Origin of the sequence: Massilia sp. YIM B02443, assembly GCF_030411955.1 — a bacterium.
Taxonomy (GTDB): Bacteria; Pseudomonadota; Gammaproteobacteria; order Burkholderiales; family Burkholderiaceae_D; genus Telluria.
In genome coordinates, this window is record NZ_JASNRA010000006.1 from 170217 (window position 1) to 225733 (window position 55517).

The 55517-nt window shown below is 63.9% G+C and carries 59 protein-coding genes and 1 tRNA gene (2 of these 60 cut by a window edge); 42 read left to right on the forward strand and 18 right to left on the reverse strand.

Features of this window, described 5'->3' with window-relative positions; translation table 11 throughout:
* Positions 1–199 carry the beginning of a bifunctional UDP-N-acetylglucosamine diphosphorylase/glucosamine-1-phosphate N-acetyltransferase GlmU gene (glmU, locus tag QPK27_RS08815; protein WP_290417845.1) on the reverse strand. 1184 nt of this gene lie to the left of the window's left edge, so the window shows 199 of its 1383 coding nt (coding positions 1–199); it begins with the start codon at positions 197–199; its stop codon lies off the left edge, out of view.
* A 41-nt stretch (positions 200–240) separates the two neighbouring features.
* Here glmU and QPK27_RS08820 point away from each other — a divergent pair, with 41 nt between their 5' ends.
* The 4 genes from QPK27_RS08820 (at position 241) to QPK27_RS08835 (ending at position 2727) form a co-directional block, all read left to right on the forward strand.
* Positions 241–1119: a DUF6279 family lipoprotein gene (locus QPK27_RS08820; protein ID WP_290417846.1), complete on the forward strand. Its 879-nt coding sequence runs from the start codon at positions 241–243 to the stop codon at positions 1117–1119.
* 121 nt (positions 1120–1240) lie between these two features.
* The gene (gene rsmD, locus QPK27_RS08825) at positions 1241–1837 is read left to right on the forward strand and encodes a 16S rRNA (guanine(966)-N(2))-methyltransferase RsmD (protein ID WP_290417847.1); all 597 of its coding nucleotides are present in this window, start codon (positions 1241–1243) and stop codon (positions 1835–1837) included.
* A gap of 119 nt (positions 1838–1956) precedes the next feature.
* Complete coding sequence (gene coaD / locus QPK27_RS08830; protein ID WP_290417848.1) at positions 1957–2451, forward strand: pantetheine-phosphate adenylyltransferase; 495 nt, start codon at positions 1957–1959, stop codon at positions 2449–2451.
* Positions 2452–2466: 15 nt separating this feature from the next.
* A complete protein-coding gene (locus QPK27_RS08835) occupies positions 2467–2727 on the forward strand; it encodes a YfhL family 4Fe-4S dicluster ferredoxin (protein ID WP_290417849.1) in 261 nt (86 codons plus the stop codon).
* Positions 2728–3355: 628 nt separating this feature from the next.
* On the opposite strand, the gene QPK27_RS08840 is transcribed toward QPK27_RS08835, so the two are convergent.
* A complete protein-coding gene (locus QPK27_RS08840; RefSeq protein WP_290417850.1) occupies positions 3356–3637 on the reverse strand; it encodes a hypothetical protein in 282 nt (93 codons plus the stop codon).
* Between the two features lie 139 nt (positions 3638–3776).
* Here QPK27_RS08840 and QPK27_RS08845 point away from each other — a divergent pair, with 139 nt between their 5' ends.
* The gene (locus QPK27_RS08845) at positions 3777–4730 is read left to right on the forward strand and encodes a LysR family transcriptional regulator (RefSeq protein ID WP_290417851.1); all 954 of its coding nucleotides are present in this window, start codon (positions 3777–3779) and stop codon (positions 4728–4730) included.
* A gap of 57 nt (positions 4731–4787) precedes the next feature.
* Here the strand turns inward: QPK27_RS08845 and QPK27_RS08850 are convergent, their stop codons facing one another.
* On the reverse strand, positions 4788–5243 hold the full coding sequence (locus QPK27_RS08850) for an Lrp/AsnC ligand binding domain-containing protein (RefSeq protein ID WP_005664065.1): 456 nt from the start codon (positions 5241–5243) through the stop codon (positions 4788–4790).
* A gap of 223 nt (positions 5244–5466) precedes the next feature.
* On the opposite strand from QPK27_RS08850, the gene putA reads away from it, so the two are divergent.
* Both putA and ald read left to right on the forward strand, forming a co-directional pair.
* On the forward strand, positions 5467–9114 hold the full coding sequence (gene putA / locus QPK27_RS08855; protein ID WP_290417852.1) for a trifunctional transcriptional regulator/proline dehydrogenase/L-glutamate gamma-semialdehyde dehydrogenase: 3648 nt from the start codon (positions 5467–5469) through the stop codon (positions 9112–9114).
* Between the two features lie 138 nt (positions 9115–9252).
* Positions 9253–10368, forward strand: coding sequence for an alanine dehydrogenase (gene ald, locus QPK27_RS08860; RefSeq protein WP_290417853.1), 1116 nt, complete (start codon positions 9253–9255; stop codon positions 10366–10368).
* On the opposite strand, the gene QPK27_RS08865 is transcribed toward ald, so the two are convergent.
* On the reverse strand, positions 10338–11132 hold the full coding sequence (locus QPK27_RS08865; RefSeq protein WP_290417923.1) for a 5'-methylthioadenosine/adenosylhomocysteine nucleosidase: 795 nt from the start codon (positions 11130–11132) through the stop codon (positions 10338–10340). The two genes, ald and QPK27_RS08865, sit on opposite strands and share 31 nt — an antisense overlap.
* Before the next feature lie 1084 nt (positions 11133–12216).
* On the reverse strand, positions 12217–12441 hold the full coding sequence (locus QPK27_RS08870; RefSeq protein ID WP_290417854.1) for a hypothetical protein: 225 nt from the start codon (positions 12439–12441) through the stop codon (positions 12217–12219).
* Between the two features lie 207 nt (positions 12442–12648).
* Here QPK27_RS08870 and QPK27_RS08875 point away from each other — a divergent pair, with 207 nt between their 5' ends.
* From QPK27_RS08875 to QPK27_RS08965, 19 genes are all read left to right on the forward strand, one after another.
* Positions 12649–13476: an alpha/beta fold hydrolase gene (locus tag QPK27_RS08875; protein ID WP_290417855.1), complete on the forward strand. Its 828-nt coding sequence runs from the start codon at positions 12649–12651 to the stop codon at positions 13474–13476.
* A gap of 98 nt (positions 13477–13574) precedes the next feature.
* Positions 13575–14342: a TSUP family transporter gene (locus tag QPK27_RS08880; protein ID WP_290417856.1), complete on the forward strand. Its 768-nt coding sequence runs from the start codon at positions 13575–13577 to the stop codon at positions 14340–14342.
* A 201-nt stretch (positions 14343–14543) separates the two neighbouring features.
* A complete protein-coding gene (mnmG, locus tag QPK27_RS08885; RefSeq protein ID WP_290417857.1) occupies positions 14544–16475 on the forward strand; it encodes a tRNA uridine-5-carboxymethylaminomethyl(34) synthesis enzyme MnmG in 1932 nt (643 codons plus the stop codon).
* The gene (gene rsmG / locus QPK27_RS08890) at positions 16472–17149 is read left to right on the forward strand and encodes a 16S rRNA (guanine(527)-N(7))-methyltransferase RsmG (RefSeq protein ID WP_290417858.1); all 678 of its coding nucleotides are present in this window, start codon (positions 16472–16474) and stop codon (positions 17147–17149) included. Before mnmG ends, rsmG begins: the two co-directional genes overlap by 4 nt.
* A gap of 115 nt (positions 17150–17264) precedes the next feature.
* Positions 17265–18035, forward strand: a complete 771-nt coding sequence (locus QPK27_RS08895; RefSeq protein WP_290417859.1) for a ParA family protein — start codon at positions 17265–17267, stop codon at positions 18033–18035.
* Between the two features lie 20 nt (positions 18036–18055).
* The gene (locus tag QPK27_RS08900) at positions 18056–18934 is read left to right on the forward strand and encodes a ParB/RepB/Spo0J family partition protein (RefSeq protein WP_290417860.1); all 879 of its coding nucleotides are present in this window, start codon (positions 18056–18058) and stop codon (positions 18932–18934) included.
* Between the two features lie 293 nt (positions 18935–19227).
* The gene (locus tag QPK27_RS08905) at positions 19228–19566 is read left to right on the forward strand and encodes an ATP synthase subunit I (protein WP_290417861.1); all 339 of its coding nucleotides are present in this window, start codon (positions 19228–19230) and stop codon (positions 19564–19566) included.
* A 3-nt stretch (positions 19567–19569) separates the two neighbouring features.
* Complete coding sequence (atpB, locus tag QPK27_RS08910) at positions 19570–20406, forward strand: F0F1 ATP synthase subunit A (protein ID WP_290417862.1); 837 nt, start codon at positions 19570–19572, stop codon at positions 20404–20406.
* A gap of 87 nt (positions 20407–20493) precedes the next feature.
* Positions 20494–20733 carry a F0F1 ATP synthase subunit C gene (atpE, locus tag QPK27_RS08915; protein ID WP_056340707.1) on the forward strand — a complete coding sequence of 80 codons (240 nt, stop codon included), beginning with the start codon at positions 20494–20496 and terminating at the stop codon, positions 20731–20733.
* A 71-nt stretch (positions 20734–20804) separates the two neighbouring features.
* Complete coding sequence (locus tag QPK27_RS08920; protein ID WP_290417864.1) at positions 20805–21275, forward strand: F0F1 ATP synthase subunit B; 471 nt, start codon at positions 20805–20807, stop codon at positions 21273–21275.
* Positions 21276–21277: 2 nt separating this feature from the next.
* Positions 21278–21811 (forward strand): F0F1 ATP synthase subunit delta, encoded by a 534-nt coding sequence (locus QPK27_RS08925; RefSeq protein ID WP_290417865.1) that lies wholly within the window; start codon positions 21278–21280, stop codon positions 21809–21811.
* A gap of 80 nt (positions 21812–21891) precedes the next feature.
* The gene (gene atpA / locus QPK27_RS08930) at positions 21892–23433 is read left to right on the forward strand and encodes a F0F1 ATP synthase subunit alpha (protein WP_290417866.1); all 1542 of its coding nucleotides are present in this window, start codon (positions 21892–21894) and stop codon (positions 23431–23433) included.
* Between the two features lie 56 nt (positions 23434–23489).
* Complete coding sequence (gene atpG / locus QPK27_RS08935) at positions 23490–24365, forward strand: F0F1 ATP synthase subunit gamma (RefSeq protein ID WP_290417867.1); 876 nt, start codon at positions 23490–23492, stop codon at positions 24363–24365.
* Positions 24366–24409: 44 nt separating this feature from the next.
* Positions 24410–25813, forward strand: a complete 1404-nt coding sequence (gene atpD, locus QPK27_RS08940; protein ID WP_290417868.1) for a F0F1 ATP synthase subunit beta — start codon at positions 24410–24412, stop codon at positions 25811–25813.
* Positions 25814–25837: 24 nt separating this feature from the next.
* Positions 25838–26260 (forward strand): F0F1 ATP synthase subunit epsilon, encoded by a 423-nt coding sequence (locus tag QPK27_RS08945; protein ID WP_290417869.1) that lies wholly within the window; start codon positions 25838–25840, stop codon positions 26258–26260.
* Between the two features lie 173 nt (positions 26261–26433).
* On the forward strand, positions 26434–27813 hold the full coding sequence (locus tag QPK27_RS08950; RefSeq protein ID WP_290417870.1) for a serine hydrolase: 1380 nt from the start codon (positions 26434–26436) through the stop codon (positions 27811–27813).
* 248 nt (positions 27814–28061) lie between these two features.
* Positions 28062–28484: a CoA-binding protein gene (locus QPK27_RS08955; protein WP_290417871.1), complete on the forward strand. Its 423-nt coding sequence runs from the start codon at positions 28062–28064 to the stop codon at positions 28482–28484.
* A 70-nt stretch (positions 28485–28554) separates the two neighbouring features.
* Positions 28555–29136, forward strand: a complete 582-nt coding sequence (locus QPK27_RS08960; RefSeq protein WP_290417872.1) for a glutathione peroxidase — start codon at positions 28555–28557, stop codon at positions 29134–29136.
* A gap of 247 nt (positions 29137–29383) precedes the next feature.
* Positions 29384–29995: an OmpW family protein gene (locus QPK27_RS08965; protein ID WP_290417873.1), complete on the forward strand. Its 612-nt coding sequence runs from the start codon at positions 29384–29386 to the stop codon at positions 29993–29995.
* 36 nt (positions 29996–30031) lie between these two features.
* Here the strand turns inward: QPK27_RS08965 and pabB are convergent, their stop codons facing one another.
* From pabB to argB, 5 genes are all read right to left on the reverse strand, one after another.
* Positions 30032–31852 carry an aminodeoxychorismate synthase component I gene (gene pabB / locus QPK27_RS08970; protein WP_290417874.1) on the reverse strand — a complete coding sequence of 607 codons (1821 nt, stop codon included), beginning with the start codon at positions 31850–31852 and terminating at the stop codon, positions 30032–30034.
* A gap of 5 nt (positions 31853–31857) precedes the next feature.
* Positions 31858–32436 carry a nucleoid occlusion factor SlmA gene (gene slmA / locus QPK27_RS08975; protein WP_290417875.1) on the reverse strand — a complete coding sequence of 193 codons (579 nt, stop codon included), beginning with the start codon at positions 32434–32436 and terminating at the stop codon, positions 31858–31860.
* Between the two features lie 8 nt (positions 32437–32444).
* Positions 32445–33203, reverse strand: coding sequence for a pyrimidine 5'-nucleotidase (locus QPK27_RS08980; RefSeq protein ID WP_290417876.1), 759 nt, complete (start codon positions 33201–33203; stop codon positions 32445–32447).
* Positions 33204–33368: 165 nt separating this feature from the next.
* Positions 33369–33443 (reverse strand) — tRNA-Thr (locus QPK27_RS08985).
* 70 nt (positions 33444–33513) lie between these two features.
* Complete coding sequence (argB, locus tag QPK27_RS08990; protein ID WP_290417877.1) at positions 33514–34443, reverse strand: acetylglutamate kinase; 930 nt, start codon at positions 34441–34443, stop codon at positions 33514–33516.
* A 179-nt stretch (positions 34444–34622) separates the two neighbouring features.
* Here argB and QPK27_RS08995 point away from each other — a divergent pair, with 179 nt between their 5' ends.
* A complete protein-coding gene (locus QPK27_RS08995) occupies positions 34623–34811 on the forward strand; it encodes a cysteine-rich CWC family protein (RefSeq protein ID WP_290417878.1) in 189 nt (62 codons plus the stop codon).
* Positions 34812–34813: 2 nt separating this feature from the next.
* Here QPK27_RS08995 and QPK27_RS09000 read toward each other — a convergent pair whose 3' ends face one another.
* Complete coding sequence (locus QPK27_RS09000) at positions 34814–35863, reverse strand: PHB depolymerase family esterase (RefSeq protein ID WP_290417879.1); 1050 nt, start codon at positions 35861–35863, stop codon at positions 34814–34816.
* A gap of 159 nt (positions 35864–36022) precedes the next feature.
* On the opposite strand from QPK27_RS09000, the gene QPK27_RS09005 reads away from it, so the two are divergent.
* Together QPK27_RS09005 and QPK27_RS09010 are read left to right on the forward strand one after the other, a co-directional pair.
* Positions 36023–36217, forward strand: coding sequence for a DUF1289 domain-containing protein (locus QPK27_RS09005; RefSeq protein ID WP_290417880.1), 195 nt, complete (start codon positions 36023–36025; stop codon positions 36215–36217).
* Between the two features lie 104 nt (positions 36218–36321).
* A complete protein-coding gene (locus QPK27_RS09010) occupies positions 36322–37275 on the forward strand; it encodes a nitronate monooxygenase family protein (protein WP_290417881.1) in 954 nt (317 codons plus the stop codon).
* A gap of 49 nt (positions 37276–37324) precedes the next feature.
* On the opposite strand, the gene QPK27_RS09015 is transcribed toward QPK27_RS09010, so the two are convergent.
* A complete protein-coding gene (locus tag QPK27_RS09015) occupies positions 37325–37909 on the reverse strand; it encodes a hypoxanthine-guanine phosphoribosyltransferase (RefSeq protein ID WP_290417882.1) in 585 nt (194 codons plus the stop codon).
* Positions 37910–38087: 178 nt separating this feature from the next.
* On the opposite strand from QPK27_RS09015, the gene QPK27_RS09020 reads away from it, so the two are divergent.
* The 9 genes from QPK27_RS09020 (at position 38088) to QPK27_RS09060 (ending at position 44810) form a co-directional block, all read left to right on the forward strand.
* On the forward strand, positions 38088–39905 hold the full coding sequence (locus QPK27_RS09020; RefSeq protein WP_290417883.1) for an aminopeptidase P family protein: 1818 nt from the start codon (positions 38088–38090) through the stop codon (positions 39903–39905).
* A gap of 1 nt (position 39906) precedes the next feature.
* Complete coding sequence (locus QPK27_RS09025) at positions 39907–40167, forward strand: hypothetical protein (protein WP_290417884.1); 261 nt, start codon at positions 39907–39909, stop codon at positions 40165–40167.
* A gap of 30 nt (positions 40168–40197) precedes the next feature.
* Positions 40198–40941 (forward strand): MgtC/SapB family protein, encoded by a 744-nt coding sequence (locus QPK27_RS09030; protein WP_290417885.1) that lies wholly within the window; start codon positions 40198–40200, stop codon positions 40939–40941.
* 50 nt (positions 40942–40991) lie between these two features.
* Positions 40992–41570, forward strand: a complete 579-nt coding sequence (locus tag QPK27_RS09035) for a DUF924 family protein (protein WP_290417886.1) — start codon at positions 40992–40994, stop codon at positions 41568–41570.
* On the forward strand, positions 41570–42400 hold the full coding sequence (locus QPK27_RS09040) for a Rossmann-like and DUF2520 domain-containing protein (RefSeq protein WP_290417887.1): 831 nt from the start codon (positions 41570–41572) through the stop codon (positions 42398–42400). Before QPK27_RS09035 ends, QPK27_RS09040 begins: the two co-directional genes overlap by 1 nt.
* Before the next feature lie 57 nt (positions 42401–42457).
* Positions 42458–42835, forward strand: a complete 378-nt coding sequence (locus QPK27_RS09045) for an MAPEG family protein (protein WP_290417888.1) — start codon at positions 42458–42460, stop codon at positions 42833–42835.
* 121 nt (positions 42836–42956) lie between these two features.
* Complete coding sequence (locus QPK27_RS09050) at positions 42957–43319, forward strand: hypothetical protein (RefSeq protein WP_290417889.1); 363 nt, start codon at positions 42957–42959, stop codon at positions 43317–43319.
* 140 nt (positions 43320–43459) lie between these two features.
* Positions 43460–44056, forward strand: a complete 597-nt coding sequence (locus QPK27_RS09055; RefSeq protein ID WP_290417890.1) for an alpha-ketoglutarate-dependent dioxygenase AlkB — start codon at positions 43460–43462, stop codon at positions 44054–44056.
* Between the two features lie 178 nt (positions 44057–44234).
* A complete protein-coding gene (locus QPK27_RS09060) occupies positions 44235–44810 on the forward strand; it encodes a porin family protein (RefSeq protein WP_290417891.1) in 576 nt (191 codons plus the stop codon).
* A gap of 139 nt (positions 44811–44949) precedes the next feature.
* Here the strand turns inward: QPK27_RS09060 and QPK27_RS09065 are convergent, their stop codons facing one another.
* From QPK27_RS09065 to rarD, 3 genes are all read right to left on the reverse strand, one after another.
* Positions 44950–45483: a transposase gene (locus QPK27_RS09065; protein ID WP_290417892.1), complete on the reverse strand. Its 534-nt coding sequence runs from the start codon at positions 45481–45483 to the stop codon at positions 44950–44952.
* A 192-nt stretch (positions 45484–45675) separates the two neighbouring features.
* The gene (gene ettA / locus QPK27_RS09070; RefSeq protein WP_290417893.1) at positions 45676–47343 is read right to left on the reverse strand and encodes an energy-dependent translational throttle protein EttA; all 1668 of its coding nucleotides are present in this window, start codon (positions 47341–47343) and stop codon (positions 45676–45678) included.
* A 119-nt stretch (positions 47344–47462) separates the two neighbouring features.
* Entirely contained in the window at positions 47463–48344 is an 882-nt protein-coding gene (gene rarD, locus QPK27_RS09075; protein ID WP_290417894.1) for an EamA family transporter RarD, read from the reverse strand.
* Positions 48345–48517: 173 nt separating this feature from the next.
* On the opposite strand from rarD, the gene QPK27_RS09080 reads away from it, so the two are divergent.
* The 4 genes from QPK27_RS09080 to QPK27_RS09095 all read left to right on the forward strand — a co-directional run bounded on the left by QPK27_RS09080 (position 48518) and on the right by QPK27_RS09095 (position 53581).
* A complete protein-coding gene (locus tag QPK27_RS09080) occupies positions 48518–50395 on the forward strand; it encodes a potassium transporter Kup (RefSeq protein ID WP_290417895.1) in 1878 nt (625 codons plus the stop codon).
* Positions 50396–50548: 153 nt separating this feature from the next.
* On the forward strand, positions 50549–50989 hold the full coding sequence (locus tag QPK27_RS09085) for an FKBP-type peptidyl-prolyl cis-trans isomerase (RefSeq protein ID WP_290417896.1): 441 nt from the start codon (positions 50549–50551) through the stop codon (positions 50987–50989).
* A 114-nt stretch (positions 50990–51103) separates the two neighbouring features.
* A complete protein-coding gene (locus QPK27_RS09090; RefSeq protein ID WP_290417897.1) occupies positions 51104–51334 on the forward strand; it encodes a hypothetical protein in 231 nt (76 codons plus the stop codon).
* Between the two features lie 87 nt (positions 51335–51421).
* A complete protein-coding gene (locus tag QPK27_RS09095; RefSeq protein ID WP_290417898.1) occupies positions 51422–53581 on the forward strand; it encodes a PEP-CTERM sorting domain-containing protein in 2160 nt (719 codons plus the stop codon).
* Between the two features lie 71 nt (positions 53582–53652).
* On the opposite strand, the gene QPK27_RS09100 is transcribed toward QPK27_RS09095, so the two are convergent.
* From QPK27_RS09100 to gshA, 3 genes are all read right to left on the reverse strand, one after another.
* The gene (locus tag QPK27_RS09100; protein ID WP_290417899.1) at positions 53653–54120 is read right to left on the reverse strand and encodes a GNAT family N-acetyltransferase; all 468 of its coding nucleotides are present in this window, start codon (positions 54118–54120) and stop codon (positions 53653–53655) included.
* A gap of 108 nt (positions 54121–54228) precedes the next feature.
* Positions 54229–55275: a histone deacetylase family protein gene (locus QPK27_RS09105; RefSeq protein WP_290417900.1), complete on the reverse strand. Its 1047-nt coding sequence runs from the start codon at positions 55273–55275 to the stop codon at positions 54229–54231.
* Between the two features lie 121 nt (positions 55276–55396).
* Positions 55397–55517, reverse strand: partial view of a glutamate--cysteine ligase gene (gene gshA, locus QPK27_RS09110; protein WP_290417901.1) — the end only. It continues 1475 nt past the right edge of the window; 121 of the gene's 1596 nt are visible here — the last part of the coding sequence; the start codon falls outside the window, past its right edge; its stop codon occupies positions 55397–55399.

A 55517-nucleotide genomic window follows, 5' to 3' on the forward strand; every position in this document is an offset into this window, starting at 1 on the left:
CGTGCGCCAGCGCCGAGACCATCTCAGGCACCGCTGCGCCTCCATGTCCGTAAATCACGCATAATTTTTTCGGACCAAGACTGCGCGCGGTATCGATGACGTGACGCAATAGCGGCTTACCAGCCAGTGGATGCAGTACTTTCGGCAGGGCGGATTGCATGCGCTTTCCCATGCCGGCGGCGAGGATCACAACGTTCATAAGCCGTTCTCAAAAAAGTTGAATATATGAAAAATTTTAGCATGCAAGATACTCTGATCCGGCGCACCCTTGCGCTGCTGGCCATCGCCGTGATGGCGCTGGCAGCCGGGTGCAGCACCATCAAATTTTCGTACAACCAGGGCGACACGCTACTTTACTGGTGGCTCGATTCGTATGTCGACTTCGAAGGTCAACAAGCCGACGTCACCAAGCGCGACATCAACACATTGTTCCAGTGGCATCGCCAGACCCAGTTACAGGACTATGCGGCCCTGCTCGGCACCTGGCAGCGCCAGCTGGCCGGCAATCCGACCCAGGCCGACCTGGTCAATGCCTATCGCGAGGTGCGGGTGCGCACTGAACGCCTGGCGGCGCGCGCCGTGCCCGAGATGACCACGCTGGCGCTGTCGATCACGCCGGAGCAGATCGGCAACATCGAGCGCAAGTTCAACAGCAAGAACGAGGAATACCGCCGCAAGTTCATCAGCGGCAGCAACGACAAGCGCAACCGTGCCCGCTTCAAGAAGTCGATGGAACAGTTCGAGCTGTGGTTCGGCAATTTCAGCAGCGAGCAGGAAGCCACGCTGCGGCGTGCTTCGGATGCGCGCCCGCTGGACAACAATCTGTGGCTGGATGAGCGCGTCTACCGCCAGCGCCGCATCGTGGCGATGCTGCGCGACGTCCAGCAAAAGAAGATGAACCGCGAGCAGGCGACGGCGCGGGTCCAGGCGCTGCAGAAAGAATTGTTCACGCGCATGGAGTCGCCCGAGCGCAAGGCTTTCTATGACGCCAGCCTCGACCAGAACACCAGGTTCATCCTGACCGGGATCCGCATCGCCACCCCGCAGCAGAAGGCCCACGCCCAGCAGCGCATGCAGGGCTGGATCAATGACTTTCACGCCCTGGCAGCCGGAAAATAAACCAGTCTGTCCGCCCGCATCCGAGGCGGAAGATGGCTGAAAAGGGCGGCCGGCACCCCATGCTATAGTGCCGCCCATGCAGAAAAAGTCCCACAAACCCCAGCCCCATGGCGCCCCGCGCATGGCGCAACACCAGGTGCGCATCATCGGCGGCGCCTGGAAACGTACCCCACTGCCGGTCCTCGACGCCCTCGGCCTGCGCCCGACGCCGGACCGCGTGCGCGAAACCGTATTCAACTGGATCAACCACCAGCTCCCCAGCGACTGGGACCAGGCTACTTTCCTCGACCTGTTCGCCGGCTCCGGCGCGCTCGGCTTCGAGGCGGCCAGCCGCGGCGCCGCATCGGTGACGATGATCGACAACCATGGCCCAGCGGTACGCCAACTGGAAGCCAACCGCGACAAGCTGAAAGCCGACAACATCACGGTCCTGCGCGCCGACGCCCTGGCGCTGGCGCGCGACATGGCGGCGCGCGGCCAGCACTTCGACGTGATCTTACTCGATCCGCCGTATCAGCAGGAACTGCTGGCACAGGCGCTGCCGCTGTGCCCGGCGCTGTTGAAAGAGGGTGGCCTGGTGTATGCCGAAGCCGAGGCGGCGCTGCCCGTGGAAGGCGAGGAGATGCCGGAATGGCTGGCCGGCTGGGACATCGTGCGGTCGGACAAAGCCGGGATGGTCTACTTCCATTTATTGAAGTTGCAAGCCGGCGTCGATTGACCCTCGCCCGGGCGCGAGATTATGCACAGAAGTTGGGCAAACCCCGCCCTGGCCTGGGGCGGATGCCGGTTTTTCAGGCATAATGCGCGTCATTCAGGGTGTTTTCTCAGGGAGCCGCAATGGTTGTAGCCGTTTATCCAGGTACGTTCGATCCGCTCACGCGCGGCCACGAGGACTTGGTCCGCCGTGCATCCGGCCTGTTCGACCGCCTGGTGGTCGGCGTCGCCGACAGCAGGAACAAGCGTCCGTTCTTCACGCTCGACGAGCGCCTTGAAATCGCCAACGAAGTGCTTGGCCATTACCCTAACGTGCAGGTGGAAAGCTTCTCCGGCCTGCTGAAGGATTTCGTGCGCAAGCATGACGCGCGCGTGATCGTCCGCGGCCTGCGCGCCGTGTCCGACTTCGAATACGAGTTCCAGATGGCGGGCATGAACCGCTACCTGCTGCCCGATGTCGAAACCATGTTCCTGACCCCGTCCGACCAGTACCAGTTCATTTCGGGCACCATCGTGCGCGAGATCGCGCTGCTGGGCGGCGACGTGTCCAAATTCGTGTTCCCTTCGGTCGACCGCTGGCTGCAAAAGAAGATTGCGTCCATGCCGCCGAAGACCTGACTTCTTCCCAAGCAAATGGCCCTACTGATTACCGACGACTGCATCAACTGTGACGTCTGCGAGCCCGAGTGCCCCAACGAAGCGATTTCGATGGGCGAAGAGTTTTACCAGATTAATCCCGACAAGTGCACCGAATGCGTCGGTCACTTCGACGAACCGCAGTGCGCCTTGCTGTGCCCGGTCGCCTGCATCCCGCTCGATCCCGCCCGCCGTGAAACGCGCGAACAACTCCTCGTCAAGTACGAACGGCTGACGGCGGCCAAGGCCGCAGCCTGATCTCCTCCCGACATTCCCTTCCGACCGGCGCCTGAGAGCGCCGGTTTTCATTTCCGCTCCAGTTTTACTTCCGTATGCCGTTTTTTTCGGCAGGTACACCCACGTCCGTGTGTCGAATCGTGCTTTCCTGTTTTCCCATTCCGGTTACCGTTACTTGCAGCGTTTGCCATCCTTGCTTCCGTGTGTTCTCGATGTTACCGAGAGTTTAATCTATTTTTTTCTAGAATGTGAAGTTCGTGTAACCGCATTCATTCATATCTCATCTTCCCGATATTACTCATCAATATGCTGCCAAGTCACGACGCATTATCGAATATCTTTGCTTTTGATTAGTTCATGCATCATGAATGTAATAGTTTCCAACTTCTTACTTTATTTACTCATCCATACATCATCTTCTATTTTCTGCGGGAAGCCGTCCAAGCTTCTTTTTGACTTATTGTGAACTATGTTAAATACCAAGGTCGAGAAAAGCCGGGTGACGGCAAGTCACCGGGGCGTCATGCGCCCGGGTAGTTATTCAGGAGGGAAAGGGCTGAAAAGGGAGAGATCGGCGTGCGGACCGCAGGCGAAAAAAAACGCGGCCTCCGTTTCCGGAAGGCCGCGTCTGGAGGAAGACGGGAAAATATCAGTAGCGGATGCCCATGGCGCGCACTTCGGCGGCGTCGACCGGGTCCAGGCTGGCGTTCTTGCGGTTCATGGCCAGCGCTTCATCCAGCGCGCGCTGTGCAGCCAGCTCGGCCTTGGAGCGGCGCGGGCGCACGGTCAGGAACAGCGCGCGGCCGATGCCGACCAGCAACGGGCGGAAGAACATCAGGGTGCCACCCAGCAGCGCCAGATAGACGGCGGCGCTGAACATCTGGCCGAAAGGGATGGTGGTGGCGCTCTGGAAAAGGGTGGCGGCAGACATGATGTTTTTACTCTGTTATTTTTTGCGACTATAGTGCAACGCAACATATAAATCTAATTCCGTTCGCTGATGGTGCTTATACTGTTTGTGAATGATTTGATGTACACTTGTATTCACACCAGTTCCCACCTTTAATTCCATGAGCTTTCTGACGCTTGACTTGAATCTGCTGCGTGTATTCGACGCGGTGATGACCGAGCAAAACCTGACGCGCGCCGCCGGCCACCTGGCGATGACCCAGCCGGCGGTATCGAATGCGATCAAGCGATTACGAGAAAGCCTGGGCGACGAACTCCTGATCCGCACCGCCTACGGCGTCAAGCCGACCCCGCGCGCCGAAGCCCTGTGGCCGGCCGTGCGCCAGGCGCTGGCGGCGCTGGAAGCGGCGGTGATGCCGGAAACCTTCGACGTCTCCAAGGCCCAGGCCACCTTCCGCATGGCGATGGCCGACGCTACCGCCGCGCTGTGGCTGCCCTCGCTGATGCGCTCGATCGAACGCGAAGCGCCGGGCGTGAACATCCGCATGGTGCCGCTGACCACGCGCGAACCGCGCCCGATGCTGCTGCGCGGCGATATCGACCTGGCGGTGGGCTTCTTCCCCGGCGTGGCGGCGCAATTGTCGTACGAGACCGGTTCGCCGATCCGCCACGAGCGCCTGTATTCGGGCGTGTACGTGTGCGTGATGCGCAAGGATCACCCGCTGGCCAAGGAAAAGCTCGACCTCGACACTTATTGCAAGGCGAATCACTTGCTGGTGAGTTTTTCGGGCCGCGCGCACGGGCTGGTGGACGAGGCGCTGGCGCAGATCGGACGCGAACGACGCATCCTGCTGACGGTGAACCAGTTCTTCACCGCGGGCAGGGTGGTGGCGAATTCGGATTTGATTACCGTGCTGCCGAAGCACTTGATGGTGTCGACCGGGATGACCGACGTGCTGGTGTGGCGCGAATTGCCGTTCCAATTGCCGGCGGTGCACCTGGATATGCTGTGGCACGAACGCGATGGGCGCAGTCCGGCGCATCGCTGGCTGCGCAAGAATCTGGAGACGATGGCGGAAAGCGCCACCAAGTCGGGCGTGCGCAAAGTGGTGTAAGCCCACAGCGCCAGCAAAAACAAAGGCCAGACATCGTCTGGCCTTTTTGTTGTCAGCTCACCGGATCGGCAACTTGGTCGTATTCTTGACCTCTTCCATCACCGCGTAGGTGTGCGTCTCGCGCACCCCTTTCTGCAGCAGCGTCTTGCCCAGGAATTCGCGGTACGCCGCCATGTCCTTCACGCGCGCCTTGACCAGGTAATCGAAGCCGCCCGCCACCATGTGGCATTCCAGCACTTCCGGAATCATCTGCACGCTCTGTTTGAATGCATCGAATACTTCCGGAGTGGTACGATCGAGCACCACCTCGATAAATACAAGCAGCGACACGTCCAGCAGCTGCGGATTGAGCTGGGCCGTGTAGCCCATGATATAGCCCGATTCGTGCAGCTTGCGCACGCGCTCGAGGCAGGCCGCCGGTGACAGGTTCACGCGCGCCGCCAGCTCCACGTTGCTGATGCGACCATCGTTCTGGAGCTCTGCCAGAATCTTCTTGCTGATCTTATCTAACATCAGAGTCTCCTTATAAATTTTATTTGGCCAGATTGTCGCATCAAAAACTATCTTTTGCTAGTCTGGTTTAAAAACAGAATAAATCCAGAAGAAATCCTTCTACAATCGAATCATTTCCACCGAGTCTTTACTAGCATTTACTTGCGCCGGCCGCCCACCAAGCAGTCGGCGCTTTTGCCGTAAGCGGTGCCCTTCGTTGTCCTTTTTTCTTTAGAGTCTCGCCATGCAGATCGCTGCTTCCCCGGCCTCCACCTTCGTCCCGTTCGACGCCCTCCACGCTGAAGTCAAACGCGAGCAAACACCCCTGCGCGCCGCCATTACCGCCGCCTACCGCCGCGATGAAACCGAGGCCGTGCAATGGCTGCTGGCCCAGGGCGCCACGCCCGGCGCGGATGCGCAGGCGCTGGCACGCCGTCTGGTCTCGGCAGTGCGCGAAAAGCGCACCCGCGCCTCGGGCGTGGACGCGCTGATGCACGAATTCTCGCTGTCGTCGGAAGAAGGCGTGGCGTTGATGTGTCTGGCCGAAGCGCTGCTGCGCATCCCGGACAGCGAGACCGCCGACCGCCTGATCGCCGACAAGATCAGCAAGGGCGACTGGCGCAAGCACCTGGGCGAATCGCCGTCGCTGTTCGTGAACGCCGCCACCTGGGGTCTCCTGGTGACGGGCAAGCTGGTCTCGCCGACGAGCGAACGCGGACTCGGTGCGGCGCTGACGCGCATGATCGCCAAGGGCGGCGAACCGCTGATCCGCAAGGGCGTCGACCTGGCGATGCGCATGCTGGGCAACCAGTTCGTCACCGGCCAGACCATCGACGAGGCGCTGAAGAACAGCCGCGACAACGAAACCCGCGGCTACCGCTACTCGTACGACATGCTGGGCGAAGCGGCGCTGACCGAGCAGGATGCGAAGAACTACTACGCCTCGTACGAGCAGGCCATCCACGCGATCGGCAAGGCTTCGAACGGCCGCGGCATCAAGGACGGCCCCGGCATCTCGATCAAGCTGTCGGCGCTGCACCCGCGCTACAGCCGCGCGCAATATGCGCGCGTGATGGGCGAGCTGCTGCCGCGCGTGCGCAGCCTGGTCCTGCTGGCCAAGAGCTACAACATCGGCATCAACATCGACGCCGAAGAAGCCGACCGCCTCGAGATCTCGCTCGACATGCTGGAAGCACTGGCGTTCGATCCGGAATTGGCCGGCTTCGAAGGCATCGGCCTGGTGGTGCAGGCGTACCAGAAGCGCTGCCCGTTCGTGATCGACTACCTGGTCGACCTGGCCAAGAGGAGCGGCCGCAAATTCATGGTGCGCCTGGTGAAGGGCGCCTATTGGGACGCCGAGATCAAGCGCGCCCAGGTCGAGGGCATGCCGGGCTATCCGGTCTACACGCGCAAGGTGTACACCGACGTGTCGTACCTGACCTGCGCGCGCAAGCTGCTCAGCGCCAGCGACATCCTGTACCCGCAGTTCGCCACCCACAACGCGCACAGCCTGTCGGTGATCTATACCTGGGCCCAGGCCCAGAACATCCACAACTACGAGTTCCAGTGCCTGCACGGCATGGGCGAGACCCTGTACGACCAGGTGGTCGGCGCCAAGAACCTGGACAAGGCCTGCCGCATCTATGCGCCGGTCGGTTCGCACGAAACCCTGCTGGCCTACCTGGTGCGCCGCCTGCTGGAAAACGGCGCCAACTCCTCGTTCGTGAACCAGATCGTGGATGAGAGCGTGGCGATCGACACCCTGATCACCGACCCGTTCGAGGTGGCGCGCGCCAGCGGCGGCAAGCCGCATCCGGCGATCGCCCTGCCGCTGGGCATGTTCGGCGACGAGCGCAAGAACTCGGCCGGCATGGACCTGGTCAACGAAGACATCCTGTGCGCGCTGGCCGACGGCCTGGCGCAGCAGCGCCAGCACCTGGCGGCGCCGCTCATCGCCGGCAACGTCGAAGCGGGCGCCCCGGCCAATGTGATCAACCCGGCGGTGTCAAGCGATATCGTGGGGCAGGTGAGCGAAGCGTCGCGTGCGGACGTGGAAACCGCGCTGGCCAGCGCCAGCGCCTTCGCCGCCGAATGGGCCGCCACCAGCGCCAGCGAGCGCGCCGCGATCCTGGAACGCACCGGCGACCTCTTTGAACAGAACGGCGTCGAGCTGATGGCCCTGGCCGTGCGCGAAGCCGGCAAATCGCTGCCGAACGCGATCGCCGAACTGCGCGAAGCAGTCGACTTCCTGCGCTACTACGCGGTGCAGGTACGTGCATCGGGCAGTGCCGAAGCACTCGGTCCGGTCAGCTGCATCAGCCCCTGGAACTTCCCGCTGGCGATCTTCACCGGCCAGGTAGCGGCGGCGCTGGCCGCCGGCAACGTGGTGCTGGCCAAGCCGGCGGAACAAACCCCGCTGATCGCCTGCCGCGCGGTGGAACTGTTTATCGAAGCCGGCACCCCGCGCGCCGCGCTGCAGCTGCTGCCGGGCCGCGGCGAAGTGGTGGGCGCCGCGCTGACGGCCGACAGCCGCATCAAGGGCGTGATCTTCACCGGCTCCACCGAAGTGGCGCAGCTGATCAACCGCACCCTGGCCAAGCGCGCGGAACAAGAGGGCATCGACATTCCGCTGGTGGCCGAAACCGGCGGCCAGAACGCGCTGATCGTCGACTCGTCGGCACTGCCGGAGCAGGTGGTGCAGGACGTGCTCAGTTCCGCCTTCGACAGCGCCGGCCAGCGCTGCTCGGCGCTGCGCGTGCTGTTCCTGCAGGAAGACATCGCGGATAAAACCATCAAGATGCTCAAGGGCGCGATGCAGGAACTGCGCGTCGGCAGCCCGGACCGCCTGGCGACCGACATCGGCCCGGTGATCGATGCGGAAGCCCAGCGCAACCTGCTGGCCCACATCGAGCGCACCCGCGCCACCGCGCGCAGCCACTTCGCGCTCGAGCTGCCGTCGACGGTGACCGACTACGGCACCTTCGTGCCGCCGACCGTGCTCGAAATCGCCTCGCTGGCGGAACTCAAGCAAGAGGTGTTCGGCCCGGTGCTGCACATCGTGCGCTATCGTCGCGCCGACCTGCCGCAGGTGATCGATGCGATCAACGCCACCGGCTACGGCCTGACCCTGGGCGTGCACTCGCGCATCGACGAGACCATCGACTTCATCGTCAACCGCGCACACGTCGGCAACATCTACGTCAACCGCAACATCGTCGGCGCGGTGGTGGGCGTGCAGCCGTTCGGCGGCGAAGGAAAATCGGGCACCGGTCCGAAGGCCGGCGGCCCGCTCTACCTGAAGCGCCTGCAACGCGGCGCCGCGCCCCTGATGCAGCACGTGCGCCAGCCGGAAGCGGCGCTGGAAGCCTTGCTCGGCTGGCTGCGCACCCACGGCCAGCAGCCGGTGGCGGCGCTGGCCGAAGGCTATGCCCGTACCTCGCTGAACGGCGTGTCGATGGACCTGCCCGGCCCGACCGGCGAAAGCAACCGCCTGTCGTTCACGCCGCGCGGCACCGTGCTGTGCGCGCCGGGCACCCCGGCCGGCCTGCTGAACCAGGTGGCGGCGACGCTGGCCACCGGCAACCGCGCGCTGGTGCTGGCGCCGGCGCCGGAGATGATTCCGGCCGACCTGCCGGCAGCGGTAAAGGAGCGCGTGCGCTTCATCGGCAAATCGGAAGTCGATGCCGGCACGTTCGAGATCGCGCTGATCGAATCGGGCCTGGCCGGCTCGCTGCGCACCCAGCTGGCGGCGCGCAGCGGCGCCATCATCGGCATCGTCGACACCGAACCGACCGCGCCGGTGGACCTGTGGCGCCTGGTGGCCGAACGCGCCGTCTGCGTCAACACCACCGCCGCTGGCGGCAACGCAAGCCTGATGACGCTGGGCCTGTAAGAATCGTGGTGGTGGCCTGACGCGCCACCACCGCATTGCGTAGGGTGGACGGCTCCGCCGTCCACGCGTCCGACACCATCACCGCACCAACGAAAGCCAGCAGGAGAACCAGCAAGAGACAACCCAACGGAGGCAGACATGCTTGTAGGCGTTCCAAAGGAAATCAAGAACCACGAATACCGGGTCGGCCTCACGCCGGCATCGGTCCACGAACTGGTCGCACGCGGCCACCACGTCATTGTCCAGCACAACGCCGGCGCCGAGATCGGCCTGGACGACAGCCAGTACACGACAGCCGGCGCATCCATCGCCGACAGCGCCCAGGAAGTCTTCGCGCGAGCCGACATGATCGTCAAGGTCAAGGAACCGCAAGCCGCGGAATGCGCCATGCTGCGCCCTGGCCAGATTCTCTACACCTACCTGCACCTCGCCCCCGACCCCGAGCAAACGGCCGCCCTGGTGGCCTCTGGCGCCGTCTGCATCGCCTACGAGACCATCACCGGCCCTGGCGGCGGCTTGCCGCTCCTGGCGCCCATGAGCGAGGTCGCAGGCCGCATGTCGATCCAGGCCGGCGCCAGCCACCTGGAAAAGTCGAAAGGCGGCATGGGCCTGCTGCTGGGCGGCGTGCCGGGCGTGGCGGCCGGCCACGTGGTCATCATCGGCGCAGGCGTGGTCGGCACCAATGCGCTGCAGATGGCGGTCGGCAGCGGTGCGCGCGTCACGGTGCTGGACAAGAACGTCGACCGCCTGCGCCAGCTGGACCTGGTCTACGGCAACCGCATCGCCACCCTGTATTCGAATGCCCATGCGCTGGAGGAAGCGGTGCTGTCGGCGGACCTGGTGGTCGGCGGCGTGCTGGTGCCGGGCGCCGCGGCGCCGAAGCTGGTCACGCACGCCATGGTCGGCCGCATGAAGAAGGGGTCGGTGGTCGTCGACGTCGCGATCGACCAGGGCGGCTGCTTCGAGACCTCGCATCCCACCACCCATGCCGATCCGACCTTCGTGGTCGATGGCGTGATCCACTACTGCGTGGCCAATATGCCGGGTGCGGTGGCCCGCACCTCGACCTTCGCTCTCAACAACGCCACCATCGGCCACGCCGTGACGCTGGCGAACAAAGGCTGGCGCCGGGCGCTGGCGGACGATCTCCACCTGCGCCATGGGCTCAACGTCTGCGAGGGCAAGGTCACTTTCGAGGCGGTGGCGCAGGCGCTGGGTTACGACTATGTGTCGGCCGACTCGGTCCTGGGCTGAGGCGGCGATTGTTGCAGGTCCCGGCACAGGCGCCGGGTGATGTAAAACGCGTACTGCGCGGCCACCGACTTCACGAAGCGCATGAAGTCGTGGGCCGCGTTTTCATTGGCGTTGTCCGAGATCGCGCGGATCACGGCGAACGGCACGTCCAGCTCATGACACACCTGCGCCACCGCGGCGCCTTCCATTTCCACCGCCACCAGCCCGGGCAGGGCGCCGTTCAGCGCTTGCAGGCGCTGGCGGTCGTTGACGAACTGGTCGCCGCTGGCGATCAGTCCGCGGTGCACGCGCGGCTGCTCGAGCCCGAAGTCGTGCCGGTCCTCGTTTCTGATCGCCTCCGGGAAGTCCAGTTCCAGGAAATCGTGGGCAGCACCCAGCAGGCGCATCGACAGCTCCAGGTTTGGCTGGAAGTGCGAGCGGCCGATCAGCGGCACCTCGAAACGGGGGAACAGGGGGCTGGCGTCCATGTCGTGCTGCACCAGCGATTCGGCGATCACGATGTCGCCAACCCGGACGGTGTTGTCTCCCGCACCGGCCACGCCGGTAAACAGGATGTGGGTAACTCCGAACTTCTCCACAAGCGTGGTCGCGGTCATGGCAGCGGCAACCTTGCCAATTCGCGATAAAACGCACACAGCGTCGATTTCCCACAGCTGTCCGAGAAAGTACTCGCGCATGCCGTGGATGAGCCTGGAGGGCCTTTCCATGGCTTCCACGAGCCCTGCCTGTTCTTCGTGCAATGCACTGATGATTCCTAGACGCATGTTTTGGTGATGTTCTTTGATGTGCATGCCAATCCTTCTGTTGGCAGGGAGTGTGCATAAGGCGCAGCTTGTACACAACTGTTTTTGCAAATATGAGTTGTTCGGATGTCTGACAACTACCAAGGGTAAACATGGGATACGGGGTGACTATCGGTCCTGGGTCGGCTCGGCAGAGCGATGTCGCTCGCGCTTTTTTGCTGACCTGGCTTTGCTTGTTTACTTAAAAAGTATGTATACAAAGTTGGTAGTGATAGTAAACGCGCATTCTTCTGTGGATAAACGACGTTTACTCCACAGTATCAACGATTTACGCGCTGGTTTACCTGGCTGAAAAGCCTTGCGTCTGCGCGTGATGGATCTTGGATAAAAATCCGCCTTGCCGGCAAACAGCATGTTCTGCACATCTGCTCCTGTGGATATTCAGCGGCTTTTCCACATTGGTTTTGCATTCAGCGCGTCATCGGTCATCCGGATTGCGGTCCATGCTGTCCAGGAAGATGTGTTGGGAACCTGTTTGCTTTAGCGATTGCTGATCCGGCTTGCCGTTTTTCTGGCTGCCGCTTTTTTGTGTGCTTGGCTGGAAGCATGGATCAGGGCCTCGGCAGCGGCGAATTGTTTTGTTGTTGTAGCTAATAGCTTGTATACAAATTGATAGTGATAGTAAACGCGTATCCGATTGTGGATAAGCGGCGTTTTTTCCACAACATCAGTGGTTTACGGTCGCGTTAACCAGCTGGAAAACCTCTGTTTTTGCGTTGTAGGAAAGTTGGATAGAAATTGCGGTGCAGTGCAAACAGGGTTCTTCTGCACATTCAGTCCTGTGGATATTCATCGGGTTCTCCACAGACCGACGCGGGCATTCGTGCCGTGTGCTGGAGACCAGGATCGGGTTGCGGAACTGACGGCAGTGCCGGCTTGGAGAACAGGTTTCCGATAGCCACGGTGCGAAGTAGCAACGAACGGGAAATTTTTTTTCGTAGGCTTCTCATGTTTATAACCAGCATCTGTTTACTCTGTTGGTGGTAATAGTTAACACCCGCACGTTCTTGTGGAAAACCCGACTTAGCGCCACAGAATCAACTATTTACAGTCGGGATAAACCAGTGAATTTCTGCCGCTTGCCGACATTGGTAAATCTGGACAACATTTTTGCCTGTGCAAAAAGGCTGAGTTCTGCACAAACGATACCTGTGGATATCAAATAGCTTATCCACAGATGGGGTCTGGACAGGCGTTTACGATCTGGTAAGCTCTGCCCCATCGAATCACGGCTCAGCGGAAATTCCGTTCCGCCCATACGTGTTTTCATGGGTCTTGCTCGACGAAGTGCGGCGGCGGGGAGGGTCCGAAATACCTGCGTCACCGGAATATGTCCGGCGCCTGGCTGGTGCTGCGACTTAGCGAATGCGGGCAGAAATCCCGACATGGTATGGTTGGAATGATGAACTCGTTTAGCGGCAGGCGTTCCGCGTCCTGATCGGTAAGCGAAATCCAACGCTGCCGTGAAGGATCCGCAATGCTTGTCGAATCGCGTTTCGCCCGAGTCAATGGACTGAACATGCATTTCACCAGCAGTGGGGCAGGGCGGCCCGTGCTGCTGTTGCATGGTTTCCCCGACACCCACGCGATCTGGCGTCACCAGATTCCCGCCCTGGCGGCAGCCGGACTGCAGGTCATCGCGCCTGATTTGCGCGGTTACGGCCAGACCGACGTTCCATCCGCGACGGCGGCGTATTCAATCAATTTCCTGGCTGACGATGTCTTGCGTTTGATGGATGCGCTCGGGATCGAGAAAGCGTCGCTGGTTGGTCATGACTGGGGCGGACTGATCGGCTGGCATCTGGCCATGCATGCGCCGGACCGGTTCGAGCGCTATGTCGCCCTGTCCACCGGACACCCCGCGGCGATCGCCGGCGCCGGCATCGCCCAGTATCTGCGCTTCTGGTACGTGCTGGTTTTCCGGACCCCGGTCCTGGCGGAACAGCTGCTGCGCGCCAATGACTGGTTTCTGTTGCGGCAAATGATCGGGGACCGCGAACAGCAGGAAATCTGGCGCGTCCCGCTCGAGCCGCCAGGACGGCTCACCGCCGCACTCGATTACTACCGTGCAAATTTCAAGACGACCGCGCCGCGCCGCTGGAAGCCGGTCGGGATTCCGGTGATGGGCGTATGGAGCGACGGCGATCCTGCACTCGGCGAAAAGCAGATGGCCGATTCGGCCAGGCACTGCCGCGCGGGTTTTCGTTTCGAACAGTTGAATGGCGCCGACCATTGGATGCAGCTGTCGGCAACCGCGCGCCTGAATGCTTTGCTGGTCGATTTCCTTACCGACGGGAACGGGTAAGGGCGCCCGGATTTTCAGCGGCATCGGCTTGACGGTGCTGCGTCGGTACGGCCGGCTTGCCGTAAAATCTTGCTTCTGCTCTTCCTGAAAGTTTCACCATGATTGACGTTGTGTGGCTTGGCGGCGCCGCGTTCGCTGCCGGCCTGGTCGATGCCGTTGTCGGCGGTGGCGGCCTGATCCAGATCCCCGCCATGTTCTCGCTGCTGCCAAAAGAGGCGCCGGCCACCATTCTCGGCACCAATAAATTCGCTGCTATTTTTGGCACCGGTTCGGCGGCCGTGAATTACGCGCGCCGTGTCCGGGTCGCATGGAGTACCGCGGCGCCCGCAGCGATGGCGGCGTTTGCCTTGTCCTTCGTCGGCGCCTGGACCGTGACGCGGGTGCCGCCGGATTTCGTGCGCGCGCTGCTGCCATTCATCCTGGTCGCAGTGGCGGTGTACACCTTCATGAAAAAAGACCTGGGTTCGGTCCATGCGCCACTGCACAGCGGGATGGCCGAACGTTATTGGGCGATCGCGATCGGCGCCGCGATCGGTTTCTACGATGGCTTTTTCGGCCCCGGTACCGGCAGCTTCCTGATCTTCCTGTTCGTACGCTTTTTCGGCTTCGATTTCCTGAGCGCGTCGGCGGCGGCCAAGATCGTCAATGTCGCCTGCAACTTTTCTGCGCTGCTGTGGTTCGGTTACAGCGGACACTTGCTGTGGCAGCTCGGCCTGCTGATGGCCGGATGCCAGATCGTCGGCTCACTGGTCGGCACCAAGCTCGCGCTCAAGCACGGTAGCGGCTTTGTTCGAAAATTGTTCCTGTTCGTCGTGACTGCGCTGATCGTAAAGACGGCATACGATGCCTTCACAAAATTAGGCTGATCATTTAGCCTGTTCCACGTGAAACATTAATGCCGGGTTCGCCCGGCTTTTTTGTTGCTGTTCCACGTGAAACATGAACACGGCATACCGATGAGCACTGTTCCACGTGAAACAAAATCTGTCGTTTTCCGCCCCATGCCGAGTCCTGCAAGAAAAAAGAATCTATAATCCCCGCTTAGCCTCCTCGCACCATTCCCCATCATGCTATTTCCAACTGAATTCGACGTCATCGTCGTCGGCGGCGGCCATGCCGGTACTGAAGCCGCGCTCGCGTCCGCACGCACCGGTCAGAAGACCCTGCTGCTGACCCACAACATCGAAACCCTGGGCGCCATGTCCTGCAATCCGTCGATCGGCGGCATCGGCAAGGGCCACCTGGTCAAGGAAGTCGACGCCCTCGGCGGCGCCATGGCCATTGCTACGGACGAGTCCGGCATCCAGTTCCGCATCCTGAACTCGTCCAAGGGACCGGCCGTGCGCGCCACCCGCGCCCAGGCCGACCGCGTGCTGTACAAGGCGGCGATCCGCTCGCGCATCGAAAACCAGCCGAACCTGTGGCTGTTCCAGCAGGCGGTGGACGACCTGATGGTGGAGGGCGACCGCGTGGTCGGCGCCGTGACCCAGGTCGGCCTCAAGTTCCGCGCCCGCGCCGTGGTGCTCACCGCCGGTACTTTCCTCGACGGGAAGATTCACGTCGGCCTGCAGAACTACTCCGGCGGCCGCGCCGGCGATCCACCCGCGACCTCGCTGTCCGCGCGCCTGAAGGAACTCAAGCTGCCGCAGGGCCGCCTGAAGACCGGCACGCCGCCGCGCATCGACGGCCGCAGCATCGACTTCTCGGTACTCACCGAACAGCCGGGCGACCTCGATCCCGTTCCGGTGTTTTCATACATGGGCACCACCGCCATGCACCCGCGCCAGGTGCCGTGCTGGGTCACGCACACCAACGAGAAAACGCACGACATCATCCGTTCGGGCCTGGACCGCAGCCCGATGTATACCGGCGTGATCGAAGGTGTCGGCCCGCGCTACTGCCCGTCGATCGAAGACAAGATCCATCGCTTCGCCTCGAAAGAATCGCACCAGATCTTCCTCGAGCCGGAAGGCTTGACTACCAACGAGTTCTACCCGAACGGGATCTCGACCAGCCTGCCGTTCGACGTCCAGTTGGACCTGGTGCGCTCGATGCGCGGCCTCGAGAACGCCTTCATCCTGCGGCCCGGCTACGCCATCGAATATGACTACTTCGACCCGCGCGGCCTGAAGGCGTCGCTCGAGACCAAGGCGATCAAGGGGCTGTTCTTCGCCGGCCAGATCAACGGCACCACCGGCTACGAAGAAGCCGCAGCCCAGGGCCTGCTCGCCGGCCTGAACGCCGCGCTGCAAACCAAAGGCGAAGAAGCCTGGACTCCGGGGCGCTCGGAAGCCTACCTGGGCGTGCTGGTCGACGACCTGACCACGCAGGGTGTGGCCGAACCGTACCGCATGTTCACCAGCCGCGCCGAGTACCGCCTGTCGCTGCGCGAAGACAATGCCGACATGCGCCTGACCGAGACCGGGCGCAAGTTGGGATTGATCGGCGACGCCCAGTGGGCCGCGTTCGAGACCAAGCGCGAATCGGTGGCGCGCGAGCTCGAACGCCTGCGCTCGACCTGGGTCAACCCGCGCATCCTGGCCGCCACTGAATCCGAGCGCGTGGTGGGGCAGGCGATCGAACGCGAATACAACCTGGCCGACCTGCTGCGCCGCCCGGGCGTGACTTACGACACCCTGGTCAGCATGCAGGGCATGGAAGGCCAGCCGCTGGGCGGGCCCGGCGTCGACGATCCGGCAGTGAAGGAGCAGGTCGAGATCCAGCTGAAGTATTCGGGCTACATCGACCGCCAGGCGCGCGAAGTCGAACGCCACGACCACTACGAAAACCTGAAGCTGCCCGAAAACCTCAACTATCTGGAGATCGTCGCACTGTCGATCGAAGTGCGCCAGAAACTGGACAAGCAGCGTCCGGAAACCCTGGGCCAGGCTTCGCGCATCTCGGGCGTCACTCCGGCGGCGATCTCGCTGTTGCTGGTGCACCTGAAAAAGCGTGGCGCCAAGGGATTTACCAGCGCACCGGTGGAGGCAGCTGAATGAAGTACGCCTTCAACCGCGAACAACTGGCACAGGTGCTGAGAGACGGCATCGACGAGATGAAACTCGGCATCGACGCCCAGCAGCAGGACAAGCTGATGGCCTACCTGCAGCTGATGCATAAGTGGAACAGCGTGTACAACCTGACCTCGTTGCGCGACCCGATGCAGATGGTGACCCACCACCTGCTTGATTCGCTGGCGGCGGTGCCGGCCTTTGCTACGGCGCAGAACGTGCTGGACGTGGGCGCCGGCGGCGGCCTGCCGGGGATCGTGCTGGCGATCTGCCGCCCGGACATGAAAGTGTCGATGATCGACACCGTGCACAAGAAAACCGCCTTCCTCACCCAGGTGAAGGCGGAACTGGGCCTGGCCAACGTGACCGTGTACACGATGAAGGTGCAGGACCTGACGGTGCGCGACAAATTCGACGTCATCACCTCGCGTGCTTTCGCCGACCTGTCGGATTTCGTCAACTGGTCCGGACACCTGCTGGCCGAGGGCGGCAAGTTCATCGCCCTGAAAGGCACGGCGCCGAGCGAAGAGCGCGAGCGGGTGCCGCAGGAATGGCGGGTGAGCAGCCTGGAGCCGCTGCAGGTGCCAAGGCTGGGAGCCGAACGCCACCTGGTTCACATCGAGCGCAACGTCAGCGAACGCAATCCCGATGCGAACGGTTAAACAGTATTAATGGTATTAACCGTATAAACAGTTTATATCGTTTATATAGTATGAATCGTTCATATGGTTCGTACGGTATGAACGGTATAACACCTTAGTCCACGGATAAGAATAGATGGCGAAGATTTTTTGCGTTGCGAACCAGAAGGGTGGAGTCGGCAAGACCACCACCACCGTCAACCTGTCGGCGGGCCTGTCGAAACTGAACCAGCGCGTGCTGCTGGTCGACCTCGACCCGCAGGGCAATGCCACCATGGGCGCCGGCATCAACAAGGCGTCGCTGGAAAGCTCGATCTACCAGGTGCTGCTGGGCGAGGCGAGCGTGCCTGAGGCGCGGGTGCGCTCGGAAGCAGGGCGCTTCGACGTGCTGCCCGCGAATCGCGAGCTGGCCGGCGCCGAGGTCGAGATGGTGTCGCTCGAGAACCGCGAGCGGCGCCTGAAGGAGGCGCTGGCCGCGGTCGACGCCGAGTACGACTTCATTCTGGTCGACTGCCCGCCGGCGCTGTCGCTCTTGACCCTGAACGGCCTGTGCGCGGCGCACGGCGTGATCATCCCGATGCAGTGCGAGTACTACGCGCTGGAAGGATTGTCCGACCTGGTCAACACCATCAAGAAGGTGCACGCCAACCTGAACACCGACCTCAAGATCATCGGCCTGCTGCGCGTGATGTTCGATCCGCGCATGACGCTGTCGCAGCAGGTGTCGGGCCAGCTCGAGCAGCACTTCGGCGACAAGGTGTTCCGCACCATCATCCCGCGCAACGTGCGCCTGGCCGAAGCGCCGTCCTACGGCATCCCCGGCGTGACCTTCGATCCGTCGTCGAAAGGGGCGCAGGCGTACATCGCCTTCGGCGCCGAGATGGTCGAACGCATCAAGACAATGTAATCGCCAGGAGAACAAAGAACATGGCAACCAAAAAACTGAAAGGACTCGGCCGCGGCCTCGACGCTCTGCTCGGCGGCGACAGCGCACCGGAAGCAGCCAGCGCGCAACTGCCGTCGACCCTGAAGGTCGACCAGATCCAGGCCGGCAAGTACCAGCCGCGCACGCGCATGGACGAAACCAGCCTGTCCGAGCTGGCCGCCTCGATCAAGACCCAGGGCATCATGCAGCCGGTGCTGGTGCGTCCGCTGGGAAGCAACGGCCCGGTGCCGTACGAGATCATCGCCGGCGAACGGCGCTTCCGCGCCGCGCAGATGGCCGGGCTGGAAGAGATTCCAGTCTTGGTGCGCGAAGTCGACGACCAGGCCGCGGCCGCGATGGCACTGATCGAGAACATCCAGCGTGAAGACCTGAACCCGCTGGAAGAAGCACAGGGTATCCAAAGGTTGATCTCGGATTTCAATTTCACCCACGAACAGGCGGCGCACGCGGTCGGCCGCTCGCGCAGCGCCGTGTCGAACCTGCTGCGCCTGATTAACCTGGCGCAGCCGGTACAGACCATGCTGATGGCGGGCGACATCGACATGGGCCACGCCCGCGCCTTGCTGGCGGTGGACAGCGCGAACCAGATCACGCTGGCCACCCACGTCGTCGCCAAGCGCCTGTCGGTGCGCGAGACCGAAAAGCTGGTGGCGCGCGCGATCGAAGAGCAGAATGCCCCGGCCGCGCCGGCGCGCGCCAGGGACAAGGCGGGCGACATCGTGCGCCTCGAAGAAGAACTGTCCGACCACCTGGCCACCCCGGTCATGTTCAAGATGGGCGCCAAGGGCAAAGGCCAATTGATCATCGACTTCGCCGACCTCGACATCCTCGACGGCGTGCTGGCGCGCCTGCGCGCCTAGCGAATCAGGCAGGCTACCCGATTGCCGGCGGTAGCCTGCCATGTCAGACCCGGTCAGCGCGTACTTACTCCGGCACTGATTGTCAACTCCGCCGCAACGCGGCAACACAGCTTAAGTAACTGAAAATATTACTGATTCAGACCATAACGTGTCACATTTCCGTCATCTTTACGGCACAGTTATAAGTTGGGAATCGTTTGACTCACGTCCGTATAACCACTTATAATTCCGGCGATTCATGTAATTACCACATCGTAGTACGCCCAAAATACGCTGGCCAGACCTAAAAAAACATGCTGCGTATCGTTTCCCTGCAGTTACTCGCAACAGTCGTCGCTGGCGCCATCGCCGCACTTCTGGGGGGCTGGGCTGCGATGTTTTCGGCAATACTGGGCGGTTTGTGTTGTGTAGTGCCCAACAGCATCATGGCAGTTCGCCTGTTTGCCAACGCCCACAAGGCGGGCGGGGCGAGTCCTGCCGCATTCTTCATCTGGGAATTTGTAAAGATTATTCTGACGGTGGCGCTTTTGTTCGTCACCGCCAAGCTGTACCACGATCTGAACTGGCTGGCGCTACTCGCCGGGTTCATCGTGGCGCTGAAGAGTTACATCATCTTATTATTTAGGCACTGACACATGGCGACCCCAATCGAACACGGCGCAGCGCACGCCCCGACCCCGTCCGAGTACATCACTCACCACCTCGGCCACCTGTCGAACAAGCACCAGGACTTCGTGGTGGACTTCAGCGTCTTCAACTACGATACCATCTTCTGGTCGATCGCGATGGGCGTGGTCGGTTCCCTGTTCATGTGGATGGCCGCCCGTAAGGCCACCTCGGGCGTGCCGGGCCGCTTCCAGGCTGCCGTCGAGCTGCTGGTCGAGATGGTCGAAGACCAGTCGAAGTCGATCGTGCACGGCGACCGCAGCTTCATCGCCCCGGCCGCACTGACCGTGTTCGTCTGGGTCGCCCTGATGAACTCGCTGGACTTCCTGCCGGTCGACATGTTCTCGTCGTTCTTCAACGCCGTTGGCCTGGGCGAAGCGATTCCTTACCACCGCGTGGTCCCGACCGCCGACCTGAACGGCACCCTGGGCATTTCCCTCGGCGTGCTGGCCCTGATGCTGTACTACAGCGTCAAGATCAAGGGCCTGGGCGGCTGGATCCACGAACTGTTCGCAGCTCCGTTCGGCATCTGGATGGCGCCGTTCAACCTGCTGTTGAACATCATCGAATACGCAGCAAAAACCGTGTCGCTCGGTATGCGACTGTTCGGCAACATGTACGCCGGTGAGCTGCTGTTCCTCTTGATTGCTCTGCTCGGCTCCATGGCCACCGTCTTCGGTGTGGTTGGTCACATCATCGCGGGTTCGATCTGGGCGATCTTCCACATCCTGATCGTGTTCCTGCAGGCATTCATTTTCATGATGCTGACGCTGGTGTATATCGGTCAGGCCCATGAAGGCCACTGATCGGCGCCGCAAGCATCGAACAAGATAGTGGTTGTAAAGAAGTTGTAGTTTTTAATCTAGTTTTTAATTTAACTTTTGGAGTTTCACATGACTGACCTTTCTTTCGTTGCACTGGCTTGCGGTTTGATCATCGGCCTGGGCGCCATCGGTGCTTGCATCGGTATCGCCATCATGGGCGGTAAATACCTGGAAGCTTCGGCACGTCAGCCAGAACTGATGAACACCCTGCAGACCAAGATGTTCCTGCTGGCTGGTCTGATCGACGCGGCATTCCTGATCGGCGTCGGTATCGCCATGCTGTTCGTGTTCGCACGTCCATTCAGCTAATCAAGCAACGTTTGATCTGAAGCGCCGAACCTTCCTGGTTCGGCATCCGTTTTTGTGAGAAGGAATTTACCGTGAACATCAACGCAACGTTGTTTGTGCAGTTCGGTGTGTTCTTCATCCTGGCGCTGTTCACGATGAAATTCGTGTGGCCGCCGCTGATGAAGGCGCTCGACGAGCGCGCCGCGAAGATTGCAAGTGGTCTGGCAGCTGCCGACCGTGGCAAGGCCGACCTGGCCGCCGCCGAAAAGCGTGTGCAGACCGAACTGGCCGGCGCCCGTGACGAAGTCCAGAAGCGCATCAACGACGCCGAAAAGCGCGCTGCTGCGATCATCGAAGAAGCCAAGCGCACCGCCGCCGAAGAAGGCGCGCGCATCGTTGCCGCTGCCAAGGCCGACGCCGAACAGCAAGTGACGCGCGCGCGCGAAGAACTGCGTGGCCAGGTCGCGACCCTCGCGGTTGCCGGCGCCGAGCAGATCCTGAAGCGTGAAGTGAACGCAGCGGCCCACGCCGACCTGCTGTCGAAACTGTCGACCGAGCTCTGATCATGGCAGAACTCGCAACCGTCGCCCGCCCTTACGCCGAAGCGCTGTTCCGTGTCGCCCAAACCGGCGACATGAACGCGTGGTCGGCCATTGCGTCGGAACTGGGCCAGATCGGCGCCATTCCCGATGTGCAGGCCTTCGCCAGCAATCCGAACGTCAAGCACGCACAACTGGCGGACACGATTGCGTCGCTGGTCAAGGCTCCGCTGAACGCTGAAGCGAAGAACTTCATCGCGATGCTGGCCGAGAACGGCCGCATCAACCTGCTGCCCGAGATCGGCGCCCAGTTCGCCGTCCTCAAGAACGCGAGCGAAGGCGCTGCCGACGCCGCGATCTACAGCGCGTTCGAGATCTCGAGCGAACAGGTCGCAAGCCTGGTCGCCACGCTGGAAAAGAAATTTGGCCGCAAGCTGAACCCAACGGTAACAGTGGATCCTTCGCTGATCGGTGGTGTGCGCGTGGTCGTTGGTGACGAAGTGCTCGATACCTCGGTGCGCGCCAAGCTGCAACAGATGCATGTTGCGCTGGCGTCGTAACCTGAGCCGCATCGCACTCGCAAGCCGGCGTTCCCGCCCTTGCCCTACGCATCAAGAAACTATAATTGGAGTTAGCAAGCATGCAACTTAACCCATCTGAAATCAGCGAGCTGATCAAGAGCCGGATCCAGGGCCTGGAAGGTTCGGCCGACGTCCGCAACCAAGGCACCGTGATCTCGGTCGCCGACGGTATCTGCCGCATCCACGGTCTGTCGGACGTGATGCAGGGCGAGATGCTGGAATTCCCTGGCAACACCTTCGGTCTGGCGATGAACCTCGAGCGCGACTCGGTCGGCGCCGTGATCCTGGGTGCTTACGAGCACATCTCGGAAGGCGACACCGTCAAGACCACCGGCCGCATCCTGGAAGTGCCGATCGGTCCGGAACTGCGTGGCCGCGTCGTCAACGCGCTGGGCCAGCCTATCGACGGCAAGGGCCCGATTGCCACCACCCTGACCGCGCCGATCGAAAAGATCGCGCCGGGCGTCATCGCCCGTGAGTCGGTGTCGCAGCCTATGCAGACCGGCATCAAGTCGATCGACGCGATGGTGCCGATCGGCCGTGGCCAGCGTGAGCTGATCATTGGCGACCGCCAGACCGGTAAATCGGCTGTTGCTGTCGACGCGATCATCAACCAGAAGGGTCAAGGCGTCACCTGCGTGTACGTCGCGATCGGCCAGAAGGCTTCGACCATCAAGAACATCGTGCGTTCGCTGGAACAGCACGGCGCGATGGAATACACGATCGTCGTCGCCGCATCGGCGTCGGAATCGGCAGCAATGCAATACATCTCGGCCTACTCGGGCTGCGCGATGGGCGAATACTTCCGCGACCGCGGCGAAGACGCGCTGATCGTGTACGACGACCTGTCGAAGCAAGCCGTTGCTTACCGCCAGATTTCGCTGCTGCTGCGCCGCCCACCAGGCCGCGAAGCCTACCCAGGCGACGTGTTCTACCTGCACAGCCGTCTGCTGGAACGCGCAGCGCGCGTCAACGCCGACTACGTCGAGAAGTTCACCAACGGCGCCGTCACCGGCAAGACCGGTTCGCTGACCGCACTGCCGATCATCGAAACCCAGGCTGGCGACGTCTCGGCATTCGTGCCGACCAACGTGATTTCGATTACCGACGGCCAGATCTTCCTGGAGACCTCGCTGTTCAACGCCGGTATCCGTCCTGCGATCAACGCCGGTATCTCGGTGTCGCGCGTCGGTGGCGCCGCCCAGACCAAGGTCATCAAGGGCCTGTCGGGCGGTATCCGTACCGACCTGGCGCAGTACCGTGAACTGGCTGCGTTCGCGCAGTTCGCATCGGACCTGGACGAGTCGACCCGCAAGCAGCTGGACCGTGGCGCGCGCGTCACCGAATTGCTGAAGCAGCCGCAGTTCTCGCCGCTGTCGACCTCGGCAATGGCCGCGTCGCTGTTCGCCGTCAACAAGGGCTACCTGGACGATATCGAAGTCAAGAAAGTGCTGCCGTTCGAACATGGCCTGCACGCTTTCCTGAAGTCGGGTCACGCTGCGCTGATGCAGAAGATCGACGACACCAAGCAACTGGACAAGGACAGCGAAGCAGCTCTCGCGGCCGCCGTTGCTGACTTCAAGAAATCCGGCGCATATTAATCGTCAAGCCGGCGTCGTGTGAGCACGACGCCGGTGCGCGCAAGGAGTAAGGACTCATGGCAGCAGGCAAAGAGATTCGTGGCAAGATCAAGAGCGTAGAGAATACGAAGAAGATCACCAAGGCGATGGAAATGGTCGCCGCATCGAAAATGCGCAAGGCGCAGGATCGCATGCGCGCCGCCCGTCCCTATAGTGACAAGGTTCGTAACATCACCGCCAATCTGGCCACTGCAAACCCGGAGTACACGCACGCGTTCATGGCGCAAGCCAAGCACGTGCAGGCAAAGGCTGTGGGCTTCATCGTCGTCACGACCGACAAAGGTCTGTGCGGCGGCATGAACACCAACATCCTGCGTCAGGTAACGCAGAAAGCGCGTGAGCAGGAACTGGCGGGCAACCGCGTCGAGGCAGTTGCGATTGGCAACAAGGGCCTGGGCTTCCTGAACCGCGTCGGCATGAAGCTGGTGTCGCAAGTGACCCAGCTGGGCGATGCGCCGCACCTGGAAAAACTGATCGGCCCGGTGAAAGTGATGCTGGACGCGTACCAGGAAGGCAAGCTGGACGCCGTCTACCTGTGCTACACCAAGTTCATCAACACGATGAAACAGGAACCGATGGTCGAGCAACTGCTCCCGCTGCCAGCCGCCACGCTGAAAGCCGATGCAGGCGCCACCAGCTGGGACTACATCTACGAACCGGAAGCGCAAGTCGTCATCGACGAGCTGCTGGTGCGTTACGTGGAAGCGCTGGTGTACCAGGCAGTTGCCGAAAACCTGGCGTCCGAGCAATCGGCACGCATGGTCGCAATGAAGGCCGCGAGCGATAACGCCGGCAGCGTCATCAGCGACCTTAAGCTGGTCTACAACAAGACCCGCCAGGCTGCGATTACCAAAGAACTCTCCGAGATCGTTTCCGGCGCAGCAGCCGTTTAAACGATCAAGTAAAAGAATCTAACTATATATCTGAAGGAACGAACATGGCTGAAGGCAAAATCGTTCAGTGTATCGGCGCCGTGGTTGACGTGGAATTCCCACGTAACGCCATGCCGAAAGTGTACGACGCACTGAAAATGGAAGGCTCGGACCTGACCCTGGAAGTCCAGCAACAGCTGGGCGACGGCGTGGTCCGCACCATTGCTCTGGGCAGCTCGGACGGCATGCGTCGCGGCATGGTCATCCAGAACACCGGCCGTCCAATCATGGTCCCGGTCGGCACCCCGACCCTGGGCCGCATCATGGACGTGCTGGGCAACCCGATCGACGAATGCGGTCCGGTCAGCCATGAACGCATGGCCTCGATCCACCGTGACGCGCCTGCGTACGACGAACTGTCGCCATCGACCGACCTGCTGGAAACCGGCATCAAGGTCATCGACCTGGTGTGCCCGTTCGCCAAGGGCGGTAAAGTCGGCCTGTTCGGCGGTGCCGGCGTCGGCAAGACCGTCAACATGATGGAACTGATCAACAACATCGCCAAGGCACACTCGGGTCTGTCCGTGTTCGCCGGCGTGGGCGAGCGTACCCGTGAAGGTAACGACTTCTACCACGAAATGGCCGATGCCAAGGTCGTCGACCTGGAAAACCCGGCCAACTCGAAAGTGGCGATGGTCTACGGTCAGATGAACGAACCACCAGGCAACCGTCTGCGCGTCGCGCTGACCGGTCTGACCATGGCGGAAGCGTTCCGTGACGAAGGCAAGGACGTTCTGTTCTTCGTCGACAACATCTACCGCTACACCCTGGCCGGTACCGAAGTCTCGGCACTGCTGGGCCGTATGCCGTCGGCGGTGGGCTACCAGCCGACCCTGGCCGAAGAGATGGGCCGCCTGCAAGAGCGCATCACCTCGACCAAGACCGGTTCGATCACCTCGATCCAGGCCGTGTACGTCCCTGCGGATGACTTGACCGACCCGTCGCCAGCCACCACCTTCGCCCACCTGGACTCGACCGTCGTTCTGTCGCGTGACATCGCTTCGCTGGGTATCTACCCTGCGGTCGACCCGCTCGATTCGACCTCGCGCCAGCTGGATCCGCTGGTCGTCGGCGAAGAGCACTACGCCACCGCGCGCGCCGTGCAGAACACCCTGCAGCGCTACAAGGAACTGCGCGACATCATCGCGATTCTGGGCATGGACGAACTGGCGCCGGAAGACAAGCTGGTCGTCGCACGCGCTCGCAAGATGCAGCGTTTCCTGTCGCAGCCGTTCCACGTCGCCGAAGTCTTCACCGGCGCACCGGGCAAGTACGTTTCGCTGAAAGACACGATCAAGGGCTTCAAGATGATCGCATCGGGCGAACTGGACCACCTGCCGGAACAAGCGTTCTACATGGTCGGCACGATCGAAGAAGCCATCGAGAAAGCCAAGAAACTGGCTGCCTAAGTCGGCGTCTTCTAAAGGACACACATGGCAACTACATTTCAAGTGGACGTGGTCTCGGCCGAAGAGCAGATCTTCTCCGGCCAGGCCGAATTCGTCGCGCTGCCGGGTGAAACGGGTGAGCTGGGTATCTACCCACGCCACACCCCGCTGATCACGCGCATCCGCCCGGGTGCGGTGCGCATCCAGACCGTCAACGGCGGCGAAGAGTTCGTCTTCGTGGCCGGCGGTATCCTGGAAGTGCAGCCGAACGGCGTCACCGTGCTGGCCGACACCGCGATCCGCGGTGGCGACCTGGACGAAGCGAAAGCGACGGCCGCCAAGAAGCAAGCCGAAGAACTGATGCTGAACAAGGATTCGAAGATCGACTACGCGAAAGCCCAGGCCGAAATGGCCGCGGCGATCGCGCAGCTGGCGGCGATCCAGAAGCTGCGTTCGAAAGGCCGTTGAGCTGTACAAGCTCGGCAAACAAAGGGGCAGCCTGCGGGCTGCCTTTTTTTTCATCTGCAGCGCCTGTGGGCACGCTTCCGGGGCGCCGAAAACACCGTCTGTCGGCCTGCCGTGCCGCTCGTCGAAATCTGCTCGCGCTGTCCATACGGCAGAGTTACAGTAACAAGATCACAATGCATACAGAAAGTTGGCCGATCATGTTCAAGCGCTGCGCCGTCGCCGTTGCCGTTCTCTTCCTGTCGCATCCCGCCGCCGCGCAGCCGCTGGCGGCGCAGATCGATGCGCTGTTCAAGCCGCAGTACAAGCCGCACCAGCCGGGCGCCACGGTCATCGTGGTCAAGAACGGCAAGACCATCCTGCGCAAGGCCTACGGCGCCGCCGACCTGGCCGCGAACAGGCCGCTCACGCCCGGCACCGTGCTGCGCCTGGGCTCGATCACCAAGCAGTTCACGGCGGCGGCGATCCTGCTGCTGGCCGACGAAGGCAAGCTGGCCCTGAACGACCCGATCACGCGCTTCTTTCCCGACTATCCGCTGGGCGGCAAGACCGTCACGATCGAGCACCTGCTGACGCACACGTCCGGCATCGTCAGTTTCACCGGCAAGCCATCCTATGGCGCCAACATGGCCACCGACTTCAGCGTGGCCCAGATGATCGACGGCTTCAAGAACGATCCGCTCGAGTTCGAGCCGGGCACGCAGTACCGCTACAACAACAGCGGCTACTTCCTGCTCGGCGCGATCATCGAGAAGGTGTCGGGGCTCACTTACGCCCAGTTCCTGGAGCGGCGCATCTTCACGCCGCTGGGGATGAAGGACACCGCATTCGAAGGCCACGAGCGCTCGCGGGCCCCGCGCGCGGCCGGCTACAGCAAGGAAGAGCAAGGCTTTGTCCCTGCCAAAAAACTGAGCATGACGCAGCCGTACGCTGCCGGTTCGCTGGTGTCGACCGTCGACGACCTGGCGCGCTGGGACGCCGCGATCGGCGCCGGCCGCCTGCTCACGCCCGCGAGCTGGAAGATGGCCTTCAAGCCCTACATGCTCACGCCGCAGAAGTCGACCGATTACGGCTACGGCTGGCACGTCGGCACCTTGCAGGGCGTTCCCGTGATCGACCATGGCGGCGGCATCAATGGCTTCAGCACCTATGCGCTGCGCCTGCCGCAGCAGAAGGTGTTCGTGGCGGTGCTGGCCAATGCCGACAGCGGCGGTCCCGATCCGGAGGTGCTGGCCAAGAAGGCGGCGGCGCTGGCGATCGGCAAGCCGTTCGCCGAGCACAAGGCGATCACGCTGGACGCCAGGGCGCTGCAAGCGTTCGTGGGCGACTATGAGACCGATTCGAACGACAAGCGCAGCTTCACCGTGCGCGACGGGGTGCTGGTGATGCAGCGCGGGCAGGGCAGGGCGCATCCGCTGAAGGCGTTCGCGCCGAATGGGTTCTTCATTCCGGGATCGCTGGCGCAGTTCGAATTCGAGCGCGATGCGGGCGGCAAGGTGACGCACATGACCATGACGCAGGATGATTCGGTGCGGCGCAGCGCGCGCTTGCCGTGAGCCATGCGGATGCAGCGAGCGCTGACTTACGGCTGAGTGAACCTGGTTTGCCGCCTGCGCGGGGACGAGGGTTTCGAGGCTGGCAATTAACGCAATTGTGCAGAACCGCCTGTTTAAAAACCGTCTTCCCCGGGCTAGGCGCCCCCCTTGGCGGGGACCCAAGTCCGTCGCAGATTGATAGCGCTGAACCGGATCAACGGCGCAAACCTGATAAGCTGGGCGTAACGACAACATCCCAAGATGCCCTCATGCGCAGCATTGCCCAAATCCTCCGCGACAGCAAAACCATCGCCATCGTCGGCATGTCCGACAAGCCCGAGCGCGCCAGCAACGAAGTAGGCGCCTACTTGCAGCAAGCCGGCTACCGCATCGTCCCGGTCAACCCCGCCTGCGCCGGCCAGACCATCCACGGCGAGCAGGTCTACGCCACCCTGCAGGAGGCCGCCGACGCCCTGGCCGCCGACGGCCAGCGCATCGACATCGTCGACTGCTTCCGCAAGTCCGAAGACATCCCGCCGATCGCACGCGACGCGATCGCGGTACGTGCCGGTTGCCTGTGGATGCAGCTCGAGATCGAGAACCAGCAGGCGGCCGACCTGGCGCGCGCCGCCGGGCTGGACGTGGTGATGAACCACTGCATCAAGATCGAGCACCGCAGCCTGAACGCCTGAGACCAGGCGGCCGGCGCCGGCGTCCTTACGCTACAATCATGGCCACTCAACCGCCTGTGGATAATTCGCCATGATCAAGACCGCCGCCGCGCTGCTCGCCACGTTTGCTGCCCTCAGCGTCACCCAGCCCGCCCGCGCCCAGGCGGCGCCGGTCGCCGCGCTGACCAAGAGCCCGGCCGCCTGCCCGGCGCTGCTCAAGCACAGCTTCAAGCGCCTGCAGGACGAAGCGCCGCAGGACCTGTGCCAGTACGCCGGCAAGGTGGTGCTGGTGGTGAACACGGCCAGCTACTGCGGCTACACCAAGCAGTACGAAGGCCTGGAAAAGATCTACTCGAAGTACGCCGGCCGCGGTTTCGTGGTGCTGGGCTTCCCGTCGAACGACTTCAACCAGGAGTCGAGCAACGCCAAGGAAATCGCCGACCTGTGCTTCAACACCTACGGCGTCAAGTTCCCGATGTTCGCCACCACCTCGGTCAAGGGACCGCAAGCCAATCCGCTGCACGCCAGCCTGATCAAGCTGACCGGCCAGGAACCGAAGTGGAACTTCAACAAATACCTGATCGGCCGCGACGGCAATGTGATCGAATACTTCCCGAGCAAGGTCGCGCCGGAAGACAAGCAGCTGACCAGCAAGATCGAAGCAGCGCTCTAATCGTAGGGTTGGCGGCTTCGCCGCCGACGCGGTGGTCGTTAGCCGCCAGATCATCCGGCGCGAAGTCGGAGCCGGTAACAATCACCGCGTGAGCGGCATAGCCGCCAACCCTACATAAGCACAACAACTATCTCTTAATAACCCACACTAATAGCGTGGGTATTTTGATCTACATCAACGTTTTTTCATCGTCTCATCAATAAGCTTACCTCTGTCGCATATGACATAGACGAAAGGTAAGAAAAAAATGAAAACGATGATGAAATCCGTGGTGGTGGCCCTGATCGCTGTGGCAGCTTCGCAGGCAATTGCCCAGGAATCCCCGTGGCTGGTGCGCGCCCGCGCCGTCTACATCGACCCGGACAACAAATCGACCCCGGTCGGCGGTGTGGGCGCTTCCGACCGCATCGACGTCGAAACCAAGACCATTCCTGAACTGGACATCAGCTACTTCTTCACGCCGCACATCTCGGCCGAGCTGATCCTGACTTATCCACAGAAGCACAAGGTGCGCCTCGACGGCGCCGAGATCGGCAGCTTCAAGCACCTGCCGCCGACCCTGACCGCCCAGTACCACTTCGCGCCGGGCGCCACCATCAATCCGTACGTCGGCGTGGGCGTGAACTACACCCGCATCTCGAAGGTGCGCCTGCTGGACGGCGCCGGCGACCTGGAAAACGACAGCTGGGGCCTGGCGCTGCAAGCCGGCGTCGACTTCCGCATCAACGAGCGCTGGTCGATCAATGCCGACGTCAAGAAAGTGAACATCCGTAGCGACGTGTATGTGGGCGGCGCCAACGCCAGCCACCTGAAGGTCGATCCGGTGCTGTTCGGCCTGGGCGTCGGCTACCGCTTCTAAGCGGATGTTATATGCGCTGCAGCGCCTGGGACAATCTCAGGCGAGGACGGCGCGCAGCGGGCCGCGCAAGGCGTTACAGACGACGATGTCGTCGGCCCGCTCCAGCATCTCGCGCGTGATCACGCGCTCGCTGGCATTCCACGCCGGCGCATCGAGCAGCACGCCGCGCATCACGCCGGGCAGCAAGCCCGAAGCCAAGGGCGGCGTGAACCAGCATGCACCGAAGCGCACGAACACATTGCTGCGCCCACCTTCCGTCAATTCACCGCGCTCGTTGAAGAACAGGGCGTCGAACGCGCCTTGCGCCTCGGCCGCTTTCCAGGCCGTGTCGTAGCGCGTGCGCACGCTCGTCTTGTGGCGCAGGAAGACATCGCCGCTGTACGTGGTTTCATCGGCCAGCACCAGCACCAGCGCCACCGGTTCCTGCAGGGGCGCCAGCGGGCCCGAGCTCAGCGACAGTTCGCCCGCCGGGGACACGGCCAGGCGCAGGCGATGCACCTGGCCGTGGGGCAGGGCCAGGCAGGCATCGGTAAGCATCGTCCGCGCCGCATCGCGCGCGAATGGCACACCGAAATACGCGCACGAGGCCCCGAGCCGATCGAGATGGCGTTCCAGATGGCGCACGCCGTCGTCCCACGATCCGCGCAGCGTTTCGAATAGCTCGAATTCGTTCTGCAGCCCGGTGAGGAAGCGCGCCTTCAACTGGCACTCGGCGTATTCGGCTTGCGCATCGCTGTCGAACACGATGCCGGCGCCGACGCCCAGTTCCCCGCGCCGCACGCCGTTCGCTTCCGGCGCCAGCGCCAGCGTGCGGATCGGCACCGACAGGCAGAAGTCGCCGAACGCCTTGTTATCCACAGGCGGATCGAACCAGCCGATCGCGCCGGTATAGATACCGCGCGCAGCCGGCTCGAGTTCGTGGATGATTTCCATCGTGCGCCGCTTGGGCGCGCCGGTGATCGAGCCGCACGGGTAGAGCGCGGCGAAGATCTCATCCAATGTCGCATCCTCGCGCAAGCGCGCCTGCACGGTGGACGTCATCTGCAGCACGGCGCCGTAGCGCTGCACGTCGAACAGCGCCGGCACCTGCACGCTGCCGGTCTGCGCCACGCGACCGAGGTCGTTGCGCAGCAGGTCGACGATCATCAGGTTCTCGGCGCGGTTCTTGCCGTCGCCCGCCAGCGCCCATGCGCGTTCTTCGTCGATCGCGGCGTCGCCGCTGCTTGGGGCCGTGCCCTTCATCGGCCGCGCCAGCAGCACGCCCGCATCGTGGCGCACGAACAGCTCGGGAGAAAAGGACAGCAGCGCGCCGCCGTCCGGCAGCGACACCAGCGCGCCATACGGCACCGGCTGGCGTGCGCGCAGGCGCGCATACAGGCCAAACAGCGGACCGAAGGCGTCGAAGCGCAGGCGGTAGGTGTAGTTCACCTGATAGGTGTCGCCGGCCGCGATGTAGTCGCGGATGCGGCCGATGGCGTCGACGAATGCCGCTTCGTCGACGTTGGCCGCGATGCCGGCCACGCCGGCCGGCGCGTCGCCGGGCACGCGCGAGGCCAGCCAGGATTCGACCTGGGGCGCAGTCAAGCGCTCGCACCCCGTGAACAGCAGCACCTGGGCCAGCGGTCCGTCCTGCCGGTGCGCCGGCAAACCGTCCAGATGTGCGCCCAGTTCGTAGCTCAGGAGCGGCACCGCATACAGGCCGCGTCCCAGCGCCTCCTGCATTTGCTCCAGCAGCGACGGCCAGCCGGCGGCGTCCTCGCAGCGCAGCGTGCCCGCGTGTCCGGTGTACAGGCGCGAGCGCGCCTCCCCGGCGGCGCGGGCATCGTCGAGCAATGCGAAGACGTCGCCGGACTGCATGATCGTCAGGCAGCCAGCAGCAATGACAGCTGCAGCGACGTGGCCTCAAGCGGGTTGATCTTGAAACCGCTCTTGGCGTAGCGGTGCCAGCGGCCGGTGACGTAGTTCACCAGCAGGCTGGCGCGTGCGGCGACGTCGGCTTCCTGGCCGTGGCCCTGCGTCACCGCCAGGCGCAGCGCGCCCTTGAAGGCCAGTTCGATCTTGTCGTAGAACGCGTTCATGCGGTGCTGCAGGCGCTCGTCCTCGTTGACCAGCACGTCGCCGATCAGCACCCGCGTCATGCCCGGGTTGCTGGCCGCGAAGCCGAGCAGCATGTTGAGCATGGCGTAGGCCTGCTCCATGCCGCCTTCTTCCTTCTCGGTGATCTGGTTGATGACGCCGAACACCGACGACTCGATGAACTCGATCAGTCCTTCGTACATCTGCGCCTTGCTGGCGAAATGACGGTACAGCGCCGCTTCGGACACCGACAGCCGCGCGGCGAGGGCGGCGGTGGTGATTTTCTCTCCCTTGGGCTGCTCGAGCATCGAGGCCAAGGCCTGGAGGATCTGCAGCTTGCGCTGGCCTGGCTTGGTGCTTGCCATGGAAATCCCTAGTAGTTGTTGTGTGTTGTGCGCAGCCTGGATAGCCGTGCTGGAAGTTGCCGCACGGATTTTACTTTGACATTGACGTAACCGGGGCATTTCAGGGTCCGCGGTAGAGGTGCTTTTCCAATCGGGTCGCTCATCTTGAGGTATTGCGTGACCCAGACCGTGCGCAAGCCGAGCTGGCGCGCGGTGCGCAGATTGGCCAGCGTGTCCTCGACCAGGATGCAGCGCTGGGCCGCCACGCCGTGCTTGCGCAGCAGGCGGCGCAGCATCAGTTTCGACGGTTTCGGGCGCAGTTGCCCGTGCACGTGCATGTGCTCGATCGCCACGTGGTGCGAGAAATGGTTGTGCAGCTTCAGGCGGCGCACGATCTCGGTCGAATAGCTGTTCGGCGCATTGGTCAGCAAGATCTTGCGGCCTGGCAGGCGGCGCAGCAGGCGGCCCAGGCCGCGTTCGGCGCGCAGCAGCGCTTCCAGTGGGCCGATGTCGTGGGTCTGCTTCAGGAAATCGGCTGCGCACACCTGGTGGTGGCGGATCATGCCGAGCAGGGTGGCGCCGTAGCGCTGCCAGTAACCGCGCCGGGCGGCGTCGACCATCTCCTGCGTCACCGGGTCGCCGCCGGCGGCGAGCACGCGCGCGATATACGTGTTCATGTTGGCGCTGATGGCCGGGAAGATCGCGTGCGAGGCGTCGTGCAATGTGTTGTCGAGGTCGAACAGCCAGACCGGCGCGCGGATCGACGAAATGGGAGATGAGCTTGCCACAGCAAGGAGGAAGAATGGATTAGCAAGCTGCGATTATAGCCAGCGGCGCATGACGGCGTCATGGCGTGAACTATGGCATGAACTGCGATGCAAGCGGCGAACGTTGTCCTGCGCGCACATGCGGCAAACAGACAGATCTGGGAGGATACAACGGGAGAGGGGAGATGGTGCCCTTGACGTGGATTGAACACGTGGCCTCTCCCTTACCAAGGGAGTGCTCTACCACTGAGCTACAAGGGCGGGTAGATCCTCGGTGGGCGAAGCCCACCTGAGACTCGATTCTTCGCGGCAGAGTTTCCGCCGCAAAAAATTAGTGAGACCGGATCATAGTGCCAAAAGCCTGTTCCGTCAAGACTTCGAGCAACAAAGAGTGTTCGATGCGGCCGTCGATGATGTGCACGGTGTTCACACCCGACTTGGCGGCGTCCAGCGCCGACGAGATTTTCGGCAGCATGCCGCCCGAAATCGTGCCGTCCGCGAACATTTCGTCGATCTCGCGCGCCGACAGGTCGGTCACCAGGTTGCCGGATTTATCTTGCACGCCGGCGATGTTGGTCATCATGATCAGCTTTTCGGCTTTCAGGATTTCCGCGATCTTGCCGGCGACCACGTCGGCGTTGATGTTGTAGGCCTGGCCGTCGTGGCCGAAGCCGATCGGCGAGATGATCGGGATGAAGGCGTCGTCCTGCAGCGCTTTCACGACCGCCGGGTTGATCGCTTCGATTTCGCCAACAAAACCGATGTCCAGGAACTCGCCTGGTTTTTCCTTGTCAGGCATGGCCATGCGGCGTGCGCGGATCAGGCCGCCGTCCTTGCCGGTCAGGCCCACGGCCTGGCCGCCGTAGTGGTTGATCAGCATGACGATGTCCTGCTGCACTTCGCCGCCCAGCACCCACTCCACCACTTCCATGGTTTCTTCGTCGGTGATGCGCATGCCCTGCACGAAGGTGCCCTGCTTGCCGATCTTCTTCAGCGCGTTGTCGATCTGCGGACCGCCGCCGTGCACCACCACCGGGTTCATGCCCACCAGCTTGAGCAGGATGACGTCGCGCGCGAAGCCGTGCTTCAGGCGTTCGTCGGTCATGGCGTTGCCGCCGTATTTGATGACGATGGTCTTGCCGTGGAAATTGCGGATGTACGGAAGCGCCTCCGCCAGGATCTGCGCCTTGATCGCCGGCGAGACACCGGTCAGGTCGCTGTTCTGGTCGTCGGTCTTCAGGCTGGTCAATTGAGCGTTCATGGAGGGTCCGAAATAAATGTCGCGAGATTTTACAGGCAATGCCATAAAAACAGCGTAAACCTTGTGGAAGATCGGTGGCGTTCTGTTGTATTTTATGGCAGCAATCGCTACTGTACTCCTGCCATGACAATCCCGTTGTTCGCCTCAGGTTTCTGCTCCGCTCCACCGCAGGTGGCGCGGTGAGCATCTGCACCCGCTGCGGCGCCGGATTCGGCTGCTCGATGGCCGATGGCGGCAGCGAGCCGTGCTGGTGCACGGCGCTGCCGCCGGCGGTCGCGGTGCCGCTGGATGCGGCCGGCTGCTGGTGTCCGGACTGCCTGCGCGCATACATCGCGGCACATCCCAAGCCGCCGTCCGAACCGGCGTAAGTTCAACGCCGGGTGCGGAAGAAGCGCATCATCTCGCGGCTGGCGTCCGGCCCGCGGCCGTCGGTATAGCTGCCGCGCGCATTGCCGCCGAACCAGGCGTGGCCGGCGCCGTGCACCAGCCAATGTTCCGCATGCAAGATGCCATCGTCGCCGGGATACACGGTGCGCGTGTAGGCATGCCCGTCCGGTACCCGTCCCGGCTCTGCCGTGCCCGCTTGCGCCAGGTGGCGCACCAGTTCGTCGCCGTTGGCCGGATGCACGGTGGTGTCGCGGTCGCCATGGAACACGATGATCGGCAGCGCCCGTCCCGGCGCCTGGGCGCGCCGGAAATCCCCCTTCATCGCCGCCAGCGCCGACGGCAGGTCGTGCGCCGAGGCAAACGGCAGGCCGGAATGCACGCCCACCGCCGCGTACAGGTCCGGGTACAGCGTGCCCATGATGGTCGCCATCGCGCCGCCGGCGGAGAGGCCGGCCACATAGACCTGGCTTGGGTCGACCGCGTGGTGGTCCATGATCTGCAGCGTCATGCCGGCGATGATCGACGGTTCGCCCTGGTCGCGGCGCTGGTCGACCGCGTTGAACCAGTTCCAGCAGCGCGAAGAATTGGCGCTGCCGCTTTGCGCGGGATATAGCACCAGGCAGCCGATTTCGTCGGCCAGCAGGTTCATGCCGGTGCCCTTGGCAAAGTCGTCCGGATCCTGGCCGCAGCCGTGCAGCATGACCACCAGCGGCACCGGCGAACGGGTATAGCTGGCCGGAACGTATAACTTGTAGTCGCGGCGTCCGGCCGCGTTGGCGTAGCTGCCGTCGATGAAGCGGCCGGCCTGTACCGCGCGCGCAGCCGTTGCCGAACTCGCTCCCGCGAACGCCGCATCCGGTGGCGCGGCAAAGTCGCGCATCTGTTGTTGCATCTGGTAGTTGGCTTCGCGCTGGATGGCGCTGACGTTTTGCATTGCCTGCCGTACCGCGGCGCCGGGGCTGACGCGACCGACATTCCAGAGCGAGCGTGTGGCGCTGCGCATTTGCGCAAGCAGTTTCCGATTGATCTTCATCGCTTCTCCTTTTGTGCACTGCACCATCAGCAATGTCGGGGCAAAAGCTTACACGAACCTTGCACGCGTTGCAGGACTGCCCGTCCGGATTCGCCGGCCGTATGCCCGGATGGGCGATAATGCCGCTTCCAGTGCACCTCAGATTCATCACTCGACCACATGGCACCCGAACTGCAATCCCCCGTTCCTTCTCCCTGCATCAACGTGTGCGAGATGGCGCCGGACACCGGCCTGTGCCGCGGCTGCCTGCGCACGATCGACGAGATCGTAGCCTGGGGCGGGGCCAGCGAGGACGAGAAACGCGCGGTGTGGACCGAGATCCACCGGCGCGAAGCCGCCATCGGGTGGGACTGATGGCGGCATGATGCTTTAGAAGCAAAAATCTAGCACGACCGTTCTTTTCCCGGGCTATCATGCCGGCAGAAGATCCGATCAACCGACCATCGAAAGCCCGCTCCATGACGATGCCCACCGCGCTGCAAAACCTGTCCCTTCCCGTCATCGCTTCGCCGATGTTCATCGCCAGCGGTCCCGCGCTGGTGGCGGCCCAGTGCAAGGCCGGCATCGTCGGCTCGTTCCCGGCCCTGAACGCACGTCCGGCCGAGCAGCTCGATGTCTGGCTCACCGACCTGCAGCGCGAGCTGGCCGACTACGCCGCCGCCAATCCGGGCGCCAGGGTCGGCCCGATCGCGGTCAACCAGATCGTGCATCAGTCGAACGACCGGCTGGCGCATGACGTCGAGGTCTGCGTCAAGCACCAGGTGCCGATCATCATCTCGTCGCTGCGCGCGCCGCCGCAGGAGATGCTGGACGCGGTGCATTCGTACGGCGGCATCGTGCTGCACGACGTGGTCTCGATCCGCCACGCCGAGAAGGCGCTGGAAGCGGGCGTGGACGGCCTGATCCTGGTGGCGGCCGGCGCCGGCGGCCACGCGGGCGCGCTGTCGCCGTTCGCGCTGGTGGGCGAGGTGCGCAAGTTCTTCCAGGGCCCGGTCGCGCTGTCCGGTTCGATCGCCACCGGCGACGCGATCCTGGCGGCGCAGGCGATGGGCGCCGACTTCGCCTACATCGGTTCGCGCTGGCTGGCCACGCAGGAGTCGAACGTCAGCGACGGCTACCGCGAGGCGATCGTCGAATCGAACGCGGCGGACGTGGTGTACACCAACCTGTTCACCGGCGTGCACGGCAACTACCTGAAGAAATCGATCGTGGCGGCGGGGCTGGATCCGGACAACCTGCCGCAGTCGGACAAGAGCAAGATGAGCTTCGGCTCGGGTTCGGCCAAGGCCTGGCGCGACATCTGGGGCGCGGGGCAGGGCGTGGGGCTGATGAACGACGTGCCGACGGTGGCGCAGATGGTCGAGCGCTTGACGCAGGAATACGCGGCGGCGCGCGCGCGGCTGGCGCTGTAAGACAGCGTTCGATTGCGCGGTGGCGCCTCGCACCACCGCGCAAAACGCTTTATTCGTCGCGCTTCAAATCCTCGGGCCGGATCGTCCACAGGCCCGGCAGGTTGCGCCAGTACCCATACACGTCCATCCCGAACCCGACCACGAACTGGTTCGGCAGCGACAATCCTACCAGGTCGGCCTGGATCGGCTTCTTGCGCCCCAGGTCCTTGTCCGCGAACACCGCGATGATCACTTCCGCCGCGCCCATGTCGAGCAGGCGCTGCTTCACGTGGGCCAGGGTCTCGCCTTCGTCCAGGATGTCGTCGACCAGGATGATGATGCGCCCCGCCACGTTCTGGCGCGGCACCACTTTCCACACCAGCTCACCGCCGCGGTCTTCGTCGCCGTAGCGGCTGACGTGGATGTAGTCGAAGTCGAGCGGGAACGACAGTTGCGGCAGCAGATGGCCGGTGAACACCACCGCGCCGCCCATCACCCCCAGCACCAGCGGGAATTCGGTGGAGTCGGCGGCGCCGAAGCGGGCGTTGAGACTGTCGGCGACGCGTGTCACGGCGTCTTGTACTCCCTTGGGATCGACGATCTGGGTGGCGTTGGCCAGCAGCGCGCGGGCGCGCTCGTGATGGAAATCGTGCATGGGGCTTGAAAGGCAGTTGATTGCCAGGCCATTATGCGTCATCCCCGGACAAGGCCGCGTCCCGTTGCCGCGGCTTGTGCTGATACGCGTGATGTCATGGCGCAATGATCGAACGCGCCACAGGCGGGCATTGCGGCGTATCATACGTGGCTTGGAAAACTCAGCGAAGCACCAGGCCATGCCCAATCACGATCTCCAGACCGCCCGCACCAACCGCCTCGCGCAGCTGCGCGCCGCCATGGCGCAGCACGGCGTCGACGCCGTCATCGTCCCGTCGAGCGACCCGCACCTGTCGGAATACCTGCCCGGCCACTGGAAGGGCCGCGAATGGCTGTCCGACTTCACCGGCTCGGTCGGCACCTTCATCGCCACCTTTGACTTCGCCGGCGTCTGGACCGATGGCCGCTACTGGACCCAGGCCGAGAGCGAACTGGCCGGCTCCGAGATCGCGCTGATGAAGATCCCGGGCGCGGCCAGCATGTTGCACGTGGACTGGCTGGCCGCCAACCTGGCCGTCGGCCAGACCGTGGCGGTCGATGCGCGCGTGCTGGGCCTGGCCGGCGCGCGCCTGCTGGAGACTGCCCTCAAGGCCAAAGGCGTGGTGCTGCGCACCGACATCGATGTGCTGGACGCAGTCTGGAGCGAGCGTCCTGCGCTGCCGGCGGACGCCATCTTCGAACACCTGCCGCCGTTCGCCAGCGTGACCCGCGCCGACAAGCTGGCCGCCACCCGCGCCGCGATGGAAGCGCACGGCGCCGGCTTTCACTTCATCTCGACGCTCGACGATATCGCTTACCTGTTCAACCTGCGCGGCGCCGACGTCAGCTTCAACCCGGTGTTCCTGGCGCATGCGCTGATCGGCCGCGCCGACGCCACCCTGTTCGTCGGCGAAGGAAAAGTACCCGAGGATGTGCGCGCACGCCTCGAAGCCGACGGTGTGCACCTGGCGCCGTACGCCAACGCCGTGCATGCGCTGCAGTCGCTGCCCGACGGCGCCACGCTGCTGGTCGATCCACGCCGCATCACCGCCGGCATGCGCGCCGCCGTGCCGTACGGCGTGAACGTGGTCGAGGCGATCAACCCGACCACTTTCGCCAAGTCGAAAAAGCTCGACAGCGAAGCGGTCAACGTGCGCGCCACGATGGAGCAGGACGGCGCCGCGCTGTGCGCATTCTTCGCGGAGCTCGAGCCGCTGCTGCTTGATGCCCAGCGCCAGCCAATCAACGAAGTCGACATCGACACCCGCATCACCGCGGCCCGTGCGCGCCGCCCGAATTTCATCAGCCCGAGCTTCTCGACCATCGCCGGCTTCAACAGTAATGGCGCGATCATGCACTACCGCGCCGTGCCCGAAGGCTGCGCCATCATTGAAGGCGATGGCCTGCTCTTGATCGACTCGGGCGGCCAGTACCTGGGCGGCACCACCGACATCACGCGCGTGATCCCGGTCGGCACGCCGAGCGACGCGCAGAAGCGCGACTACACGCTGGTCTTGAGGGGCCTGATCAACCTGTCGGCCACGCGCTTCCCGCGCGGCACCCGCGCGCCGCTGCTGGACGCGATCGCGCGCGCCCCGATCTGGGCCGCCGGCATCGACTATGGCCACGGCACCGGCCACGGCGTCGGCTACTTCCTGAACGTGCACGAAGGCCCGCAGACCATCTCGCCGGCGGTGCCGCCGGATCCGCACACCGCGATGGAGCCGGGCATGATCACCTCGATCGAGCCGGGCATCTATCGTCCTGGCCGCTGGGGCATCCGCATCGAAAACCTGGTGCTCAACGAATCGGCGGAGACGACCGAATTCGGCGAGTACCTGGCCTTCGAGACGCTGACCCTGTGCCCGATCGACACCCGCCCGATCGACAAGTCGCTGCTGCGCGCGGACGAAATCGCGTGGCTCAACGACTACCACGCCACCGTGCGTGCGCGCCTGACACCGCACGTCGAGGGCGCCGCCTTCGAATGGCTGATGCTGCGCACGGAGGCGATCTGATATGGCCAGCTCGCGTTCCACCCGCGCAAGCAGCGCCGTCGAGCGCCTGAAACGCCGCACCGGCAACGCCCTGTGGTCGATGGCGCGCACCGGCGACGGCCTGTTCTTCCTGTCCGAAGCGCCGGGCAGCCCGGCCCTCTGTGCGCCGCTCGAACTGGACGACTTCGTCGCCTTCGTGAACGGCCTCGGTCCGCAGGAAGTGCAGCGCATCAGCAAGCACGATGCGGCCTTCGAAAAGCAGCTGGTGCGCAAGAAGCCGTGATCGCACCATGAAGCATGACTGGCCGCGCGCATGAGCGAACTTGACCTGATTGCGAGGTACTGGTCGCCGCGCGAGCTGTTCACCAATGGGCTGATCCTGCTGCACCTGGGCGGCGCGCTGGCGCTCGGCCTGCTGGTCGGCTATGAGCGGGCGTACCACGGCCGCGCGGCCGGCATGCGCACCTATGGCCTGGTGTGCATGGCCTCGTGCGCGCTGACCATCCTGGCCGGCTATCCCGACTCCTGGTACGGCGGCCACGTGAGCATGCTGGCGCCGATCGACCCGACCCGCATCATCCAGGGCGTGGTCACCGGCATCGGCTTCCTCGGCGCCGGCGTGATCATGCGCGAAGGCTTCAACATCAGCGGGCTGACCACGGCGGCCTCGATCTGGGCCTCGTCCGCGATCGGCGTGTTGATCGGCGTCGGCTTCTACCTGGCGGCGATGGGCCTCGCCTTTCTGTCGGCGATGATCATGATCTACCTGAACCGGCTCGAGACCTTCCTGCCGTCGCGCCATGCGGTGGCGGTGCGGATGCGTTTCAAGGGCGGCTTCCTGCCGCGCGAAGAAGCGATCCGGCGCGTGGCGCTCGAGCGCGGCTACGAGATCGCCGGCAGCTCGCTGACCATCAGCAGCGACGATGGACGCCAGGAATGGCGCTTCGTGGCGCTGGCGCTGTCGCGCAAGAACGGCGCCTCGCTGTCGACCCTGGCCGGCGAACTGGCCGCCTTCGACGGCGTCGAGGCGTTCCAGCTTTCGCACGCGCGCAACTGAAGCCGCGCCACGCGACCACACGACACAATAACAATCCAACGGGGTAATCCATGGATGCTCAAGAAGTACTCGATTTCTGGTTCCTGCCAACGACTGACGCCGGCTACGGCAAGCAGCGCATGGAATGGTTCCGCAAGGACGACGGTTTCGACGCCGCGATCCGGACCCGCTTCGGCGCGGCGATCGGCCAAGCCGCGGCGGGCGGCCTGCGCGAATGGGACGAACAAGGTCCGCGCGGGGTGCTGGCGCGCATCCTGGTGCTCGACCAGTTCACCCGCAATGCCCATCGCGGCACGCCGGAATCGTTCGCCGGCGACCCGCTGGCGCTCGCCGCGGCGCGCCAGCTGGTCGACAGCGGCGCCCACCTGGCCTTGAGCCCGGTCGAGCGCCAGTTCGTCTACATGCCGTTCGAGCACGCGGAAGACGCACGCATGCAGGAGCGCGCGGTGGAACTGTTCACCGAGCTGGCGGCCAGCCACGAAGGCTTCAACGAGGCGCTCGACTATGCGCACCGCCACCGCGGCGTGATCGCGCGCTTCGGCCGCTTCCCGCACCGTAACCCGATCCTGGGCCGCGCCTCGACGCCGGAAGAGCAGGACTACCTGAGCCAGCCGGGCGCGGGGTTCTGATGGCATCGAGTCTGAACCTGGTCGGCGCCGGCCACGTCGGCCGCGTGCTGGGGCGCCTGTTCGCGCAGCACGGCGTGTTCGCGCTGCACGACGTGCTGACCCGCTCGCAGTCCAGCGCCCATGCGGCGATCGGCTTCATCGGCGCCGGCCGTGCTGCCGGCAGTGTCGCCGCGATGCGTCCGGCGCGCGTGTGGCTGCTGGCGGTGAGCGACGACCAGATCGCGCCTGCGTGCGCGGCGCTGGCCGAAGCGCATGACCTGCAGGGCGCGGTGGTGCTCCACTGCAGCGGCGCCAGGGCTTCAAACGAACTGCAGGCGGCGCGTGCGCGCGGTGCGCTGGTGGCCAGCGTGCACCCGGTCCGCAGTTTCGCCGACCCGGACGCGGTGGCGCGCGACTTCGGCGGCACCTACTGCGGCATCGAAGGCGACGCCGAGGCGCTGGCGCTGCTCATCCCCGCCTTCGAGGCGATCGGGGCGCGCACGGTGGCGATCGACGCCGCCGCCAAGACGGTCTATCACGCGGCCGCCGTGTTCGCGTCGAACTACCTGGTCACGGTGCTCGACGCCGCGCTGCGCGCCTACCAGGCGGCCGGCGTGCCGGAAGACGTGGCGCGCGAACTGGCGCGCCCGCTCGCCAGCGAAAGCATGGCCAACGTGTTCCGCCTCGGTCCCGCGGCGGCGCTGAGCGGCCCGGTGGCGCGCGGCGACATGGCGACCGTGGCGCGCCAGCAGGACGCGCTGGCGGCCTGGGATGCGCCCACCGGCGCGCTGTACGCGGCGCTGGTGCCGCCGACCGAGGACCTGGCGCGGCGTAAACGCGCGGGCAATTGAGCCCTGGGCTGTCACTGGAGACGCCGGCTGGCATTCTTATTGGGATAAGGAAACGATATGCTGTTGACGGCGTGGACCACCCTGGCGGTACTGGGCGTGTATTTCTGGACCTGGGGCATGGCGGCGCGCGCACGCATTGTGCACCGGGTGCCGGCGCCCTCGATGGAGGGGCCGGAAGGTTTCCTGCGCGCGCACCGGGTGCAGATGAACACGCTCGAGATGCTGCCGTTGGTGCTGGTGCCGTTGTGGCTGTGCGCCATGTTCACCGGCGACCTGTGGGCGGCGGGTGGCGGACTGGTGTGGTGCGTGGCGCGCATCATGTATGCGCTGGGCTATTACCGCGACCCGGCACAGCGCGAAAAAGGCTTCATTTTGGGCATGCTCGCTTGCGCAATGTTAATTGGCGCCACAATGTGTGGTCTATTGGTGCGATAACTCGAAGAAACTGCAGACAATCATCGACAAAGTTCCCGTATGGAAATAAGCTTGAGGGCTGACCAACCAACAAGCATATCGCGCATGGCCCCGAGGGTTACCCGCGCGACAGGAGAACGACATGTTGTTTCTGAAAAGCACGAGTGTGACCAAGGCCCCCGGGGTCTATGAAGTCGACGTCGCGGCCAAACCGCCCGGCAAGACCTTCGGCGTGTTCCTGGCCACCGACCCGGACAATCCACCACACGCCCTGCTCGCCGGCCTGGCCGAACTGGGCTTCGCCACTATCCACCAACAAAGCTATGTCCACCGCGACAAGGGCAAGGTACTCGACCTGCACTTCCAGAAAGACGGCACCGACATGTTCAAGGGCTGGAAAGCGGAAGAATGCAGCGCCAACCTGGCGGCAATCGATTCGCTGTTCGGCAATGTCGGCATCAAGGTCGAGCCGCGTGTGATGAGCCTGGCGGAAGCCTACGCCTGATCCACCGCCACGGTTGAAAGCCTGAGCGGCCGATCTCGTCGAACCACGTCGGTTCACGATAAGTCGTACCATGAGAACGTCGTTCCCGCGAAAGCAGGAGCGACGTTTTGTCGTTCACGGATTTCGTTATCGGAAGCATCTTGGATCTATTCGCCATAGACACCTCTCTGACGCCCATCCCTCTCGAGGACGGCGAACTGGCCTGGCTGGCACAACTCCCGCTCCCCTGGTCCAACGCCGACGTCATGGCGCGCCTGATGCAGGAAACCGACTGGCGCGAAGAAACCATCGTCGTCTACGGCAAGCGCCACCTGCAGCCGCGCCTGAGCGCGTGGTATGGCGACGCCGCGTATACCTATTCCGGCTTGCGCCTTGACCCGGCGCCATTCACGCCGCTGCTGGAAACCCTGCGCACGGCAGTCCAGGACGCTACCGGCCACCGTTTCAACAGCGTCTTGCTGAACCTGTATCGCAACGAACGCGACAGCATGGGCATGCATAGCGACGACGAACCCGAGCTTGGTCCCGCACCGGTGATCGCGTCGCTCAGTTTCGGCGCCGCCCGCACTTTCATCCTGAAGCATAAACACAAAAAAAAAACAGTCCGCCTGGCGCTTACCGATGGCAGTCTGTTGTTGATGTCAGGCTCTACGCAGAGATATTGGTTGCATGGGGTAAATAAAACAACGCGACCGTTACAAGCTCGCCTCAACCTAACTTTCAGGAAAATCGGCTAAAACACGTTTAATTCCTACCATTGCGCTGACAATTTAAGTAACTGACGGGTCAGTAAGTTACACTTTATTACAGTTCTTACCGAATCGGCACGGACTTGCGCTTTTGGCAGTGCTATCTTGGTCACATCGCGATTCGTTGGGAATTGCGAACCAGTTGAACAAGAAGAGGAACATTGAGATGAAAAAGCTGATCATTGCACTGCTCGCAACCACCGCCGCCGTGTCGGCTGTCCAAGCCCAGGAAATCGCACCGCGCGCCTACGTTGGCGTCGGCGTCGTGGGTACCGACTATGAAGACGGCATGCGCGCTGGCGCAACCAACACCGACATCGACACCTACAAGGCGTCCGGCAAGATCTTCGGCGGTTACGAGTTCAATCGTAACTGGGGCGTCGAGATCGGCCACACCGACTTCCGTAGCGCCGACATCCACTACAACTTCGCCGGCGCACCGGGCAATGGCCAGATCAAGGGCCGCTCGAGCTACGTCGCCGCCAAGTTCAGCACCCCTCTGAACGAGCAGGTCGTGGGCTACGCCAAGCTGGGCGCTGCGCACAACAAGAACGAACTGTCGGCGATCAACGCTTCGCTGAGCCAGCGTGAAAGCGACAACACCGCCTACGGCGCCCTGGGCGTGCAGTACAACATCAACCAGGACGTGTCGGTGATCGCCGAATACGAACGTTACGGCAAGAACCGTGACTTCGGCGTCAGCCCGAACAACTTCACCATCGGCGCAAAGTACGCTTTCTAAGCTGAATGCGTAAGGCCGGGCTCGTCGTAGCCCGGTCCTTCACTACGTCATCCCCGCCTGCGCGGGGATGACGTTTTTGGGCTATCAGAATGAAAAACGCCGGCATCTTGCCGGCATTGATCGCGTACTCCGGTCCTCTTCACAGCCGCGCCAGCACCTGCTCCTGTGGCCGCGCCACCCACGGCGGCACGATCAGGCTCGGCGCCGGCATGTCGTGCCCGGCCGAGACGAAGCGGTGCAGCGACGACCAGGGCCAGTCGCGCGCTTCGCGGCAATGGCCGTGGCGCACGGCGTCGGTGTGCACGTAGTCGACCAGGGCGGCGTAATCGTCGTCGTCGCCGACGCGGTAGTGGCGGTAGTGGCGTTCCCATACGGCGCCGTCGTCCACCTCGGGGCGGCCGGTCTTGCGCAGCGCCTTGGAAAACGCGATCTTCACCGCGCGCCAGCGGCTGGAACAGTCGTGGTCGCCCGGCGGCAGGGTCCAGATCGCATGGGCATGGTCGGGCATGACGGCCCAGGCATCGACGTGGAAGGGGCGGCGCGTGCGCGCCAGCCGCATCGCTTCGCCGAATGCGGAAATGTGTTCGGTCAACAGGGTGCTGCCGCGATCGAGCAGGCGCACCGTGAAGAAAAACGTCCCACCCGGGACACGGTTATGACAGTAATCTGGCATGGTCTGGTCAGCACCACGTCCGCACGGCGGCCGTGGTCGACAAACTTCCGGTAGTCCTCATCCACAAAGATTCTACACACGAAGTTGGCGTCACCATGATTCGTTTCCGCAAATAAAAAAGCCCGCCAGATGGCGGGCTTTCCTTTACGAAACAAGCACTTGGCAACGATGCCTTGCGCCCGCCGGCATGGCTCAGGTGGTCAGCGGCTTGTAGCGGATACGCTTCGGCTTGGCGCCTTCTTCGCCCAGGCGCTTCTTCTTGTCGGCTTCGTATTCCTGGTAGTTACCGTCGAAGAAGGTGACTTGCGATTCGCCTTCGAATGCCAGGATGTGGGTCGCGATGCGGTCCAGGAACCAGCGGTCGTGCGAGATCACCATCACGCTGCCGGCGAACTCCAGCAGCGCGTCTTCCAGCGCGCGCAGGGTTTCCACGTCCAGGTCGTTCGACGGTTCGTCCAGCAGCAGCACGTTGCCGCCTTGCAGCAGGGTCTTGGCCAGGTGCAGACGGCCGCGTTCGCCGCCCGACAGGTTGCCGACCACTTTCTGCTGGTCCGAACCCTTGAAGTTGAAGCGGCCCAGGTAGGCGCGCGACGGCATCTCGAAGCGGCCGACGCTGAGCATGTCGGCGCCGCCCGAGACGTCTTCGAACACGGTCTTGCTGTTGGCCAGCTCGTCGCGGTTCTGGTCGACCAGCGAGACCTTGGCGGTCTTGCCGATCACGACTTCGCCGCTGTCCGGCTGTTCTTTGCCGGCGATCATCTTGAACAGGGTCGACTTACCGGCGCCGTTGGGGCCGATGATGCCGACGATCGCGCCCGGCGGCACGGTGAACGACAGGTTGTCGATCAGGAGGCGGTCGCCGAAGGCCTTCGAAACGTTCTTGAACTCGATGACTTCGTTGCCCAGGCGCTCGGCCACCGGGATGAAGATTTCCTGGGTCTCGTTACGCTTCTGGTATTCGAATTCGCTCAGCTCGTTGAAGCGGGCCAGGCGGGCCTTCGACTTGGCCTGGCGTGCCTTCGGATTCTGGCGCGACCACTCGAGTTCTTTCTGCAGCGCTTTCTGGCGCGCCGATTCGGTGGCTTCTTCCTGCTTCAGGCGCGCCTGCTTCTGGTCCAGCCAGGACGAGTAGTTGCCCTTCCATGGAATGCCGTGGCCGCGGTCCAGTTCCAGGATCCATTCGGCGGCGTTGTCGAGGAAGTAGCGGTCGTGGGTGATGCCGACCACGGTGCCCGGGAAGCGCAGCAGGAATTGCTCCAGCCACTCGACCGATTCGGCGTCCAGGTGGTTGGTCGGTTCATCGAGCAGCAGCATGTCGGGCTTGCTCAGCAGCAGCTTGCACAGCGCCACGCGGCGCTTCTCGCCGCCCGACAGCACGCCGATCTTCTGGTCCCACGGCGGCAGGCGCAGCGCGTCGGCCGCCATTTCCATCTGCAGGTTCAGGTTGCCGCCGTCGGCCGCGGCGATGATCGATTCCAGGCGCTCCTGTTCCTTGGCCAGGGCGTCGAAGTCGGCGTCTTCCTCGGCGTAGGCCGCGTACACGGCTTCCAGCTTGGCTTGCGCGTCGAAGGCTTCGCCCAGGCCGCTTTCCACTTCCTGGCGCACGGTTTTTTCAGGATCGAGCTGCGGTTCCTGCGGCAGGTAGCCGATGTTCAGGTTCGGCATCGGGCGCGCTTCGCCCTGGATGTCGGTGTCGATGCCGGCCATGATCTTGAGCAGGGTCGACTTGCCCGAGCCGTTCAGGCCCAGCACGCCGATCTTCGCGCCCGGGAAGAAGGACAGCGAAATATCTTTGAGGATCTGGCGTTTCGGTGGGACGATTTTGCCCACGCGATTCATGGTATAGACGTAATTGGCCATGCTTTAACTCTGGTGTTGTTTAAGGTGCACAGGATACGACAGAACGCGCGCCCGACACAGGACTTCTTGGCCGATGCCTCAGAAAATCCCGTGCCACAATGCGCGCGCGCAGACGTGGTTTACGTTTTTGCGGCGGCGGGCGAACGGCGCAGCAGCCCTTCGCCGGCAAACAGGATCAGCGCGCCCCAGATCAGCGCGAAGCCGACCAGGCGGTCCGCCGTAAATGCTTCCTTGAACAGCAGCACGCCGAGCAGGAACTGCAGCGTCGGCGACAGGTATTGCAGCAGTCCCAGGATCGACAGCGGGATCTTGCGCGCGCCGGTGGCGAACAGCAGCAGCGGAATCGCGGTGAACGGCCCGGCCATCACCAGCAGCCAGCGGGTGGTGTCGGATTCGGTGGTCAGGAACATGTTCTGGCCGTTGACGGTCAGCCAGATCACGTAGCCGGCCGCCAGCGGGAACAGCACCATGGTCTCGAACGACAGGCCTTCCAGCGCGCCCAGCGCCGCGGTCTTGCGCAGCAGGCCATAGGCGCCGAACGAGAACGCCAGGATCAGCGCGATCCACGGCACCGTGCCGGCCTGCCAGGTGAGCCAGCCCACGCCCAGCGCCGCCACCGCGATCGCGGCCCACTGGGCCGGACGCATGCGTTCCTTCAGGATCAGGTAGCCCAGCATGATGTTGACCAGGGGATTGATGAAGTAGCCGAGGCTGGCCTCGATCACGTGGTGGTTGGTGACCGACCAGATGTACACCAGCCAGTTGGCGCTGAGCAGCAGCGCCGACAAGACGAAACTGAAGAACACGCGCGGCCGGCGCACCTGCTCCAGCCATTTCCACTGGCGCCGCAGCACGAGCAGGATCAGCAGGAAGGCGAGCGACCACACCATGCGGTGCGCCAGGATCTGCAGCGGCGGCACCTCGTCCAGGGCGTGGAAATACAGGGGGAACAGGCCCCAGCACAGGAATGCCAGAGCCGCGTAGAGAATGCCAGAGCGCATGGGAATTGTAAGATGTGAGTGAATTGCCAGAGCGGCATTATCCGCCAATCCGCTCGAGGTTGCTGGCGCAGGCAATATTGACGCGGGTGTATGATGCGCCACGAAATGTACTTGCAATTTCTTGACCGGTATTCTATGGTGCGCCGCACCAATACAACAGCAATGGTGCAATCTTGACCCTAGAGAACAAGAAGAGCAGCCTGGCCGCACTGACCCTGGCGGCGGTCGGTATCGTCTACGGCGATATCGGAACCAGCCCGCTGTACACGCTGCGCGCGGTGTTCGACCAGGACCACGGCCTGCCCCTGAATCCGGCCAACATCCTCGGTGTCATTTCTCTGATCTTTTGGGCGCTGACGGTGATCGTCTCGCTCAAGTACGTGACGCTGGTGCTGCGCGCCGACAACCGCGGCGAAGGCGGCATCATGGCATTGATGGCGCTGGCTACCAACTCCGTGACGCGCCATTCGCGCTGGAGCTTCCCCTTGCTCTTCATCGGCGTGATCGGCGCCACCATGTTCTACGGCGACAGCGTGATCACGCCGGCGATCTCGGTGCTGGGCGCGATCGAGGGCCTCGAAGTGGCCGCGCCCGGCATGTCGCACTACGTGGTGCCGCTGGCGGTAGTGGTGCTGGTGGTGCTGTACAGCGTGCAGCGCCACGGCACCGCCGGCATCGGTCGCTTCTTCGGTCCGGTGATGCTGGTGTGGTTCCTGGCACTGGCGGCGATGGGCATCGTGAACATCATCGAAGCGCCGGTGATCCTGAACGCGCTCAATCCCTACCACGCGCTGCACTTCATGCTGGAAAACAAGATGCTGGCCTTCATCGCGCTCGGCGCGGTGGTGCTGGCGATCACCGGCGCCGAAGCGCTGTACGCCGACATGGGCCACTTCGGCCGCAAACCGATCCGCATGGCCTGGTTCCTGATCGCCTATCCGGCGCTGACCCTGAACTACCTGGGCCAGGGCGGCCTGCTGATCGTGCAGCCGGACGCGGTAGAAAACCCGTTCTACCACCAGCTCGGCACCTGGAGCGTGATCCCGCTGGTGATCCTGTCGACCATGGCCGCCGTGATCGCCTCGCAGGCGACCATCTCGGGCACCTATTCGATGACCAAGCAGGCCATCGCGCTCGGCCTGCTGCCGCGCATGCGCATCATGCACACCTCGGAAAGCGAGATCGGCCAGATCTATATCCCGGCCGTGAACTGGCTGCAGCTGGCGGTGGTGCTGATCGCCGTGATCGGCTTCGGTTCGTCGGACGAGCTGGCCGGAGCGTATGGCATCGCGGTCACCGCGACCATGATGATGACCACCATCCTCACCTTCTTCGTCACGCGCTATCGCTGGCATCTGCCGCTGTGGGTGTGCCTGGGCGCGACCGGCTTCTTCCTGACCATCGACGTGCTGCTGTTCTCGGCCACCGCGCTCAAACTGTTCCACGGCGGCTGGTTCCCGCTGCTGATGGGCACCACGCTCCTGATCCTGATGCTGACCTGGAAGCGCGGCCGCGAGCTGGTGTTCCAGAACCTGCAGAAGCACGCGATTCCGCTGGAAGCGTTCATGGAGTCGCTGTTCGTGGCGCCGCCGACGCGGGTGCCCGGCACCGCGATCTTCCTGCGCGGCGAAAGCGACGGCGTGCCGCACGCGATGCTGCACAACCTGTCGCACAACAAGGTGCTGCACGAGCGCGTGGTGTTCCTCACCGTGCACATCCGCGAAGAACCGTGGGTGGCGCCGGACGAGCAGATCCAGATCGTCGACCTGGGCCACAACTGCTACCAGCTGAACATCCACTACGGCTTCAAGGACGAGGCCGACATTCCGGACATCCTGGAGCGCAGCGGCGAACTCGGCCTGCCGTTCGAGATGATGGAAACCTCGTTCTTCATCGCGCGCCAGACCGTGATCTCGGCCCCGGGCGGCGGCATGGCGCCGTGGCGCGAGAACCTGTACGTGGCGATGTCGCGCAATGCGCGCAGCGCGGCGGACTATTACCAGATCCGCACCAACCGGGTGATCGAGCTGGGGACGCAGATCGAGATCTGAACGTGGGGAGCGATGGCGAACGACGGCGTCAGAATTTCCCCACAGAATACAAATCGCGGACAAATTCACCACAGTTTCATGGAACTGCTCGGGTAAGGTTCAAAGTTTCATTTTGCAAACTTTGTTTACCCTACCTTTCAAGAAGGACCTCCCATGAAGCTGAAGTTCCCCGTGATCGCCGCCTTCACCGCCATGATCGCCCTGAGCGCCTGCGGCGGCGGCAGCGACGACAATGGCGGCGGCAAGACTGCGGTCAGCAGCCCGACCACACTGACCAAGACCGACAACACGGTCGGCGCCGGCGCCGAAGCCGTGGCCGGCAAGCAAGCCACCGTCAACTACACCCTGTGGCTGTACGACGCCTCGAAGTCGGACTTCAAGGGCGTGCAGAAGGATGCCGGCACCGGCTTCCGGTTCACGGTCGGCGGCAACGGCGTGATCGCGGGCTTCGACCAGGGCGTGGCCGGCATGAAGGTCGGCGGCAAGCGCACCGTGCTGGTGCCGTCGAGCCTCGGCTACGGCGCCTCGGGTTCGAACGGCATCCCGCCGAACTCGGGCCTGGTGTTCGAAGTGAGCCTGACCGCCGTAAACTAAGCACGGCAGTGGCGCCGGCCGGGCCATGCCCCGGTAGGCGCGCACGACTGATCTGGCGCACGGTCCGCCACCTCGCGACGGGCGATGCTCGTGGCGCCGCAAGGAGCCCCGATCATGCGCCCGTTTTGCTTGTTCCTTTGCCTGCTGCTGATGCTTGCCGTTCCCGTCACCGCGGCAACGGCGGCCGCCGCTGCCGCTACCGAATCTGCAGCCGGCTCTCCCATCTCTCCCGCCTGTAACGTCGTCTCGATCGACCCTGCCGCCTCCGGCGAGCCGCCGGCCTGGCTGTTGCTGGCGTCGGCGGTCGTCTTGCTGGCGGCCGGGCGCCTGGCCGGGTCTCGGTAGGCCCGAGCGACTTCCTGCGCTGGCGCAGAACCACGGCCGACTGTTTGCGCGATGGTTGAGATTCGTCGTGCATACAAGGGATCCGCCATGTTTCTCCGCAAAACTTTCTTAAAAATCTTGCCGCAGCTGATGTTCGCGCTGGCATGCGTGGCGCCGTTGCCGGCGCTGGCCGATCCGCTCTACCGCATGACGCTGCTGCCGCAAGACTTCACCGCCGCCGCGCTGAACCGGGCCGGACTGGTGGTCGGCAGCGCGCAGGGCGGAGCGGCGATCTGGTCGCCCACGGCGACCACCTATCTCGGCGCGCTGCTGCCCGGCAGCCAGGGACTGGCGATCAACGGCAATGGCGCCATCACCGGCATCGCCGGCGACGGCGCCTTCATCTATGCCGACGGCGCGCTCACCACCTTCGGCCTGCCGCCCAGCACCTGGGCCACCGCGATCAACGACGCCGGCCAGGTGGCGGGCTTCACCAGCCAGGCCTTCGGCATCCGGCAAGCCTTCATCTATGCCGACGGCAGCTACACCGACCTGCCCAGCTTCGGCGGCGACATCAGCGTGGCCAACGCGATCAACGCCGGCGGCCAGGTGGCGGGCTACGCCAGCGTGGCGGCGGGTGGCGACGACTGGCCCGATCCGCAGCGCTACGCTGCCCTGTACCGCGACGGCCAGGGGCGCAATCTCGGCTCGCTCGGCGGTCCGATCAGCGAAGCGAACGACGTCAACGACAACGGTTTTGTCACGGGCTGGTCGCTGCTGGCCGACGGCGTCGGCGAGCGTCCCTTCCTGTTCTCGCCGCTTGTCGACGGCTTGCGCGACCTGGGCACGCTGGGCGGCGTGGTCGCGCGCGCCAACGCGCTCAACAATGCCGGCGCCGTGGTCGGTCTGTCCGACATCGGCGGCGCCGACGGCTTCGAGTACCACGCCTTTATCTACGGCGCCGGCGGCATGGCCGACCTGAACGACCTGGTGGGCGGACTGGGCGAGTGGCGCCTGACCAGCGCGGCCGACATCAACGACGCCGGCCAGATCCTGGCCGAGGCCTGCCGCAACGGACTCGACGAGTGCCGCGCGGTGCGGCTCGACCTGCTGACGCCGGTGCCCGAGCCGGGCGCCTGGGTGCTGATGGCCGCCGGGCTGGCGGCGCTGCTGTGGCATGCGCGCCGGCGCGCACGCTGCGCTGCGGCGCCGCTCCCTGCCGGCCGTGGCGCGCCGGCAGCGGCAGCGCTGGCCATGCTGGCCTCGGGAGCGCTGCTGGCCGTACCCCTGCCCGCCGCCGCGGCGGGGCAGGCGGCGGGAGACGAGCCCCGTTTCCGGGTTACCTTCCTGCCGCCGGCGCTGATCGGCAGCGCCATCAACAGCCAGGGCTGGGTGGCCGGCTATAACGGCAGTGCCGCCGTATGGGACGGCAGCACGCTGCGCGATTACGTGGCGCTGGCACCCGGTTCGGCCGCCTATGGCATCAACCGCCAGGGCCAGCTCGCCGGCGTCCACCTGGACGCGGCCCACGTGTTTTCAGACGCCGGACTGCGCAACGTGGGACGCCAGATCCTGCAGGGGGCGAGCTACGCCATCGCCATCAACGACAGCGGTGGCCTGGCCGGCGGTTCCTACTTCGGCGTGGGCGAGCGCTCGCGCGGCTTCGTCCTGATCAGCGGCGTGCTGCGCATGATCCCGAGCCTGGGCGGCGACTGGAGCAGCGCGGCGGCGATCAACCGCAGCGGCCAGGTGGCCGGCACCGCCGCGCGCGAGGGCGATGCGATTCCCGAACCGTTCCGCCGCGCCTTCATCTTCCGCGACAAGACGATACGCGACCTCGGCACGCTGGGCGGACGCAACAGCAACGCCAACGACATCAACGATGGCGGCCAGGTGGTGGGGGGCGCCGAGACCGGCGCGCTGGACGAGTTCGATAACCCGATCCAGCGCCCGTTTCTCTACAGCGGCGGCGCGATGCGCGACCTGAGCGTGCTGGGCGGGGGACCGTATCTGGCGTATGGCGTGGCCAATGGCCTCAACAACCAGGGAACCGTGGTCGGCGATTTCGTGGCCGAGACGCCGGACGGCCCGGCGTCGCGCGCTTTCCTGTATGAGGGCGGCAGGTGGCGCGACCTGAACGAACTGACCACGCTGCCGGCAGGCTGGGTGCTGACCTGGGCGCGCGACATCAACGATGCGCGCCAGGTGCTGGCGCAGGCCTGCGGCCCACAAAGCTGCCTGTACGTGCGGCTCGATCCGGAGCCCTAGCCGGCTTGCGTGGGCCAGGCCGGGCTTGGCGGAGCGCGCGCACCCAGCCGCCTCGAGCCTTGCGCGCGCGTTCAGCGCAGCATGTCGATGTGCATGATGCCGTCTTCGTCGTAGGGCGCCGAGACGGTCTGGAAGCCGAAGCTCGCGTAGAAGCGCTCCAGGTATTGCTGGGCGCCGATGCGGATGCGGTGGCCTGGGTACAGTCGCTCGGCGCAGGCGATGCCCTGGTCGAGCAGGGCGCGGCCGGCGCCGGTGCCGCGCGCGGCGGCGGTGGTGACCACGCGTCCGAGCGACATCTCGTCGTACTTGGCGCCCGGCGCCAGCACGCGCAGGTAGGCGGCCAGCACGCGCTTGCCGTCGACGGTGCGCCAGCCGAGCAGGTGATGGGCCTCGAGGTCGTAGCCGTCGATGTCCGGGTACAGGCAGGTCTGCTCGAGGATGAAGACGTTCTGGCGCTGGGCCAGCACTTCGTACAGGTCGAACGGGGTGAGGTCGGCGAAACGGGAGAATTGCCAGTCGATGAGGCTAGGGGCGGTCATGTGCGGAAAGAAGTTGGTCGAGAAGCGCAGCTATTGTGCCATGTCCGGCGGCAGCTTCATGCGGCAGCGTTCCTGCGCGCCGTTACTCCACGCCGTTACTCTACATCGTCACTCCGCCGCAGTCTCGAAGCCTTCCAGCACATTGACGGCGTGGATGCCCGTCTCCGCGCCGCCGTGGCCGCCCTCGAACACGAAGGCGGTCGGCAGGCCGAGGTGGGCGATGCGCTCGCCCAGGCGCAGGAAGTCGCCGCCCTGCAGGCCGAAGCGCGCCTGCGCGCCATGGGCGCAGGTGTCGACGCCGAGCGACACCACCAGCGCCTGCGGCCGCGCCATCGCGATCTTCACGCAGCCGGTCTCGAGCGCGGCGAACCACGCGGCGCTGCCGCCGCCGGGCGCGAGCGGGACGTTCATGTTGTAGCCGGCGCCGGCGCCATTGCCGGTCTCGTCGGCGTGGCCGGCATAGAACGGCCAGGCGCCGCGCGGGTCGGCGTGCAGCGACACCACCAGCACGTCGTTGCGGCCGTAGAAGATGCTCTGGGTGCCGTTGCCGTGGTGGTAGCCGAGGTCGAGGATGGCGACCCGCTCCAGGCCATCGTCGAGCAGGTGCTGGGCCGCCAGCGCGGCATTGTTCAGGAAGCAGGCGCCGCCGAAGAAGTCAAAGCCGGCGTGGTGGCCCGGCGGGCGCGTCAGGGCGAAGGTGCCGCGCTCGCCGCGGCGCAGCGCATGCGCGGCGTTGACCGCGCAGTCGGCGCCGGTCTTGGCCGCGATCCAGGTGCCGGCGCTGAGCGGCGTGATGGCGTCGGTCGAATACAGGCCGAGGCGGGCGATGAAGGGTTCGGGTTCGAGGTCGGCGCGCAGGGTGCGCACCGGCCAGGCGGCGGGCAGGGCGTCGCGCCCGGCATTGGCCGGGTCGAGCGCGCTCCATTCGCTCCAGGCCGTGCGCAGGAAGTGCAGGTAGCGCGGGCTGTGCACCCGCTCGAGCGTGACCGGCGGCACGCCGTGCGGCGTGACGATCGCGCCCAGGCCGCGCCGCTCGCATTCGCGCAGCACGGCCGTGGCCTGCTCGGGCCGGTCCAGCGGCAGCGCCCCCTCGCCGCGGCGCGGATCGGTGCGGCTGGCATGCTGGACGTGGTGTTCGTTATAAAACGTGAGCAAGGCTTCCTCGCGATGGCGGCGGCGCCGGACGATCCGGCCAGCTTGAATAGCCGGTCGACAGCAGCGCCGGCATTCGCCCCGGCATCCAGCCGCGCCGGCTTGCCCTGCTATCCGGCCCGGCCTAGTTGTTACCGCATAGTGTACTGCTGTTGTAGGCGGCGACGAAGTCGTCGAAGCTGCCGCTGTCGCTCGCTTCGATGCTGGCCTGCTCGGCGCGCGAGGCGGCGGCGGTCTCGTCGAAC

Bases quoted from the DNA above. Each gene is read 5' to 3' on its own strand.
- coaD (WP_290417848.1), top strand. From the start codon at position 1,957: ATGGTTGTAGCCGTTTATCCAGGTACGTTCGATCCGCTCACGCGCGGC.
- QPK27_RS08875 (WP_290417855.1), top strand. From the start codon at position 12,649: ATGCTTGTCGAATCGCGTTTCGCCCGAGTCAATGGACTGAACATGCAT.
- QPK27_RS08840 (WP_290417850.1), bottom strand. From the start codon at position 3,637: ATGTCTGCCGCCACCCTTTTCCAGAGCGCCACCACCATCCCTTTCGGC.
- QPK27_RS09035 (WP_290417886.1), top strand. From the start codon at position 40,992: ATGGATGCTCAAGAAGTACTCGATTTCTGGTTCCTGCCAACGACTGAC.
- QPK27_RS09020 (WP_290417883.1), top strand. From the start codon at position 38,088: ATGCCCAATCACGATCTCCAGACCGCCCGCACCAACCGCCTCGCGCAG.
- QPK27_RS09030 (WP_290417885.1), top strand. From the start codon at position 40,198: ATGAGCGAACTTGACCTGATTGCGAGGTACTGGTCGCCGCGCGAGCTG.
- QPK27_RS09015 (WP_290417882.1), bottom strand. From the start codon at position 37,909: ATGCACGATTTCCATCACGAGCGCGCCCGCGCGCTGCTGGCCAACGCC.
- ettA (WP_290417893.1), bottom strand. From the start codon at position 47,343: ATGGCCAATTACGTCTATACCATGAATCGCGTGGGCAAAATCGTCCCA.
- QPK27_RS08945 (WP_290417869.1), top strand. From the start codon at position 25,838: ATGGCAACTACATTTCAAGTGGACGTGGTCTCGGCCGAAGAGCAGATC.
- QPK27_RS09045 (WP_290417888.1), top strand. From the start codon at position 42,458: ATGCTGTTGACGGCGTGGACCACCCTGGCGGTACTGGGCGTGTATTTC.
- atpA (WP_290417866.1), top strand. From the start codon at position 21,892: ATGCAACTTAACCCATCTGAAATCAGCGAGCTGATCAAGAGCCGGATC.
- QPK27_RS08880 (WP_290417856.1), top strand. From the start codon at position 13,575: ATGATTGACGTTGTGTGGCTTGGCGGCGCCGCGTTCGCTGCCGGCCTG.
- mnmG (WP_290417857.1), top strand. From the start codon at position 14,544: ATGCTATTTCCAACTGAATTCGACGTCATCGTCGTCGGCGGCGGCCAT.
- pabB (WP_290417874.1), bottom strand. From the start codon at position 31,852: ATGCAGTCCGGCGACGTCTTCGCATTGCTCGACGATGCCCGCGCCGCC.
- QPK27_RS08925 (WP_290417865.1), top strand. From the start codon at position 21,278: ATGGCAGAACTCGCAACCGTCGCCCGCCCTTACGCCGAAGCGCTGTTC.
- atpE (WP_056340707.1), top strand. From the start codon at position 20,494: ATGACTGACCTTTCTTTCGTTGCACTGGCTTGCGGTTTGATCATCGGC.
- QPK27_RS09060 (WP_290417891.1), top strand. From the start codon at position 44,235: ATGAAAAAGCTGATCATTGCACTGCTCGCAACCACCGCCGCCGTGTCG.
- atpG (WP_290417867.1), top strand. From the start codon at position 23,490: ATGGCAGCAGGCAAAGAGATTCGTGGCAAGATCAAGAGCGTAGAGAAT.
- slmA (WP_290417875.1), bottom strand. From the start codon at position 32,436: ATGGCAAGCACCAAGCCAGGCCAGCGCAAGCTGCAGATCCTCCAGGCC.
- QPK27_RS08905 (WP_290417861.1), top strand. From the start codon at position 19,228: ATGCTGCGTATCGTTTCCCTGCAGTTACTCGCAACAGTCGTCGCTGGC.
- QPK27_RS08835 (WP_290417849.1), top strand. From the start codon at position 2,467: ATGGCCCTACTGATTACCGACGACTGCATCAACTGTGACGTCTGCGAG.
- QPK27_RS08965 (WP_290417873.1), top strand. From the start codon at position 29,384: ATGAAAACGATGATGAAATCCGTGGTGGTGGCCCTGATCGCTGTGGCA.
- QPK27_RS08820 (WP_290417846.1), top strand. From the start codon at position 241: ATGCAAGATACTCTGATCCGGCGCACCCTTGCGCTGCTGGCCATCGCC.
- QPK27_RS09000 (WP_290417879.1), bottom strand. From the start codon at position 35,863: ATGAAGATCAATCGGAAACTGCTTGCGCAAATGCGCAGCGCCACACGC.
- QPK27_RS08895 (WP_290417859.1), top strand. From the start codon at position 17,265: ATGGCGAAGATTTTTTGCGTTGCGAACCAGAAGGGTGGAGTCGGCAAG.
- QPK27_RS08850 (WP_005664065.1), bottom strand. From the start codon at position 5,243: ATGTTAGATAAGATCAGCAAGAAGATTCTGGCAGAGCTCCAGAACGAT.
- QPK27_RS08870 (WP_290417854.1), bottom strand. From the start codon at position 12,441: ATGAAAACACGTATGGGCGGAACGGAATTTCCGCTGAGCCGTGATTCG.
- QPK27_RS09065 (WP_290417892.1), bottom strand. From the start codon at position 45,483: ATGCCAGATTACTGTCATAACCGTGTCCCGGGTGGGACGTTTTTCTTC.
- QPK27_RS09005 (WP_290417880.1), top strand. From the start codon at position 36,023: ATGGCACCCGAACTGCAATCCCCCGTTCCTTCTCCCTGCATCAACGTG.
- QPK27_RS08955 (WP_290417871.1), top strand. From the start codon at position 28,062: ATGCGCAGCATTGCCCAAATCCTCCGCGACAGCAAAACCATCGCCATC.
- putA (WP_290417852.1), top strand. From the start codon at position 5,467: ATGCAGATCGCTGCTTCCCCGGCCTCCACCTTCGTCCCGTTCGACGCC.
- QPK27_RS09050 (WP_290417889.1), top strand. From the start codon at position 42,957: ATGTTGTTTCTGAAAAGCACGAGTGTGACCAAGGCCCCCGGGGTCTAT.
- QPK27_RS08960 (WP_290417872.1), top strand. From the start codon at position 28,555: ATGATCAAGACCGCCGCCGCGCTGCTCGCCACGTTTGCTGCCCTCAGC.
- atpD (WP_290417868.1), top strand. From the start codon at position 24,410: ATGGCTGAAGGCAAAATCGTTCAGTGTATCGGCGCCGTGGTTGACGTG.
- QPK27_RS09085 (WP_290417896.1), top strand. From the start codon at position 50,549: ATGAAGCTGAAGTTCCCCGTGATCGCCGCCTTCACCGCCATGATCGCC.
- atpB (WP_290417862.1), top strand. From the start codon at position 19,570: ATGGCGACCCCAATCGAACACGGCGCAGCGCACGCCCCGACCCCGTCC.
- QPK27_RS08900 (WP_290417860.1), top strand. From the start codon at position 18,056: ATGGCAACCAAAAAACTGAAAGGACTCGGCCGCGGCCTCGACGCTCTG.
- ald (WP_290417853.1), top strand. From the start codon at position 9,253: ATGCTTGTAGGCGTTCCAAAGGAAATCAAGAACCACGAATACCGGGTC.
- rsmG (WP_290417858.1), top strand. From the start codon at position 16,472: ATGAAGTACGCCTTCAACCGCGAACAACTGGCACAGGTGCTGAGAGAC.
- QPK27_RS09100 (WP_290417899.1), bottom strand. From the start codon at position 54,120: ATGACCGCCCCTAGCCTCATCGACTGGCAATTCTCCCGTTTCGCCGAC.
- argB (WP_290417877.1), bottom strand. From the start codon at position 34,443: ATGAACGCTCAATTGACCAGCCTGAAGACCGACGACCAGAACAGCGAC.
- rsmD (WP_290417847.1), top strand. From the start codon at position 1,241: ATGGCGCAACACCAGGTGCGCATCATCGGCGGCGCCTGGAAACGTACC.
- QPK27_RS09010 (WP_290417881.1), top strand. From the start codon at position 36,322: ATGACGATGCCCACCGCGCTGCAAAACCTGTCCCTTCCCGTCATCGCT.
- QPK27_RS09040 (WP_290417887.1), top strand. From the start codon at position 41,570: ATGGCATCGAGTCTGAACCTGGTCGGCGCCGGCCACGTCGGCCGCGTG.
- QPK27_RS09090 (WP_290417897.1), top strand. From the start codon at position 51,104: ATGCGCCCGTTTTGCTTGTTCCTTTGCCTGCTGCTGATGCTTGCCGTT.
- QPK27_RS08845 (WP_290417851.1), top strand. From the start codon at position 3,777: ATGAGCTTTCTGACGCTTGACTTGAATCTGCTGCGTGTATTCGACGCG.
- QPK27_RS08950 (WP_290417870.1), top strand. From the start codon at position 26,434: ATGCATACAGAAAGTTGGCCGATCATGTTCAAGCGCTGCGCCGTCGCC.
- QPK27_RS09025 (WP_290417884.1), top strand. From the start codon at position 39,907: ATGGCCAGCTCGCGTTCCACCCGCGCAAGCAGCGCCGTCGAGCGCCTG.
- QPK27_RS09095 (WP_290417898.1), top strand. From the start codon at position 51,422: ATGTTTCTCCGCAAAACTTTCTTAAAAATCTTGCCGCAGCTGATGTTC.
- rarD (WP_290417894.1), bottom strand. From the start codon at position 48,344: ATGCGCTCTGGCATTCTCTACGCGGCTCTGGCATTCCTGTGCTGGGGC.
- QPK27_RS08865 (WP_290417923.1), bottom strand. From the start codon at position 11,132: ATGCGTCTAGGAATCATCAGTGCATTGCACGAAGAACAGGCAGGGCTC.